The following is a 41,625-nucleotide window of genomic DNA, read 5'->3' as shown; positions in this document are numbered from 1 at the left end:
ACCAGCCTGGACGCCGAGGCGCTGCACGCCACCGGCGTGGCCGGTGGGCCACGCCAGCAGGTGCTGCGGCTGGCCCGCCTCGCCGTGGCGGCCGGCGCCGACGGCCTGGTGTGCAGCGCGCACGAGGCGGCGATGCTGCGCGAGGCGCTGGGGCCCGAGCCGCTGCTGGTGGTGCCTGGCATCCGCCCCGCCGGCGCCGCCGCAAACGATCAGGCGCGCACGATGACCCCGCGCGCGGCGGCCCAGGCGGGTGCGGACTGGCTGGTGGTGGGGCGCCCGATCACGGCCGCCCCCGATCCCGCCGCCGCCGCCGCCGCCATCGCCGCCGAGATCGCCTGACGGCCTCCTGACATGACCCGGATCAAGATCTGTGGCGTCAACGATCCAGTGGCCTTCGACGCCGCGATCGAGGCCGGCGCCGATTATGTAGGCTTCGTGTTCTTCGCCGCGTCCCCCCGTTCTGTCACGCTGGCGCGGGCGGCGGAGCTGTCGGCGCGTCATCCGGGCGGCCCGTTGCGCGTCGGCCTGTTCGTGAAGCCCGGCGACGACGAGATCGCCGCCGCCCTGGCAGCGGTGAAGCTGGATGTGCTGCAGCTTTACGCCCCCGCCGCGCGGGTCGCCGCATTGCGTGAGCGGTTCGGCGTCCCGGTCTGGCGCGCCGTCGGCATCGCCGCCGCCGCCGACCTGCCGCACGCCGCCGCCGGCGCCGATGGGCTGCTGATCGAGGCCAAGCCGCCCGAAGGTGCCACCCGCCCCGGCGGCAACGCGGTCAGCTTCGACTGGTCGCTGCTGTCCGGCTGGCATGCGCCCTCGCCCTGGGTGCTCGGCGGCGGGCTCACGCCGGACAACGTCGCGGCGGCCATCCGGGCGACGCATGCGCCGACCGTCGACGTCTCCTCCGGCGTCGAGCGCGCGCGCGGCGTGAAGGACCCAGCCCTGATCCGCGCCTTCGTGGCGGCTGCGCGGGCCGCATGACGCCGGTGCTCGCCGTCGCGGCCGATGCCGCCGAACTCGGGCGCATGCATGTGCAGTCGTGGCGCGAGACCTACCCGGGGCTGCTGCCGGACTCGCTGCTCGCCGGCCTCGACCCGGTGCAGCGCGGCGCGCGCTGGGCCGAGATCATTGCCACCGGTTGCCGGCTGTTCGTGGTGCGCGACGCGGCGGGCATCGTCGGTTTCGGCTCGTGCGGCGACCAGCGCGCCGCCGAGCTGCCCTATAGCGGCGAGATCACCGCGCTCTATGTGCTGCGCCGCGCCCAGCGGCAGGGTGTCGGGCGCCGGCTGATGGACGTGCTGGCGCGCGACTTGGCCGCGGCCGGCCACCACTCCGCTGCGCTGTGGGTGATGCACGGCAACGATCCGGCCATCCGCTTCTACACGGCGCTCGGCGGCCGCCCGGTCGCCGAGAAGGACAACAGCCACGACGGCGTGACGACGCGCTCCATCGGCTACGCCTGGGACGACGTGACCCAGCTATTCCACCAGCAGACAGGACAGCCCTGCGCAACGCCCGTATAAACCGCGGCGAAACGCACTCACCAAAGGGCCGAATGGCGCTCTCCTTGTCCGCGCGGCAGCGTGTGCTGTTCGTGATCCTTTGCATCGTCTGGGGCACCACGTGGCTGGCGATGAAGGAAGGCGTCGCCGTGGTGCCGCCGGGCGTGTTCGGCGGTCTCCGCTGGACGGTGGGTGGGGTGGTGCTGCTGGCGTGGCTGCGCAGCCGCGGCGAGTCGATCCGCTTTCCGCTGCGCCTGACCGGGCGGCTGCTGGGCGTGGCCGTGCTGATGATCTCGTTCAACAACCTGGTGATGCTGTATGGCATGCGCTACGTGGGCAGCGGGCTCGCCGCCGTGCTCGCCTCGGCGCTGACTCCCATCGGCCTGCTGGGATTCAGCGTGGTGGCCGGCCAGGAGCGCTATACCCACCGTCAGGCCGGTGCGATCGCGCTGGGCATTGGCGGCCTGCTGCTGCTGTTCGGCCCCAAGGCTGTGGCCGGCCGGCAGGACACGGCGGAGTTGCTGGGCGCCCTCGGCGTCATCGTGGGCTGCCTCGCCTACTGCGCCGGCTCGGTGCTGGCGCGGCCGCTGATGCGCACGCTGCCGCCGGCGCTGATGGCGGCGACCACGAACTTCATGGGCGGCGCCATCCTGCTGGTGCTGTCGATCGCCTTCGAACCCGGCGCCGGCGCGGCGCTTTCCGGAAACTGGGGCATCACCGCCTGGGCCGCCTGGCTCTATCTGCTGCTGCCGGGATCGCTGGGCGCCACCGTGATCTACTTCCTGCTGGTGCGGGACTGGGGCGCCAGCCGCACCGGCACCTATGCCTTCGTCTCGCCCATCATCGCCGTGCTGCTGGGGAGCCTGCTGCTGGGCGAGCGGATGGAGCCGCTGGACGTGGCGGGCATGGCCCTGATGCTGGCGGCGGCCGGGTTGGTGCTGCGGCGGAAGCCATAGGCGGAAGACCGGGGGAAAGCCCTCGCCGCGGCTTCAGGCCCGCAACAATTTCACCCGCCGCCCATCGACGCCCAGCGCGATCTGCCCGGCCTTCAGCGCCAGGGCATCGGCGCCGAACACGTCGTGGCGCCAGCCGTGCACGGCCTGGATGTCCGGCTTGTCCTCGGTGGCGAGGCGGTCGATGTCGTCGCTGCTGGCGACCAGCTTGGCGGCGACGTGGTGTTCCTCGCATTTGGCCGCCAGCAGCACTTTCAGCAGCGACACCAGGGCCGGGGAGGGCTTGGGGCCTTCGCGGTGGCTGGGGGCCGGCGGCAGCGCGTCGTCCGGCAGGGCCTTCGCCGCGGCGATCGCCGCGAGCAGGGAGGCGCCCATGCGGCCGTCGGCGAAGCCGCGGGTGACGCCGCGGGCGCGCGCCAGCTCCTCGATCGTGCCGGGGGCGATGGCGGCGATTTCCAGCAGCGCCTCGTCCTTCAGCATGCGCTGGCGGGGGATGTTGCTGCGCTGGGCCTCGCGTTCGCGCCAGGCGGCGATGGCGCGCAGCACGGCCAGCATGCGGCGGTTGTTGGTGCGCGGGCGCAGCCGCTCCCACATGGAATCGGGGTCGGGCTGGTAGGTGGCGGGGTCGGCCAGCAGGGCCATTTCCTCGGCGACCCATTCCAGCCGGTTGTCCTTCTCCAGCCGGGCCCGCAGCTTCTCGTAGACTTGGCGCAGATGGGTCACGTCGGCGGCGGCATAAGTGATCTGCGCCGCCGACAGCGGCCGGGCCGCCCAGTCGCTGAAGCGGTGCGCCTTGTCGATATGCCCGCCGGTCAGCGAGGAGACCAGCGCGTCATAGCCCACCTGGTCGCCGAAGCCCGCGACCATGGCGGCCACCTGGGTGTCGAACAGGGGCCGGGGCACGTCGCCGAAGCGCTGCACGAAGATCTCGATGTCCTGCCGGCAGGCGTGGAAGACCTTCTCGACGTCGGTATCGGCCAGCAGGGCGCCCAACGGCGCCAGGTCGATCCCGGGCGCCTGCGCGTCGACCACCGCAACCTCGTTGTCGCCGGCGAGCTGGACCACGCACAGCTCGGGCCAATAGGTCCGTTCGCGCATGAATTCGGTATCGACGGTCACGAAGCGCTCGCCGCGAAGGCGGGTGCAGAGGGCGTCGAGGTCGTTGCTGGTGGTGATCAGGGTCGGGGGCGGGAAGTCCGCCCGGTTCGGTTTCGGCATCCCTGGCTTCTACACGCCGGGGGCGGCATTGCGAAGGCGACAACTGCCCCGGTCCATGCGTGTACGGCATGCGCGTGACTTGACACTGGTCTGACCGGGGGGTTGTCTGCCGCGCCTTTCCAGACGGGACCAGCCAGATGCACGCCTATCGCACCCATACCTGCGGCGCGCTGCGCGCCAGCGACGCCGGCCAGCCCGCCCGCCTCTCCGGCTGGGTGCACAGCAAGCGCGATCATGGCGGCCTGCTGTTCATCGACCTGCGCGACCATTACGGCCTCACCCAATGCGTGTTCGCCGCCGGCACCCCGGCCTTCGCGACCGTGGACCGGCTGCGGCCGGAAAGCGTGATCACCGTTACCGGCGCCGTGGTGCGCCGCGAGGGCGTGACCGTGAACCCGCGCCTGCCCACCGGCGAGGTGGAGCTGCAGGCCGCGGACGTGGTGGTGCAGTCCGCCGCCGACGTGCTGCCCATGCAGGTGGCCGGCGACGAGAAGTATCCCGACGAAATCCGGCTGAAATACCGCTTCATCGACCTGCGGCGCGAGAAGATGCAGCGCAACATCATCCTGCGCGCGGGCGTGATCGCCAGCATCCGCCGCCGGATGATCGAGGCCGGCTTCACCGAGTTCCAGACGCCGATCCTGACCGCGTCGAGCCCCGAGGGCGCGCGCGACTTCCTGGTGCCGGCGCGCCTGCACCCCGGCAAGTTCTATGCGCTGCCGCAGGCGCCGCAGCAGTTCAAGCAGCTGATCATGGTGGCGGGCTTCGATCGCTACTTCCAGATCGCCCCGTGCTTCCGCGACGAGGCCAGCCGGGCCGACCGCTCGCCGGGCGAGTTCTACCAGCTCGATTTCGAAATGAGCTACGTCACCCAGGAGGACGTGTTCAACACGATCGAGCCGGTGATCGCCGGCGTGTTCGAGGAATTTGCGGACGGCCGCGCGGTGACGAAGCCGCCATTCCCGCGCATCCCCTACGACACCGCGATGCTGGACTACGGCAGCGACAAGCCGGACCTGCGCAACCCGCTGAAGATCACCGACGTCACCGCGCATTTCGCCGGCTCCGGCTTCGGCCTGTTCGCGAAGATCGCGGCCTCCGGCGGCATCGTGCGCGCCATTCCCGCCCCCGGCACCGCCGGCAGTCCGCGCAGCTTCTTCGACAAGCTGAACGAGTGGGCGCGCGAGCAGGGTGCCGGCGGCCTGGGCTACATCCAGTTCGACGCCGAGGGCCCCAAGGGCCCGATCGCCCGCAACCTCGAGCCGGCGCGCGCCGAGGCGATCCGCGCGGCCTGCGGCCTGCAGGCCGGCGACAGCGTGTTCTTCGCCGCCGGCAAGAAGGACGAGGCGCCGAAATTCGCGGGCGCGGTGCGCACGAAGCTCGGCCAGGACCTGGGCCTGATCAAGCCCGGTGAATTCCGCTTCTGCTGGATCACCGATTTCCCGATGTACGAGCTGAACGAGGAAACCGGTCAGATCGACTTCAGCCACAATCCGTTCAGCATGCCGCAGGGCGAGCTGGAGGCGCTGAACACGCAGGACCCGCTGACCATCAAGGCCTACCAGTACGACATCGTCTGCAACGGCGTGGAACTGTCCTCGGGCGCCATCCGCAACCACCGCCCGGACGTCATGATCCGCGCCTTCGAGATCGCCGGCTACACCGCCGCCGACGTGGAGGCGCGCTTCGGTGGCATGCTCAATGCGTTCCGCTACGGCGCGCCGCCGCATGGCGGCTCCGCCCCCGGCATCGACCGCATCGTCATGCTGCTGGCCGACGAGCCGAACATCCGCGAAGTGATCCTGTTCCCGCTGAACCAGCAGGGCGAGGACCTGATGATGGGCGCGCCCGCCGAGGTTCCGCCGGCGCGGTTGAAGGAGTTGTCGCTGAAGCTGGATCTGCCGCCGCTGGCGAAGAAGGCCTGACGCCCGGGGTAACCTCGCAGTCGGGCACGGATTGATCGCGGACGCGGCGCCGGATCTGCGGGACGGCCTCGCGCACGCCCGCAGGACGGTGCCCATGTTCGTGAGTCCGATACTGCGCCGTGCGGCGCTCGTTGCCGGGTTGTCGCTGCTGGCGGGTGCCGCCGCCGCGCAACCGGCGGATGACGCCAATGACGCCCCCGCGCCGGCGGGGGTCTGGGCCCGGGAGCAGCTGCTCGGCGATCCCGGCGGGCTCCGCTCCCGCCTGGAGGCTGCCGGCGTGACGCTGGGCGTCCAGGACACCAACGAGGTGTGGAGCAACCTGCGCGGCGGGCTGCGCACGGGCACCGTCTATCTCGGCCAGACCCAGATGACCCTCAAAGTCGACACGGGCAGGGCGGGTTTGTGGCAGGGCGGCACGTTCTATGCGAGCGCCTACCAGATCCGCGGCACCGGCCCCTCGGCGCAGCTGGTCGGCAACCTGCAGACCGTCAGCGGCATCGAGGCAACGCGCAGCATCCGGCTCTACGACCTGTGGTATGAGCAGGCACTGGCGGACGGCAGATTGTCGGTGCGGATCGGCCAGATGGGGGCCGACGAGGAATTCATCGTAAGCACCTACGGCGCGGTGTTCCTGAATTCCAGCTTCGGCTTCCCCGCGCTGGCCGCTGTCGACCTGCCGTCGGGCGGGCCAGCCTACCCGCTGGCCACGCCGGGAGTGCGGGTGAAGTTCCGGCCCACGGATGCGCTGACCGTCCTCGCCGCGGTGTTCAACGGCAACCCGGCGGGGGCGGGGGCCGGCGATCCGCAGGCGCGCGACGCCTCCGGCACCGCGTTGCGCGTGGGCGATGGGGCGCTCGCGTTCTTCGAGGCGCAGTACGCACTGAACCAGGGCGAGGGGGCCGAGGGGCTGCCCGGCACGTATCGCGTCGGCGCCTGGTACAACTCGCTCAGCTTCCCGAGCCAGCGCTCCGCCAGCAACGGCGTGTCGCTGGCCAGCCCGGGCAGCAACGGCATTCCGCGCGGCCTGCACGGCAACTACAGCCTGTACGCCGTGGCCGATCAGATGGTCTGGCGCAAGCCGGGCACCAAGGACGAGGGCATCGGCCTGTTCGCGCGGGTCATGGGCGCCCCCGGCGACCGCAACCTGTCGGATTTCTACGTCAACGGCGGCGCCACCTGGAAAGGCGCCATTCCCGGCCGCGCGGACGACACGATCGGCCTCGGCGTCGCCTATCTGCGCATCGGCGGAGCGGCGCGCGGGCTGGATCAGGACACCGCGTTGTTCAGCGGGGCGCCATTCCCGGTGCGCAGCAACGAGACGGTGATCGAGGCGACCTACCAGATGCAGCTGGCGGGCTGGTGGCAGCTGCAGCCGGACGTCCAGTACGTCATGCGGCCCGGCGGCAAGGTGCCCAACCCCAACAACCCGGCGCAGGTGCTGAAGAATGCGGTGGTGATCGGGCTGCGGAGCGTGGTCACGTTCTGAACGGCGCTCCGGGTTCAGCGATGTTTGGTGGCGTCGCTGCCGGAAGCGTTGCCGCCGTCATGCCCGGCGGAGTCGCTCCCGCCCATGCCTCCGGAATCATGCCCACCCATGTCGCCGCCGCCGGCCGCATGTACGGCCGGCGCCATGGCCGCGCAGAGGAAGGCGGCGATGGCAAGCCAACGTGCGAAAACGATCACGCGCATATGCGATCCTCCGTTGCCGTGTGCCCGGCTCCGCCGCCCCCGGAGATCCATCCGGATAGACGCCGGCGGGCCGCCCTCTATTCCGAATTGTTGCAAGCTCTTGATCCAAGGGGGTCGAAGGGTATATGCGCGGGGATGAAGTGGCCGCGCAGCCCTCGGGCCTGCCCGGCCGCGTCTCGGCGGACGCCGAATGCGCCCGCCGGTGTGGCAACCGCAGACAGGGATCACATGAAACCGCGATCTAGCAGCCAGCCCACGGAGAGCCATAGTAGGCGCGCCGCGCCTGCCGTGACGATCCTGCCGGGCTGTTCCGTTGCTCGGGACGTGCATGTGACCGCCATGGGGACAGCGACACGCTGAGCCCGTAGCGGCCAGGCCTCCCGAGCTTGAGCAGATGAGCTTGAGCAGAAGGAGGCGCCGATGGCCGCCTTTCTCAACACGACCGCCGCAATGGCGGTCCGGTATCGCTGTCCGTCCGGCCCGTCCGGACGGCTGACTCAGCGCGTGCGGGCATCGGCCCGCGATTGGGACGTCGTTCCCCCGGAACCTGCTGGCCTGGCCCCGAGTTGACGCGGCGCGTTGCCCGCGAAGCCCGATTTCCAGGCCGATTGCAGGAACGACCCGCATGAGCACTTTCATTCCCCCGAAGACCGCCGCGCGCACCGCTGTGCTCGATTCCGCCCATATCGGCGACATCCGCGGCGCGCTGGGTACTATCCGCCACAACGACCACGGCCCCCGCAACAGCTGGAAGCACCGGCTGCGCACGCTGCTGGCCATCGTCGGCCCCGGCCTGATCGTGATGGTTGGCGACAACGACGCCGGCGCCTTCGCCACCTACTCCCAGGCCGGCCAGGACTACGGCACCGCCCTGCTATGGACGCTGCTGCTGCTGATCCCGGTGCTGTACGTGAACCAGGAAATGGTGCTGCGCCTGGGCGCGGTCGCCGGCGTCGGCCATGCGCGCCTGATCCTGGAGCGCTTCGGCAAGTTCTGGGGCGCGTTCAGCGTGATCGACCTGTTCATCCTGAACGGGCTGACCATCGTCACCGAGTTCATCGGCATCAGCCTGGCACTGGACTATCTCGGCGTCTCCAAGCTCGTCGGCGTCGGCGTGGCCGCGGCGCTGACCATCCTCGCCGCCAGCACCGGCGATTTCCGCCGTTTCGAGCGCTTTGCCCTGGCGCTGGTGCTGGGCAGCCTGCTGCTGGTGCCGGTGTTCGTGGTGGCGCACCCGCCGATGGGCCAGGTCGCGCGCGATTTCTTCATCCCGCAACTGCCCGCGGGCAAGCTGTCGGACATCATGCTGCTGGTCATCGCCATCGTCGGGACGACGATCGCGCCGTGGCAGCTGTTCTTCCAGCAGAGCTACGTCATCGACAAGCGCATCACCCCGCGCTTCATGGCCTACGAGAAGGTCGATCTGGGCCTGGGCATCGTCTTCGTGATCGTGGGCGCGGCGGCGATGATCGCGATCGCCGCGGCGACGTTCGCGGGCACGCCCGAGTTCGGCCAGTTCAGCGATGCCGGCGGCGTGGCGTCGGGGCTGGAGCGGTACGTGGGCCAGGTGCCGGCGGTGCTGTTCGCGCTGGCGCTGATGGATGCCAGCATCATCGGCGCCGCAGCGGTGTCGCTGTCCACCGCCTATGCCATCGGCGACGTGCTGTCGCTGCGGCACTCCTTGCACCGCAAGCCCACCGACGCCGTCGGGTTCTACCTGGTCTATATCGGCCTGATCGCCGGGGCCGCCGCGCTGGTGCTGATCCCGGACGCGCCGCTGGGGCTGATCACCGTGGCCGTGCAGACGCTGGCCGGCGTGCTGCTGCCCAGCGCCACGGTGTTCCTGCTGCTGCTGTGCAACGACCACGCGGTGCTGGGCCCATGGGTCAACGGCAAGTGGCTGAACCTGTTCACCGGGGCGGTGATCGCGGTGCTGGTGCTGCTGTCGGTGGTGCTCACGGCGTCGGTGCTGTTTCCCGACATCACCGAGGCGCAGATCCTGTGGATCATGGGCGGGGGAGGGGTGCTGGCCGTGATCGGCGCCGGGGTGACCCTGCTGCTCAACCGGCGCGAGGCGGCGCAGGACGGCGGCGCGGTGCCTCGCGCGCTGCGCGCGGCCTGGCGCATGCCGCCGCTGGACGAACTGGTGCCGGCGCGCATCTCGGCGTCCAGCCGCGTGTGGATGATGGTGTTGCGCCTCTACCTCGTGCTGGCTTGCGCGATGGTGGTCGTGCGTGTCGTGCAACTGGCGCTTGGCCAGGGTTAAGGAAAAAGGGGGACTGATCATGCTGCGTTGCATTGCCGCCTTCTTCGCTGTCGGCCGCGTCCGCCTGGCGCCGGAACTGTGGTGTCGGTCCTCCATCCTGCTGGCGCTGCGCGACGCCCGCGCAGCGCAAGGCCGGGCGGCAGGCTGGCACAGCTGAGCAAAGCCGCGCATGCTCGATCGTTCCGGACCTGCGGGCGGAGGATGCGCGGCCGATGTCGGTGACCCGTCTTCTCGTTGAGTTGATCGGCCATGTCGTGCTGCTGCTGTGGGGCGCGCGCATGGTGCAGACCGGTATCGTCCGCGCCTTCGGCTCCGACCTGCGCCGCCTGCTGGGCAAGGGCCTGTCCAACCGGCTGGTGGCGCTGTTGTCCGGCATGGTGGTGACCGCGCTTTTGCAAAGCAGCACCGCCACTGCGCTGATGGTCACGTCGTTCGCCGCCGGGGGGCTGGTGGCGCTGGTGCCGGCGCTGGCGGTGATGCTGGGGGCCAATGTCGGCACCGCGCTGATCGTGAAGGCGTTGACCTTCGATGTGGCCTGGATCTCGCCGATCCTGCTGATCGCCGGCTACGCCGCCTTCAAGCGCGGCGGCGCCGGCGGCCACCGGGGCGGGACCAAGAACAGTCGGGTGCAGAATATCGGCCGGGTCTGCATGGGGCTGGGCCTGATGCTGCTGGCCCTGCGCCTGCTGGTGGAATCCATGCAGCCCGCCGAGGCCGCGCCGCTGCTGCGCCAGCTGCTGGGGGTGCTGACCGGCGAGCCGCTGCTGGACGTGATCCTGGCGGCGGCCCTGACCTTCGCCGCCCATTCCAGCGTGGCGGTGGTGCTGATGATCGTGCCGCTGGCCGCGACCGGGGTGGTGACCCCCGTGGCCGCCTTCGCGCTGGTGCTCGGCGCCAATCTCGGCTCCACCATCCCGCCGGTGCTGGCCGCCGGCAGCGACCCGGCGGCGCGGCGGCTGCCGCTGGGCAACCTTGCTTTTCGCGCCCTCGGTTGCCTTGTCGCGTTGCCGCTGCTGCATCCGCTGGCCGACCTGTTCGCGCGGCTGACCCCCTATCCCGGCGCGCAGGCGGTGGATTTCCACATCGGCTTCAACCTGGTGCTGGCGGTGGCCCTGGTCGGGCTGCTGGACCCGGCGGCAAAGCTGCTGACCCGCCTGCTGCCCGCGGCGGCGACTCCGGACGACCCGGCGCGGCCGCGATACCTCAATGAGGCGGCGCTCGACACGCCCTACCTCGCCTTGTCGAATGCCGCCCGCGAAACCCTGCGCATGGGCGACCTGATCGAGGCAATGCTGCGCCGCTTCCTTGAAGGCATCACGGCGAACGACCGGGGCGCGATCGACGACGTGGTGCGGCTGGGCAAGGCGCGGGATCGGCTGGAGGACGCGGTCAGGACCTACATGGCCCGCATCTCCGCCGAGGACATGACCGAGCGCGATGCCGTGCGCCGTCAGGAGATCCTGGATTTCGTCGTCAATCTCGGCCATGCCGGCGGCATCGTCGAGCGCAGCCTGACCGAGCTGGCGCGCCGCAAGGCCAAGCGCCAGGTCAGCTTCACCGCCGAGGACCGGGCCGATCTGGCGGCCTTTCACGCCAACGTGCTGGAGGACCTGCGGCTGGCGCTGTCCACCTTCATGGCCGAGGACCCGCGCGGCGCCCGCCAGCTTCTGGACGCCAAGCGGCGGCTCAGCGAGCTGGAGCGCACCGCCACCCGCGCGCACCTGGCGCGGCTGGAACCGTCCCGCCCGGACGCGCTGGAAGGCAGCTCGCTGCATCTGGCCGCGTTGCGCGACCTGAAGCGGATCAATTCACATCTCTCGGCGATCGGCTACGCGGTGCTTGAACAGGGACCCGATCCGGCCCACGCAGGGCCCGAACCCGACATGGCCGACCCGGCCCCGGGTCGGGACGACGGCTGATCGCTGCTGGCGCAGCGGCGCCGGTGTTCTTATGTGTATCCGCCAGATCTTGGGAGACTCCGCAGCATGCGCCTGCGCCATCTTGCCGTTCCCTTCGCCGTTGCGTGGGGCATGCTGTCGACCGCCCTCGCTCCGGCGGCCGCGGCGGCCGACCTTGCGGCGCACCGCGCGCTCTATGCCCTGACCCTGCAATCCGCCCGCGGCGACGTCATCGCCGCCGACGGCACCATGGCCTTCGAGGTGCTGGACGCCTGCGAAGGCTGGGCGGTGCGCCAGCGGCTGTCGATGACGCTGACCAACCGCGACGGCCAGGACATCGAGATGGTGTCGGACTATACCACCTTCGAAAGCAAGGACGGGCTGCGCCTGCGCTTCCGCATGCGCCAGACCACCGACCAGGCGGTGACTTCGGACGTGGCCGGCGACGCCACGCTGGAGCGGGTGGGCGGCCCGGGCGTCGCGCACTACACGGTGCCCGAGGACACCACCCGGCCGCTGCCCGAGGGCACCCTGTTCCCGATGGCCCACACCGCGGCGATCCTGGACGCGGCGAAGGCGGGCAAGAAGTTCCTGGCCTTGCCGCTGTTCGACGGCACCGGGGCCGAGGGCGCGCAGGACAGCTCAATCGCCATCACCAGCTGGGTCGGGCCGGCGGAGAGCAAATGGCCCGAGCTTGCGAAGCTTCCGAGCGGGCGCGTGCACGTGGCGTTCTTCGACCGCTCCTCCGCCAGCCAGCAGCCCGATTACGAAGTCGGCATGCGCTACTGGGAGAACGGCGTGGCCGACGACCTGACGATGGATTTCGGTGACTTCGTGATGACCGGCAAGCTGAAGGAGTTCACCCTCCTCCACGGCGGCTGCTGACGTCAGGTGTTGACCGCCAGCACCTTGCGCCGGTGCGGCAGGGCCCTGACCGGGACCACGCCGTAGAGATCCTTGGTCGCTTCGGTGATCGTGACGCCGGCGAATTGCGGCAGCAGCGCGCGGCCGGCCCGCTCCCACAGCCGGGCGCTGCGCACCACCAGGCGCAGCCGGGTGGGCGGCATGTACAGCGCGGTGTCGCGCCGCTCGACGCGGAACATCGCCGCGGCCAGCAGCCGGCCGATCTGGCCGGGCGAATAGGGCTGGCCCTGGCCGAACGGCGTGCTCTCCACATGCGCCCACATGCCGCGGCGGTTCGGCGCCACCACCAGCAGGCGGCCGTCGTCCTTCATTACGCGCCAGACCTCGCGCAGCATCCGCCGCGCGTTCTCGGCGGCCTCCAGCCCGTGCACCAGCAGGATCCGGTCGAAGCACAGATCGGGGAAGGGCAGCGCGTCCTCCTCCGCCGTGCAGGACAGGTTGGCGGCCCCCGGCGGCCAGCGCGCCGCGCCGATCTGGGCGGGCATCAGGGCGACGCAGCGGCCGGCCTGCTCGCGCCAGAGCCGCAGATACGGTCCCGCATAGCCCAGCCCCAGCACGGACTGGCCCGCAAGCGAGGGCCAGAGCGCCTGCAGACGCTGGCGCACAAGGTGGCCCGCCATCGCTCCCTGCCGGGTGATGTAGAAATCGGCCGCCGCGTGGGTGCCCGTCACCATGGCGCCCATATACCACGGCTGCGGGTCCGCCCTATGGTGGCATCGCGCCGTGCCTCCGCAGCGACATGCGCGCTCCGGTCGTCATCGCCTGGCGACGGTATCGCTTCGCGGTTTGCCAGTTCCCCACCCGATGGTAAAGCGGTCCCATGATCACAGCACAGTCCGTTCCCATTCTGTCCGACAACTACGCCTGGCTGCTGCGTTGCAGCACCACCGGCGCGACGGCGATCGTGGATCCGGCCGAGATCGCGCCGGTCGTCGCCGCGATCGATGCCGCCGGCGGCCGGCTGGACCTGATCCTGCTGACCCACCACCACGACGACCACATCGCCGGCACCGACGCCATCCGTGCCCGCTATGGCGCCAAGGTCGTGGGTGCCACCGCCGACGCGCACCGCCTGCCCCGGCTCGACGTCGCGGTGGCGGAAGGTGACAGCGTGACCCTGGGCGAAGGCACGGCGCGGGTGTTCGACACGCCCGGCCACACGCGCGGCCATATCGCCTACCATTTCGGCGACGGCGGCGTGCTGCTGTGCGGCGACACGCTGTTCAGCCTGGGATGCGGCCGCCTGCTGGAAGGCACGGCAGCCGAGATGTTCTCGAGCCTGCGCAAGCTGTCTTCGCTGGGGCCGGACACGCTGGTCTGCTGCGGCCACGAATATACCGAAAGCAACGCCCGCTTCGCCCTGCACGCCGACCCGCAGAACGCGGCGCTGCAGGCCTATGCCCAGGGGGTGAAGGCGTTGCGCGCCGCCGGCAAGCCGACCGTGCCCAGCCGCATGGCCGACGAGCTGGCCTGCAATCCGTTCGTGCGCGCCCCCGACGTGGCCACGCTCGCCGACCTGCGCGCGCGCAAAGACAAGTTCTGAGGGAAGGACCCCCACACGTGAAGCTGTTCTACTCGCCCACCAGCCCGTACGTCCGCAAGGTGTTGGCCTGCGCCATCAGCCGCGAGATCGACAAGCAGATCGAGCTGGTGCCAACCAACCCGCACCTCTCCCCGGCCGGCCTGCTGGCGGCCAATCCGCTGTCCAAGGTGCCGTGCCTGCTGACCGCGGACGGCGTTGCGCTGTTCGACAGCCCGGTGATCTGCGAATACCTCGACAGCCTCGACGGCGCGCTGCAGCTGTTCCCGCGCGCCGGCGGCCCGCGCTGGCGGGCGCTGAAGCTCCAGGCCATGGCCGACGGGATCCTCGACGCCGCAGTGGGCCGGCGCATGGAGCAGGGCAAGCCGCAGGAGGCCGCCCGCGACGCCACCATGGCCCGGCACAAGGCGGCGGTGGAGCGCACCCTGGCCGAGCTGGAGAAGGAGCCGCCGCACAAGGCGCTGGATATCGGCTCGATCAGCGTCGCCTGCGCGCTCGGCTACCTCGATCTCCGCTTCGGCGCCGAGCCCTGGCGCCCCGCGCATCCGAAACTGGCCGCCTGGTTCGCCGCGTTCTCGGAGAATCCGGGCCTTGCGCGGACCGTGCCCAAAGACCCTGCCTGAATGGATCTGCGCGACCCTTCCGTCCCGGCGGAAGACGTGGTCCGCGCCCTCGGGCTGCAGCCGCATCCCGAGGGCGGTGCCTACCGCGAGACCTGGCGCGACAGCCCCGCCGACGGCAGCCGCGGCGCCGGCACCGCCATCCTGTTCCTGCTCGCCGCCGGCCAGTCCAGCCATTGGCACCGGGTGGACGCCAACGAGCTGTGGATCTGGCAGGCCGGCGCGCCGCTGGTCCTCAGCCTGTCGCCCGACGGCCACGACGAAAGCGCCTGCCGGCTGGGCCCCGACCTCGCCGCCGGCGACTCGCTGCAGCGCCTAGTGCCCAGCCATTGCTGGCAGGCCGCCGCCAGCCTGGGCGGCTGGACGCTGGTGACCTGCACGGTGTCGCCCGCCTTTCACTTCGAGGGTTTCGAGCTGGCGCCACCGGGCTGGCGGCCCTCCCGCCAGGGCTGAGCCGCGCTGCCCCTTCTGCGGTCAGAGGGTTGTAAGGTATAGTTCCTGCCGGGCACGAACATTGCCCGCGATTTGGAGACCTTGCCGATGGCGCTCGCCGCGCAGACTCGACGAAACGCGTCGCCGGGCCTTGCCTCGCCGCAACTGCGGACGCTGATCCGCCGGCGGCTGGCCGAGCTCGGCGCCATCATGCTGGCCCTGGCCGGCCTGACCGTGCTGGTGGCGCTGGCCTCCTACGACGTTCACGACCCGTCGCTGAACACCGCCACCGTGGCGCCCGCCCGCAACCTGGTCGGGCCGATCGGCGCCATCGCCGCGGACCTGTTGCTGCAGGGCTTCGGCGTGGCCGGGATGTTGCCGGGACTGGCGCTGCTGGCATGGGCCTGGCGCATCGGCTCGCATCGTGGCCTCGGCGGCCTGCCGTTGCGCCTCGCGGCGCTGCTGGCCGCCATGCCGGTGCTGGGCGGGGCACTTGCGGGCATTCCCGGCCTGCATGGCGGCGGAGTCGCCTGGCCGACCCAGGCCGGGCTGGGCGGCGCCGGCGGCCTGTTGCTGGCCGACGACACGCTGTCGGCTGGGCGCGACATGCTGGGTCCGTTCGGCGGCCTGGTCGTCTGGGGCCTCGGCACGGTGCTGGCGGTGGTGCTGACCCTGCTGGCGCTGGGCCTGTCCGCCGGCGAATGGCGCGCGGCCGGGCGCGCCGCCCGCGGATCGATGACGCATGGCCGCAGCGCCGCCGGCCTGCTCGGCCGTCTGGCCGGCCGGATCGTTTCCGCCTTCCTGTCGGTGCTGCACCGGCTGAACGGCACCCATCCCGCCAAGGACGCCTGCGAAGCGCCGGAGCCCGAGGCGGAAGACGACCCCCAGCCGCGCCGCGAGCCGCGCCTGGCCCCGGCGCCGCGCGTGGCGGCCCCCGCCGCCGCACCGGCCGTCGCCAAGCCCAAGGTCTCCCCCGCGCCGAAGAAGCCCGCGCCGGTCCGCCAGGACAGCCTGCCGCTGGAAGGCGCCTGGCGCTTCCCGCCGCTGTCGCTGCTGGCGCCGGCGCCGACCCGGTCGAGCATCGGTGCGCCCACCGAGGAAGCGCTGCAGGCCAATGCGCGGCTGCTCGAATCGGTGCTGGCCGATTACGGCGTGCAGGGCCAGATCGTGGAGATCCGGCCCGGCCCCGTGGTGACGCTGTACGAGCTGGAGCCGGCGCCGGGCATCCGCAGCGCCCGCGTGATCGGGCTGGCCGACGACGTGGCGCGCAGCCTGTCCGTCACCGCCGTGCGCATCGCCACCGTGCCCGGCCGCAACGTCATCGGCATCGAGGTGCCGAACGCAAGGCGCGAGACCGTCTATCTGTCCGAACTGCTGTCCTCGGCCGAATGGGAGAAGCACCAGGGCCACGGCCGGCTGGCGCTGGCGCTGGGCAAGGACATCAGCGGCAGCCCGATCATCGCCGACCTCGCGCGCATGCCGCATCTGCTGGTCGCGGGCACCACCGGCTCCGGCAAGTCGGTCGGGATCAACGCGATGATCCTGTCGCTGCTCTACAAGATGTCGCCCGACCAGTGCCGGCTGATCCTGATCGACCCGAAGATGCTGGAACTGTCGGTCTACGAGGGCATTCCGCATCTGATGGCCCCGGTGGTGACCGAGCCGGCCAAGGCGGTGGTGGCGCTGAAATGGACCGTGCGCGAGATGGAGCGGCGCTACCGCGCCATGAGCCAGCTCAGCGTGCGCAACATCGGCGGCTACAACGACCGCGTCGCCGACGCCCGTGCCAAGGGCGAGGTGGTCACCCGCCGCGTGCAGACCGGCTTCGACAGCGAGACCGGCAAGCCGATCTTCGAGGACCAGCCGCTGGCGCTGGAGCCGTTGCCGTTCATCGTCGTGGTGATCGACGAGATGGCCGACCTCATGATGGTCGCCGGCAAGGAGATCGAGGCCGCGGTGCAGCGCCTGGCGCAGATGGCCCGCGCCGCCGGCATCCATGTGGTGATGGCGACCCAGCGCCCGTCGGTGGACGTGATCACCGGCACCATCAAGGCCAACTTCCCCACCCGCATCAGTTTCACCGTCATCAGCAAGTTCGACAGCCGCACCATCCTGGGCGAGCAGGGCGCGGAGCAGCTGCTGGGCCAGGGCGACATGCTGTACATGGCCGGCGGCGGCCGCATCCTGCGCGTGCACGGCCCGTTCGTGTCCGACAAGGAAGTGGAGGAGATCGTCGCGTTCCTGCGCGAACAGGGCGAGCCCGCCTATCTCGAGGAAGTCACCGAAGCGCCGGACGAGGCCGAGGCGTCCGGCATGTCCGGCATCACGGGGGCCAGCGACAGCGAGAAGAGCCTGTTCGACCAGGCGGTGGACGTGGTCTCCCGCGAGGGCAAGGCCAGCACCAGCTTCATCCAGCGCCACCTGCAGATCGGCTACAACCGCGCCGCCCGGCTGATCGAGCAGATGGAAAAGGAAGGCATCGTCGGCCCCGCCAACCACGTGGGCAAGCGCGAGGTGCTGGTGCGGCGAAGCGACGATTGAGCGGGGCGCAACCCTCGCCCGTTCGCTCGAACCGCCACCCCCGATTTTCCCTTCGCACCTGCAGCATTCACTGCGATGCTTGAAGCATGACATTTCCTGCCTGGTTGCCGCTGCTGCTCGGGCTGCTTTCCGCAGTCGGCCCGTTGTCCACCGACATGTACCTGCCGGCGTTTCCGGCCATCGAGGAGGCCCTGGGCGGCCGGCCCGGCACGGCGCAGCTGACGCTGGCCACGTGGTTCGTGGGTCTGGCGATCGGCCAGATCACGCAGGGGACGTTGTCGGACCGCTACGGGCGGCGCTGGCCGCTGATTGTCGGGACCGCGCTGTACACCCTGGCCTCGGTCGGGTGCGCGGTGGCGCCGGACCTGGTGACCTTGTCGGTGCTGCGGCTGTTGTGCGGGTTCGGCGGCTCGGCCGGCATGGTGATCACGCGGGCGATCGTGCGCGACCTCGCCGACGGGCACGCGGCGGCGCGGCTGATGAGCAAGCTGATGCTGGTGATGGGCGCGGCGCCGATCCTGGCGCCCACGTTGGGCGGCGTCGTGCTGATCTTCTCGGGCTGGCAGGCGATCTTCTGGATCTGCGCGGCCTATGGCGGCCTGTGCTGCCTGCTGGTGGCGCTGTTCCTGCCGGAGACGTTGCCGCAGGCGCGGCGGGTGAGGCTGGGCCTGGGCGGGATCATTTCGCGCTATGCCGCCATCTTGCGCGAGCGCGGCTTCATCACCCATGCGCTGATGGGCGGTTTCGCGATGAGCGGCATGTTCGCCTATCTCGGCGGGTCGCCCGGCGTGTTCATCGACCTGTTCCACTTGTCGCCGTCGCTGTACGGCGCCTTGTTCGGCGTCTCGGCGGCCGGGTTCATCGCGGCGTCGCAGATCAATCCGCGCCTGCTGACGCGATTCGGCGCCGAGCGGGTGATGCGCGTCGCCGTGCGGGTGTTCCTGGCGGCGACGGTCGTGCTGACGGCTGTGGCGTTCGTGGGGCCCTGGGGCTGGGTGGCGGTGTGGGCGCCGATCTTCTTCGCCATGAGCAGTCAGGGCTTCCTCATGCCCAACGCCGTGGTGGGCGCGCTGAGCCGCCATGCCGCGAACGCGGGGGCGGCGTCGGCGCTGATGGGCACGATGCAGTTCTGCCTCGGCGCGGTCAGCGGCCTTGCCGTCGGCGTGCTGAGCGACGGCACCGCGCGGCCGATGGCGCTGCTCATGCTCGCAGGTGCCATCGGGGCTGCGATCTGCGATCTGGGCCGTCCCAGGCGGGCGTGATATCGATGCGATCCGAACGAAACAGGATGCGCATTGCATGAGCCTCATCGTCGGCGTTCCCGCCTGTTCCAAGGACATCAACGGCCTGCTGCAGCACGCCACCCCCGCCCGCTACGGCGCCGCGCTGATGGGCGGCGCGGAGGCGATGCCGATCCTGCTGCCGCCGGTGGGCGAGGGCCTGCTGGCGCTGCTCGACCGGCTGGACGGCCTGCTGCTGTCGGGCAGCCCGAGCAATGTCGAGCCGCAGCGTTATGGCGTGGACCAGGACCTGACCCCCGGCAAGCACGACCCGCACCGCGACGGCACCACGCTGCCGCTGGTGCGCGCGGCGCTGGGGCGTGGCATGCCGGTGCTGGCGATCTGCCGCGGCATCCAGGAGCTGAACGTGGCCCTGGGCGGCACCCTGCACCAGAAGGTCCAGGACCTGCCGGGCCGCATGGACCACCGCGCCGGCGAGGGCACGCTGGACCACTGCTTCCGGCTGAAGCACACGGTAACGGTCTCCGGTCATCTGGCCGGCATCGTCGGCGGCACCGAGATCATGGTGAACTCGCTGCACGAGCAGGCGATCGACCGCCCGGCCGACGGCCTGGTGGTGGAAGCCGCCGCCGCCGACGGCACCATCGAGGCAGTGCGCGTGGCCAGTGCGCCAGGCTGGGCCTTCGGCCTGCAGTGGCACCCCGAATGGCACTACCTGACGGATGCGCCGAGCATGAACATCTTCCGCGCGTTCGGCGACGCCTGCCGCGCCTATGCGGCGGGCCTGAAGCAGGCGGCCTGACATGGACCTGCACCTCGCCGGCCGGCGCGCGCTGATCACCGGCGGCTCGAAGGGCATCGGCCGGGCGGTCGCGGAAGCGCTGGCCGGCGAGGGCGTGGACGTGATCCTGGTGGCCCGCGACGCCGCCGTGCTGGCGGAGGCGGCCCAGGTGGTGCGGGCGCGCCGCCAGGTGAATGTCGCCACCATCCCGGCCGATCTGTCGCGCGAGGACGAGGTCGTGCGCGTCGCGCGGGAGGCGGGCGAGATCGACATCCTGGTGAACAACGCCGGCGCGATCCCGCCGGGCACCCTCGCCGCCGTGGACAACGACACCTGGCGGCGGGCCTGGGACCTCAAGGTGTTCGGCTTCATCTCGCTGTGCCGCGCCGTCTATCCGGCGATGGCCGCGCGCGGGTCCGGCGTGATCGTCAATGTCATCGGCGCGGCCGGCGAGAAGCTGCCGGCGAACTACATCGCCGGCTCTGCCGGCAACGCGGCGCTGATGGCGTTCACCAAGGCGCTGGGCCGGGCCAGCCCCGCCGACGGCATCCGCGTCGTTGGCGTCAACCCCGGCTCCACCGCCACGCAGCGGATGGAGATGCTGCTGCGCCACCGCGCGCAGGAGACGCTGGGTGATGCGGCGCGCTGGATGGAGCTGTGCAGGGACATGCCGTTCGGCCGCCCCGGCAAGCCCGAGGAGATCGCCGACGCCGTGGCGTTCCTGGCCAGCCCCCGCTCCGGCTACACCACCGGCACGATCCTGACGGTCGCCGGCGGCTGACCCAGGCCGCCGGGCCGGCGCCGTCAGATGTTGGCCAGCACCGCGTCGCAGATGCGGGAGACGTCTTCCTCGGTCAGGTCCGGATGGATCGGCAGCGCCATGATGCGCGTCGCCAGGTCGTCCGACACCGGCAGGGCGGCGCCGTCATGGGCATCGCGATACGCCGGCTGGCGGTGCAGCGGGCGGGGGTAGTAGATCGCCGACGGCACGCCCGCCGCCTTCATCCCGGCCTGCATGCGGTCGCGCGCGGCGGCGTCGGGCAGCAGAATGGCGTAGATCGCCCAGGCGCTGACGCTGTCCGGCACGCGCGCGGGGATGGTGACGGCGTTGCCGAGGCGCGAGTCGTAGATCTGCGCGATCCGCGCGCGGGCGGCGAGCTCGTCCGCGAACACGGTCATCTTGCTCAGCAGCACGGCGGCCTGGAGCGTGTCCATGCGCCCGTTCATGCCGGTGCGCAGCACTTCGTAGCGTGTGGTGCCTTCGCCGTGCGTGCGCAGGCTGCGATACAGCGTGGCGCGGTCGCTGTTGTCGGTGAACAGCGCACCGCCATCGCCATAGGCGCCCAGCGGCTTGGAGGGGAAGAAGCTGGTGGCCGTCGCGTCCGCGGCGGTGCCGAGCATGCGGCCGTGCAGGCTGGCACCGAAGCTCTGGGCGCAATCGTCGATGGTGAACAGCCCTTCCTGGGCGGCGATCGCAGCCAGCGCCGGCCAGTCGGCGGGCTGGCCGAACAGGTCCACCCCCACCAGCGCACGCGGCCGCAGCCGGCGGCCGGCGCGCACCACGGAGATGCGCGCGCGCAACTGCTCGGGGTCGATCTGGAAGGTGCGGGGATCGACGTCCACGAACACCGGCGTCGCGCCGAGCACCAGCGGCACCTCGGCGGTGGCGGTGTAGGTGAACGCCGGCAGGAACACCGCGTCGCCCGGCCCGATGCCTTCGGCCATCATGGCGATCTGCAGCGCGTCGGTGCCGGAGCTGACGGTGACGCAGTGCTTCGCCCCGCAGAATTTCGCCAGCGTGTCTTCCAGCTCCGCCACTTCGGGGCCGAGGATGAACTGGCAATGGCCGAGCACCGCATCCAGCCGGCGGCGCAGGTCGGCGGCGATGCGCGCCTGCTGGGCCTTGAGGTCGAGGAACGGAACCGGGCGGGCGGTCGGCGAATCGTTCATGTAAGGGTCCTCTCAGGCATGCGCCGAGCCGGCGTTGCCGTCCACGTTATGCTCGAATTCCGGCACCATGCGCCCGAGCTGGTTCAGTGCCAGCCGCACCTGGCCGCCGCGGCAGGACGAGGCGATCTCGTCGATCGCGCGGCCGACGATGGCGGGGTCGGCGGTGCGCGGGGTGGCCATCAGCAGGCCGGGATGGCCGGTGGGCGTGGGCGGTTCCTTGCCGTGGAACAGCTCCTCGAACAGTTTTTCCCCGGGGCGCAGGCCGGTGAAGCGGATCTGCACGTCCACATCCGGCCGCAGCCCGGCGAGGCGGATCATCTGACGGGCGAGGTCGACGATCTTCACCGGCGCGCCCATGTCGAGCACGAAGATGCCGCCGTCGCGCCGCGTGTCGGACGGGTCGGTGCCGACGACGCTGGCCTGCAGCACCAGGCCCACCGCCTCGCGCACCGTCATGAAATAGCGCTGCATGTCCGGGTGCGTCACGGTCAACGGCCCGCCGCGGGCGAGCTGGCGCTGGAACAGCGGCACCACCGAGCCGGTGCTGCCGAGCACGTTGCCGAAGCGCACGGTGATGCAGCGCATGCCGCCGGCGGGGCCGCGGGTGGCGATGTCGAGCGCCTGGCAGTACATCTCGGCCAGCCGCTTGGACGCGCCCATCACGCTGGTCGGATTCACCGCCTTGTCGGTGGAGATCACCACCATCGCCTGCGCGCCCGCGTCCCGCGCCGCGTCGGCCACGGCGCGGGTGCCGGCGGCGTTGGTCAGCAGGCCCTCCAGCGGATTCGACTCGACCACCGGCACGTGCTTGAGGGCGGCGGCGTGGAACACCAGCTCGGGGCGGACCTCGGCCATGACGGCGCGGATGCGCGGCTCGTCGCGGATGTCGGCGATCAGGGCGCGGCGGGGCACCTCCGGGGCGCTCTCGGCCAGTTCCAGGTCGATCTGCCACAGCGCGAATTCGCCGTTGTCCAGCAGCACCAGCAGTTCCGGCCCCAGGGTGGCCACCTGGCGCGCCAGCTCGCTGCCGATGGAGCCGCCGGCCCCGGTCACCAGCACGCGGCGGCCCTGGATCAGCCGGGCCATGCCGGCGCGGTCCAGCGCCACCTGCGGGCGGTTCAACAGGTCCTCGATCGCCACCGGCTTCAGCTCGACGCGGCTGGAGGTGGCGGCGGGATCGAGCGCGGTCGGGCGGGGGGCGCGGAACACGCGCAGGCCCTCGCGGTCGGCCGCTTCCATCAGTGCGGCCAGCGCCGGGCCGGCCAGATCGGATTCGGTGACGACCAGCAGGGACGGCAGGCGGTCCTCGGCGCGCATGCGCGCCAGCACCGCGGGCGCCTCGTCGACCGGGCCGAGGATCGGGTAGCCGTGGATGCGCCGGCCGGTCTGCGCCTGGCCCAGCGACAGCAGGCCGGCCACGTGCCATGGCGCCTCGCGGTCGGCGCTCAGGGCGCGGATGAACAGGTCGGCGCCTTCGCCGGCGCCGACCAGCAGCACGTCCTGCCCGCCTTCGCCGTTGCGGGTGGGGTTCTCCTGCATCAGGCGATAGGCGATGCGCGGCACCGCCAGCAGCACCATCAGCACCAGCGCGTGCACGGCCGGGAAGGCGGGGGTCGCCGGCAGCACGCCGGCTTCGTGCAGCACCACCGGGAACAGCGCCGCGGTGGCGATGCTGGCGGCGGCCACGCCCAGCAGGTCGCCGACGCCGGCGAAGCGCCAGTACTGCTCGGACAGGCGGAACGGGATGCCGGCCAGCAGCAGCGCCACGGCGCCCCAGGGAATGGCCCAGAGCGGCGTGAGCGGATCGCCCGCGGGATTGGCCAGCCACTGCGCCAGCGGCACCGCGGCCGCGGCCAGCAGGCCGTCCAGTCCCGCATTCACGGCGATTCGGGTGAGCGCGCGTCGCGTTGCCATCGCGCTCCTATACCGCAGCCATGCGTCAGCGTCAGTGCCGGTTTCGGCGCATCTGATCAGACCTTGCGTGCGGGGCGGGGCTGGGCGCGACGCGGCAGGACGGCTAAGCAGGCGTCATGACGCTCGCTGCCTTCCTGCGCCACCTGGCATTCTGCGCCGCCCTGGCCGCGATTTCGGCGGTGATGGTGCGGGCGATGATCTCGGCCCGCGTGATGGACGTGCCCAATGCGCGCAAGGCGCACCGCAACCCCACGCCCAAAGGCGGTGGGGTCGGCGTGGTGGTGGCGTTCATGCTGGGCATCGCCGTGCTGTACGGCACCGCCACCTTCTCGCGCATCGCCGATCCGTATTTCCGCGGCGTCATCCTGGCCTCGGCCGCCATTGCCGTGGTCGCTTTCATCGACGACATCCGCGACTGGCCGTTCACGGTGAAGCTGGGCGCGCAATTGCTGGCGGCGCTCGCAGCCGTGGGCAGCGGGCTGTACATCACCGTGTTCCGGCTGCCTTATATCGGGCCGGTGGATATCGGCTGGTGGGGGATTCCCGCGACCGTCGCGTGGATCCTGTTCGCCACCAATGCCATGAACTTCATCGACGGGCTGAACGGGCTGGCCGCCGGCACCGCGCTGGTGGCGTGCATCTTCCTGGCGCTGATCGCCCAGTCGCAGGAAGGGTGGTTCGTCTATTTCGCCGCCCTGCTGCTGGCCTCGGGGCTGGCCGGGTTCCTGCCGTTCAACTTCCCCCGCGCCCGCATCTTCCTGGGCGATGTCGGCAGCCAGTTCTGCGGCTTCGTGCTGGCGGTGCTGGGTGTGGCTGCGGCCCGCTTCGGCGCGGTGGAGATGAGCTTCCTGCTGGTGCCGATGCTGCTGTCGGGCGTGCTGTTCGACGTGGCCTTCACCCTGATCCGCCGGGCGGTGGCCGGCGAGCGCGTCACCCAGGCGCATCGCAGCCACCTCTACCAGGTGGCGCAGCGGGCCGGGATGGACGCCAACGTGGTGGCGATGGTGCATTGGGGTTTCGCCGCCCTGGGCGGGGTGGTGGCGCTGCTGTTCGTGCACGCGCCGCCGGAGCGCAAGCCGATGCTGGCGCTGCTGCTACTGGTGCCGCAGCTGGTCTGGCTGGCCTATGTCGCCTCCCGGGCGCGGCGGGCGAATCTCGGCGCCTGGTGAGGCGACGCCGGCCAGCAGCGCGGCGCCGGCGACCAGGAACAGCGGAATCACGGCCATGCCGGCGCGCTGGCTGTGGAAGGCGGCGGTGACGGCCCCCAGCGCCATTGGTCCCAGGAAGGCCGTGACCCGCCCGGACAGCGCGAACATGCCGAACCAGGCCGCACTCGCGTCCGCCGGCGCCAGGCGGGCCATCAGGCTGCGGCTGGCCGCCTGCGCCGGGCCCACGAAGACGCCCAACCCCAGTCCCAGGGCCCAGAACAGGGTGCGGTCATGCACCAGCAGCACCGCCGTCCCCAGCGCGGCCAGCGCCAGCACCGCCGTCATGATCGTCGTCTTGGCGCCGATCCGGTCTTCCAGAAAGGCGAAGCCGAGCGCGCCCAGCCCCGCCGTCACGTTCAGGCCGATGCCGAAGATCAGCACCTCCTGCGCGTCCATGCCGAACGTGCCTGCGGCATAGATGCCGCCGAAGGCGAACAGGGTGGTCAGCCCGTCCATGTAGAACAGCCGCGCGATCAGGAAGCGGCGCAGATTGGCCTCGCCGGCCAGCGCGCGCAGCACCTCGCGCAGCTCGGCCATGCCCTCGCGGACCGCCTGGCCCCATGGCGCCCTCTGCGCCGTCTCGGGCACGAACACGCTGACCGGCCAGCCGAACACGATCAACCACGCGCCGGCCAGCAGGGCGGTGGCGCGGACATGCTCGGCCTGGGCGCGGTCCAGCCCGAATGGCGGCACCTCGGGCGAGATCAGCAGCACCAGCGACAGGCCCAGGCAGGACAGCCCGCCGGCATAGCCGGCACCCCAGCCCAGCATCGACAACCGGCCGAGATGGCCCGGCGAGGCGAGCCCCGGCAGCATGGCGTTGTAGAACACGGTGGCGACCTCGAACGCCACGGTGGCCGTCACCACCAGGGCCAGCGCCAGCGGCACGTCCTGCGGCACCGGTCGGACGAACCACAGGCACAGCGTGGCCGTGGCCATGATCGCGGTGGCCGCCGCCAGCATCGGCCGCCGCCGCCCGCCGCGGTCGGCCACCGCCCCCAGCGGCACCGACAGCACTGTGATCAGCAGCGCCGCGGCCGTCTGCGCCCCGGCCCAGCCCGCCGCCCCGGACGCCGGATCGGCGGCGACGGCGCGGGTGAAATAGGTGGCGAAGACGAAGGTCGAGACCACCGTCGTGAAGGCGCCATACGCCCAGTCGTACATCACCCAGGCGGCTATGGCCCGCCGCTGTCCCGCAGCCGACATCGGCGCTCCCGCTTCACCGTTGCATCGCCGTGAGGCTATCGTCGCCCCGTGAAGGAGACCAGTGCGATGCCCCGGCTTTGCGTTCCGACCGTCCTGATGGCGCTGCTGCTCGCATGCGGCACGGCCGCCGCCGCCCCGCCGGCGCCGGCCACCCCGCCGGTGGGGCAGAATTCCTCGTTCAACCTCGTGAACCGGTCCAATGCGGCGATCCGTGAGCTGTTCGTGACCGCGGCCGGGAACGCCAACTGGGGCCAGAACCGGCTGGACGGCAAGACCGCGGGCGCCACCAGCATCGCCCCGGGCGCCAGCTTCGCGGTGCGCCGGCGGATCGACACCAACTGCGTCTTCGATCTTCGCGTGGTGTTCGCCGATGGCCGCAGCGAGGAGAAGCGCGGCGTCAACACCTGCGCCGTCGAGGACGTCGTGATCGGCGGCGGCGCGGCCGCGGCCAATCCGGCCACGGGCAAGGCCGCCGACGATCCGTCGTTCAAGCTGTTCAACCGCGCGGCACGGCCGATCACCGAGATTTACGCCGCCCCCGCGGGCCTGGCCAACTGGGGGCAGAACCGGCTCGATAAGACGCCGCTGCCGCCGGACACCGCCCGGCTGATCGCGCTGCCGCGCGACGGCAACTGCATCTACGACCTGCGGGTGGTATTCGCCGACAACAGGGCGATGGAGAAGAAGCGCACGAATCTCTGCCGCGTTCCCGAACTCGCGATCCCGTGAGCGCGGCCCCCGCGAGGCCGGTCGGGCTTTCCCCTTTCCAGACGTGCCGCCAGGGCTATGATCGGCCGGCAAGAACGGTCTGGAGGAAGATCCGGGTGCATGCCACGATCGGGTCCGGCACCGCATTGGCGGGAGCGGGTGCATGAGCGTATCGGCGCGGATGGGCGAATCGGCCCCGGCCGGCGGCCTTGGCCTGCGCGGCCGCAACTACGCGCGCCAATACTGGCCCTTCGTGGTGCCCGCGGGCTTCATCGTCGCCGCCGTGATCGTGTTCCCGTGGGTGTTCACGCTGTACATGTCGGTGCACGAGTGGCATATCGGCGGCGGCGTCACCTGGGCGGGCCTGGCCAACTACCAGCGCCTGCTGACCGACGACCGGTTCCAGTACGCCGTGCTGCGCACGCTGTATTTCACGTCGCTGGCGGTGCTGCTCCCGATGGTCCTGGGCATCGCCGCGGCGGTGTGCTTCCACCGCAACTTTCCCCTGCGCGGCATCGCACGAACCATCTTCATCCTGCCGATGATGGCGACCCCGGTCGCCATCGCCCTGGTGTGGACGATGATGTTCCACCCGCAGCTCGGCGTGCTGAACTACCTGCTGACCTCGGTCGGCCTGCCGCCTTCGTCCTGGAGCTACGACGCCTCCACCGTGATCCCCACGCTGGTGCTGGTCGAGACGTGGCAATGGACGCCGCTGGTGATGCTGATCGTGCTGGGCGGGCTGGCCAGCCTGCCCACCGATCCCTATGAGGCCGCGCGGCTGGACGGCGCCAGCGGCTGGCAGATGTTCCGCCACATCTCGCTGCCGCTGGTCTGGCCGCACATCATCGTGGCCCTGGTGATCCGCACCATCGACGCGCTGAAGGCGTTCGACCTGATCTTCGTCATCAGCAACGGCGGCCCCGGAACCGCCAGCGAGACGCTGAACATCTACCTGTACCTCGAGGCTTTCAGCTTCTACGACATGGGCTATGCCTCGGCCCTGGTCGTGGTGTTCTTCGTCATCATCCTGCTGATCAGCCTGGTGTTGTTCGGCATGCGGCAGAGGGCGTACTGACGATGAAGCCGTATGTGATCCGCCGTATCGTCGGGCGGGTGTTCTTCTACCTGTCGGTGTTCGCGCTGATCTCGCCGGCGCTGCTGGTGTTCCTGTGGATGCTGTCGCTCTCGCTGAAGAACGAGGTCGACAATATGGCCTTCCCGCCGGTGTTCATCCCGAACCCGCCGACGCTCGACAATTTCATCGACGTGTTTGCGAAGAACGACTTCCTGACCTACACCTACAACTCGGTGGTGGTGTCGTTCACCGCCACGGGCCTGGCACTGCTGTTCGGGGTGCCCGCCGGGTTCGGCATCGCCAAGGCGAAGGCCGCGCGCGCGGCGGCCCTGATCATGATCGCGCGCGTCACCCCGGGCCTGTCCTATCTGATCCCGCTGTTCCTGCTGTTTCAGTGGCTGGGCCTGACCGGCACCCTGACGCCGATCATAATTACGCATCTTGTCATAACCGTCCCGATCGTCGTGTGGGTTATGATCGGCTTCTTCGAAGGGCTTCCGAACGAGCTGGAGGAGGCGGCGCTGGTCGATGGCGCGACGATCTGGCAGGCGTTCCGGCACATCGCCTTGCCGCTGGCGCGGCCCGGCATCGTGGTGGCGACCATCCTGTCGTTCATCTTCAGCTGGAACAACTTCATCTTCGGCGTCGTGCTGGCGGGACGCGAAACCCGCACCCTGCCGGTGGCGGTCTACAACGTGCTGACATTCGAGCAGGTAAGCTGGGGCCCCCTGGCAGCTGCCGCGTTGCTGGTGACGGCGCCAGTATTGATTTTGACACTCCTGATGCAAAAAGAGATCGTCGCCGGCCTGACCGCAGGCGGGGTAAAGGGCGGCTGAATAACGGCATGCCGCCATTTCCGCCGGGCGCATGAACTTGATGTATGCTCGCAGAAATGTGTCAAATTTGATGGCGAATGTTAAGATCTTAACATATTCTTGATATCTGTTCGTAATCATGGGCGTGTCGTATATTTCTGCACGACCTATCCGGAGCCCCGTTGCCTGGCCGGTTGGGCAATGGCGTCATGGACGTAACGGCGGAGAATGCAGTGGCCCTCTTTCTGGTGACCGGCGCGGCGGGTTTCATCGGCTCGCACCTCGTTGATGGCTTGCTGGCCGCCGGCCACAGCGTGCGCGGCCTGGACGACTTCTCCTCGGGGCTGATCGAGAATCTCGACCCGCGCTGCCAGGTGCTGCGCGCGGACGTGGCCGACCCGATCGCCGTGCACCGCGCCATGCAGGGTGTGGACGGCTGCTTCCATCTGGCCGCGATCGCCTCGGTCGCGCGTACCAACGAGGATTGGCTGGGCACCCACCGCACCAACCAGACCGGCACGATCACGGTGCTGGATGCCGCCCGCCGTTGCGGCGGCGTCCCCGTGGTCTACGCCTCTTCCGCCGCCGTCTACGGCGACGTGGTGGGGGCAGCCGCGCATGAGGCGATGCTGCCGCGGCCGCGCACCGCCTATGGCGCGGACAAGCTCGGTTCGGAACTGCATGCCGCCGCAGCCTGGCATGTGCACCAGGTGCCCAGCTTCGGCCTGCGCTTTTTCAACGTCTACGGGCCGCGCCAGAACCCGTGCTCGCCCTATACCGGGGTGATCTCGATCTTTGCCCAGCAGATGGCCACGGGCAGCCCGGTGACGGTGCACGGCGATGGCAGGCAGATCCGGGATTTCGTCCATGTCTCGGACGTCGTGGCACACCTGACCGCGGCGATGCGGCACCTGCAGGCGGCGCGGGATGCGTCGGTCGTCAATGTGTGCACCGGGCGGCCGGTCTCGGTGCTGGACGTGATCCGCATCCTCGGCGAGATCCATGGCCGGACACCGCGCATCGTGCATGGCCCGGAGCGGGCCGGCGACATCCGCCAGTCGGTCGGCGACCCGTCCGCTGCCCGCAATATGCTTGGGGTTCAGTACACCGTCACGCTCGAGGACGGCTTGTCCACCCTGACCCGCCTCGCCAGCGCCGCCGCCTGAACGCGGGAGAACCCGGTATCAGTCCGCGGCCGAGGCCACGGAGTCCGCACCGCGCAGCCGGGCGCTGACGGCCTCGCCGAACGCCTCGAAGATGCGGCGGGAGACGGCATCGGACTCCCAGTCGTATTCGGGATGCCACTGCACGCCGATGACGAAACCGGGCGACAGGGCGCGCACGGCCTCGATCGTGCCGTCCGGCGCCACCGCTTCGGCCACCAGGCCCGGCGCCAGCTGGTCGATGCCCTGGTTGTGCAGGGAATTCACGGGAAGCTCGGTGCTGCCGGCCAGCCGGTGCAGCCAGCTGCCCGGGGTGATGCGCACGCTGTGCGCCTTGCCGGTGCGCACGCGCGGATTGGGCTGCATCGGCGTGGAATGGTCCATCCGGCCGGGCAGATCCTGCAGGCGCTGGTGCAGGCTGCCGCCCAGGGCCACATTCAGTTCCTGCAGGCCTCGGCAGATCGCCAGCACCGGCACCCCCGCGGCCACCGCGGTGCGGATCAGCGGCAGCGTCACCGCGTCGCGGTTCGCATCCTCGGGCGTGCCCTCGGCATGTGGCGGGCCGCCATACAGCGATGGCTGCACGTTGGAGCGGCTGCCGGTCAGGATGATGCCGTCGAGCCGCGACAGCAGCGTCTCGACGTCCGCCGCCCCGCCATTGGCGGGGACCAGCACGGGCACACCGCCCACCAGCCGGTCGGTCGCACGCACATAAGTGTCGGAGGCGGCGTGGTTCGGCGTGCCGTACAGGCCGAACAACTTGGTGCAGCAGGAAATGCCGATCAGGGGCTTCATGGCGCCACGTGCATTATGACAAGCGGCATCATCGGCGAAGATCGCGTCAAAATGAAGACAAACCGTTGCAGCCCGGCACTGCGCGCATTGCAATCAACGCGCATGTGGCAGCACAGCCACGCGCCGCCGCATCATGTCAGCGCCCGGGGGTGTAGTAGCCGGGCTGCATCCGCGGGTCCTCGAACTCGAACAGCTTCTGGTCGAACCTGTCGCCGAGCTGCACGTTGAACAGCGACACCCGCGTCTCCTGCCGCTGCCCGTCGATCACCGCCCATTGCCGCAGTGACAACGGGTTGTCGGCGAAGATGAGCGTCAGGCTGCCGTCGCCCGGCGAGGAGGTGCGCACCATCGTCACCTGGAGCTGCCCGGGCAGCCGGAAGATGCCGGTCACGGTCACGTTTCCGGTCAGCCGCACGTTGTCGGCCAGCAGGATGCCCAGCGGCGTGGAGCTCAGCGGGAAGTTGCTGGTCTGCTGCAGCTTCTTGTCGTGGAACACCACCAGCCCGTGGCCCGCGATCAGCAGCAGCGGACTGGGCGGGTCGTATTCGAAGCGCAGCCGCCCCGGCCGTTCCACCCAGGCCGTGCCCTCGGAGGTGGCGCCGTTGGGCGAGACCTGCAGGAAGCGGCCCTTGAGGCTGTGCAGCCCGTCCAGATAGGTCTCGATGCGGGCAATGTCGGCGCGGTCCTGCGGCGTCAGCGCCACGGCCTGGGCGCGCGCCGAACCAGACCCCGGCAGCGCGGAGGCGGCGAGGGACAGCAGCGGAAGGGCAAAAAGGGTGCGACGGTTCATGGCCCCTGATGTGGCACCGCCGTCTGCGGATTCAAAGCGCTGTGCGTGATGCGAGCTATTCCGCCGGCGCAGGCACCGCCCGCGGCGGGTGGGCCTGCTCCCACAACTCGGGGTTCAGCTCCTCCTTGCGGTCCGGGAAGCACACGGCGCAGGCCAGGATCACGATGGCGAACACCGCCAGCACCAGCACTGCGGCCGAGAGGTTGCCGGTCCGCTCGTGCAGGAAGCCGACGACCGGCGGGGCCGCGGCGCTGCCCAGGAAGCCGATGAAGAAGCGCACCGAATACATCTTCGTGCGCAGCTCGGGCGAGATGTAGCGGGCGGTCATCGTCTCGTTCACCGTCACCTGGCCGAAGATGGTGGCCGCCACGGCGCCGGCCACCGGCAGCACCATCCAGCCCCGCACGAACGCGAGCGAGGCCAGTGCCGGCACCAGCACCAGGGCCATCGGCAGGAAGATGCGCTTCAGCGTGGTGCGGTCGATCAGCCGGCCGACCGTCAACTGCGTGGCGGCGCCGCACAGCGTGGCCACGGTGGCGGCCACCCCGGCCAGCGGCAGCAGGCCGGGATCGTCGGCCAGCCGCTCCTGCATCAGCTTCGGGATCAGCAGGGTGAAGGCATTGAACACCAGGCCCGAGACGGCGGCGATCAGCAGCAGCACGATCACCGCGCGCCGCACCAGATGCACCGGGATTCGCGGGAACGGCCGGGCCGTGCGGTGGCCGTGCCCGTCATGGGCGGGCAGGCGCAGCCACAGCAGGCCCACGGCGGCACAGGCCAGCCCGGGCAGGATGAAGGCATATTGCCAGCCGGCCTCGGCCGCCACGAAGGCGGTGATCATCGGCGCCATCGCCACGCCGATATTGCCGAACACCCCGTTGAGCCCGATCGCCTTGCCCGGCTTGTCCCCGGCCGCCTCCACCAGCAAGGCGGTGCCGATCGGGTGGTAGATCGCGGCGAACAGGCCGGTGGCCGCCAGCGCCAACGCCAGCATCATCGGCGTTCCGGCGAACCCCGTGCTCACCATGGAGAGGCCGGTGCCGAGGAAGAACACGGTCATCAGGTGGCGCCGCCCCACGAACCCGGCGAGCCAGCCCTGCGGCAAGGCGAACAGGCCGTACAGCACGAATCCGCCGGTCGCCAGCCACAGGATCGAGCCGTACTCGGACCCGAATGCACCGCCCGGGCGCGCCATCGCCAGCACCGCCGTGGGCAGGATCAGCAGGCAGTAATGGGTGAAGCTGTGGGCCGCGTTGATGAAGACGATCTGCTGGCGAGCGGTGTTCATGGACGTTCCGCGCATCTGATGATGTCCCGCAGCCTAGCCGCGATTCCGGCCACCGGCAGCCCTTATCACAACATTCGGCGCATGCGCGGGTCCAGCGCGTCGCGCAGGCCGTCGCCCAACAGGTTCAGGCCCAGCACCAGCATGGCGATGGCAACCCCGGGGGCGAGCGTGATCCAGGGCGCTTCCACCATGGCGTCGCGGCCGTCGGCGATGATGGAGCCGAGGGTGGGTTGCGGCGGCGGCGGGCCGACGCCCACGAAGCTGAGCACGGCTTCGGCGAGGATGGCGATCGCGAACACGTAGGTCTGCTGCACCACCAGCGGCGCGGCGCAGGCCGGCAGCACGTGGTGGCGCAGGAGGCGGCCGGTGCGGGCGCCGACGGCACGGGCGGCCTCCACATAGTCCTGGGCGCGCGCGACCAGCACGGCGCCGCGCATCACCCGGGCGGTGCGCGGGGTGTAGGCGACGGTGAGGGCGACGACGACGGTGATCTCGCTGGGGCCGAGCGTGGCCGCGAGCGCGATCGCCAGCAGCAGGCCGGGAAACGCCATCAGCCCGTCCATCACCCGCATCAGCCAGGGATCCGCGCGGCTCCACCACCCGGCGGCCAGCCCGGCCAGCGCGCCGGCCACGCCGGACAGTACGGCGACGGCCAGCCCGATGCGCAGGGACACGCGCGCGCCGTAGAGCATGCGGCTCAGCACGTCGCGCCCGAACCGGTCGGTGCCGACGAGGAAGATGTCGTTGGGCGCGCCGAGGCGGTAGCGGTAGTTGTTCTTCACCGGGTCGAACGGCGCGATCCATCCCGCCAGCATCGCGGCGACGACGATCAGCCCGAACAGCAACAGCCCCGTCAGGAAAGAGCGGCGGGTCAGCACGGCGATCATGCGTTGCTCCGCAGCCGCGGATCGACCCAGAGGTACAGCAGGTCGACGATCAGGTTCACCATCACGAACACGAGGGCGGTGAGCAGCAGCCCGCCCTGGATCACCGGCCAGTCCCGCCGCAGCACGGCGCCGATCACCAGCCGGCCGACGCCGGGCAGGCTGAACACCTGCTCGATCACCAGCGCGCCGCCGAGGGACAGGCCGAAGCCGATGCCGACCACGGTGAGAATCGGCACCAGCGCGCCGGACAGCACGTGGCGGGCATAGACGCGCGGCTCCGTGAGGCCCTTGGCGCGGGCGGTGCGGATGAAATCGCTGTCGGCGACCTCCAGGGCGGCGGAGCGGGTCATGCGCGCGATCGGGCCGAGCTGGGTCAGCGCCAGCGCGCCGGCGGGCAGCGTGATCGAGCGCAGCCAGCCGACGGCATCGGCCGACAAGGCCACATAGCCGCCAGTGGGCATCAGGTTCAGCTTCACGCCCAGCACCCAGATCAGCACCAGCCCGAGCCAGAAATCGGGCAGCGACAGGCCCACCAGCGCGGCCCCCATCGCCGCCTGGTCGGGCCATCTTCGCGCCTTGGCCGCCGCCACCAGGCCGGCGGGAATGCCGGCCAGGCAGGCGAGGCCGAGGGCGAGGCAGGTCAGGGACAGCGTCACCGGCAGCCGCTCCAGGATCGCCTCGGTCACCCCCTGGTTGAGCAGGACGGAGCGGCCGAGGTCGCCGTGGAGCAGCCCGCTGTACCAGCTGGCCATGCGCACCAGCGGCGGCCGGTCCAGGCCGAGTTCCCCGCGGATGCGCGCGAGATCGGCGGCGGTGGCCGAGGGACCGGCCATCTCCGCGGCCATGTCCCCCGGCACCAGCAGCGTGAGGCCGAACGAAACCAGGGAGACCACCATCAGCACCGGCACCGCGGCGAGCAGACGGATAGCAGCGAGCCGGAACAAGGCGTCTTCTCCCGTTCTGCGTCAGGCGAACCAGCAATCCCACATGCGCGGGATGCGGTACGGCGCATAGTTCACGACATTGGCGCGCGTGGCCTGCACGATGCCGATATCGCCCACTTTCACCGAGATCGCCTGGTCGTAGACCCGGGCCTGGAACTGCTTCACCGCGTCGATGCGGCCTTGCAGGCTGAGATCGGTGGTCAGGCGCTTCTGCGCTTCCTCGATCACCGGATCGGCCTTGATCTGCACCGGCTGCGCGCCGGAGAAGAAGCCGACGACGTTGTAGGGGCCTTCATACGGCTCGATGCCCATGCCCAGCGGCCACAGGTTCCAGCCGTCCGGCCGGGTGCGGCGGTTCAGCACGGTCGGCCAGTCCATCACGCTGAGCTTCACGTTCATGCCGACCGCGCGCAATTGCTGGGCGGCAACGGTGCCGGTGTCGAGATGGTTGCGGAAGGCGTTGTCGGTGACGACCTCCAGCTCCTCGCCCTTGTAGCCGGCCTTCTGCAGCAGGGCACGCGCCTTCGCCTGGTCCTGCTTGATGTAGGCGTCGAGCCCGTCAATGCCGGGGAAGTAGTTGGTGCCGGGATATTGCCAGGCCGGATCCATGCGATAGAGGCCATCGGAGCAGATCGCCATGATCTCCTCCAGGTCGAGCGCCGCCTGGATGGCGCGGCGGATATCGACATTGGCGGTCGGGCCCCAGTTGGTGTTCATCATCAGGGTCTGGAACGCCCAGGGCATCATCTCGTAGGTGCGGACGTTCTTGTCGTCCTTCAGCCGTTTCGCCGCGGCGACGTCGAGCGCTTCCAGCACCTGCAGCTCGCCGGTCTGCAGCCCCGCCGTGCGCGCGCCGCCCTCCGGCATGAAACGGAACGTTACGGTATCGAAGAACGCCGTCTTGCGGCCGGCGAAGCCGTCGCGCTTCTGGTAGTTGGTGTTGGGCACATAGTCGTCGAAGCGCGCGAGCTTGGCGTGGCTGTCTGGCCGGAACTCGACGAAGCGGAACGGTCCGGTGCCGATCATCGCAGGCTGGCCCAGCGGCTTTGCGCATTCCTCCTCGGGCATGATGGCGAAGGGCGCGCGCGGCGAGCTGATCGCCTCGATGAAGCCGGGCGACACGCTGCTGAGCTTCATCACCACGGTCTTGGCATCCGGCGTCTCGATCGCGGCCACCGGCTTCATGGCATAGGCCGAGCCGCCGATGCGCCCGTAGCGCTCCATGCTGGCCTTCACGTCGGCCGAGGTCATGGTCTTGCCATTGTGGAACTTCACGCCGGTGCGCAGGGTGAAGCGATAGGTCAGGCCGTCGGCGGCGATGTCCACGCCTTCGGCCAGGTCCGGCTTCGGGTTGCTCGCCTCGTCGCGGGTGAACAGCGTTTCATAGACGTGCAGCGTGATGTTGCGGCTGGCCTGGGCCGTGGTGGTCTGGGCATCGAGCGTGGGCGGCTGCGCCTGTTGGGCGATGATGACGTCGCCGCCGCGCTTGCCTTGCAGGCCCTGGGCGATCGCGGGCATCGGAAGTGCGGCGGAAGCGAGCAGTCCTGCATTAAAGGTGCGGCGGCGGAGCATTTTTATTTCCCTTCTTGTCGAACACCAGATCGCGATGCTGCGGCCCAAAGCGTCTCTTGGCAAGAAGGTTGTGCCAGGGCACGATGCACGAAAATAACGCCCGACGCGCAAGGAGGCCCCATGTCCGCGATCGTCCACTCCCTGTCATCCAGCGAAGCCGAAGCCGAGGAATGGCGGCTGCGCTGCGACATGGCCGCGGTGTTCCGCATTTCCGCGCGCCACAACTGGAACGAGCAGATCGGCAACCACAACTCGCTGATGCTGCCGCAGCAGCGCCCCGATGATCCGCCGACCTTCATCATCAACCCGCGCGGCTACCGGTTCGAGGAACTGACGGCGTCCAACCTCATCGTCTGCGATCTCGACGGCCGCGTGCTGCGCGGCAAGGGCGAGCTGCGCAAGGTGGCGTTCCACATCCATGCCCGCATCCACCTGCGCAATCCCGCCGCGGCCTGCGTGCTGCACGTGCATCCGCAATACCTCACCGCGCTGTCGTTGCTGCAGAACCCCGAGATCGCGCTGGCGCACCACAACAACCTGATGCTGAACGACCGCGTGGTGATCGACGCGCAGGGCGACGCGCCGGTGGGCGACAACTCGGAAGGTGACCGCATCGCCGACCTGATGGGCGACAAGACCATCATGATCATGGCCAGCCACGGCGTGACCGTGGTCGGCCCCACCGTGCACGACGCGTTCGACGAGCTGTTCAGCGCCGAGCGCACGGTGATGTACCAGATGACCGCGATGTCCACCGGCCAGCCGCTGCGCCGCCTGCCGGAGCGCCTGCGCCGCCGCTACAACGGCCCGTGGGGCGGCAAGTCCGATGCGCGCATGCATCTCGATGCCTGGCGCCGCATCCTCGACAAGGAAGAGCCCGACTACGCCACCTGACGCATGGCCTGAGCCATCGGGGGGCCTCATGACCTATGAGGCGTTCTGGCTGCGTTATCTGCGCGCGCACGCGCGGCCGCAAACGCGGGCGCTGCACTACATCGGCAGCCTGCTCGCGCTTGCGGCGCTGTTCCTGGCCGTGTGGGACTGGCGCTGGCTGATCGCGGCGCCGGTCATCGGCTACGGCTTCGCCTGGACGGCGCATGTGTTCCTCGAAGGGAACCGTCCGGAGACCTTCGGCCATCCGCTGTGGTCGCTGGCGAGCGACTACCGCATGCTGCTGCTGTTCCTGTGCGGGCGGCTCGGCCCGCATCTGGCGCGTGCCGGCTCCGGGCCCACGGAGGGGGAGTAGCGCGAGTGGTCACTCAGGGGCAGGCGGTGTTGTCGGGATCGCGAACCGGACAGGCGTCTGCACTAGGCTCCTGTCCGGTCCCGCGGACGAATGGAGGATGCCATGCACGAGCCGACGGAGCAGGCGGCCGGTCTCGCATTGCGTCAGTTCCTGACCTGGGTCGCCGCGTGCCCGCGAACCTACGCCGACACCATGGAGGCCTGGCGCAGCACCTGCCCACGGCTTTCCGTCTGGGAGGATGCGTTGGGCGACGGTCTCGTGCGGATCGACACCGATGGCCGCTCAGCCATGAGCGGGTCCCGCGTCGTCCTGACATCGCGGGGTCAGGCCCTGCTCGATCACGGGTGCTCCTGACGTTCACCATCCAGTAAATAAGCTCTGACGCTTGCTACCCCCCGAGCCATGGCCGCCCGCGGACCCGAAGCGGACATCCGCACCAGACTTGTGCATCGGGTAAGCCACTGGGCGGGCTGGCCCCGACGAGTGGTGCAGGATTCCTGATTTGTGCACCGCTCACTGGCCTGCCCACGCGCGTTCCGGCTATCGCCAAAGACGGCATTCTCTTGGAGGGCGATTTGGACTCGGCGTATGTCTCGGCACTCGCGGCCTTGGCGGGCGCAACCATCGGCGGGCTGACGTCGTTCGCAACGTCATGGGTGACGCAGCGAGCGCAGCTTCGCCACGCACATCGCGAAGCGGAAAGGACCAGGCTGGAGGCTCTTTACAGCGACTTCATCACTGAAGCCTCGCGCCTTTTTGGAGACGCCCTCACCCACCAGACAGACGATGTCACCGCTCTGGTGCGGCTCTACGCCATGGTCGGTCGCATGCGTCTGATTTCCGACCGCGCCGTCGTTGATGCGGCTGTGCGCGTCGAGGATACCATTATCGCGACCTACCTCGGGCCAAACCGCACGCTCCATGAAATGATGGACTACGCTCGCAAGGGCGGGATGGACTTCCTGAACGAGTTCGGCGAGGCCTGTCGAAAAGACTTGGCGGCTCGCGCAACGGCGGTTCGCTGAGGAACGATCACGTCGCCAACCCGTCGTGTGCGATGGCGCTCATGATCGCGAAGGCAGACACCTCGGGCGGGGCGCGAAATTCTTGATTTCTGCCGCTTCGATGAGCGTCGCGGCAGGGTATGGCGTGCCTCACGCGCATTCGACGCCAGATCTGCCATCCTGAGGCCGTAACGTGCGGACGCGATCTACATGACGGGAACCAGGCGTCAGATTTTATCCACTACGCGGCCGGAACGCCCTTCGTGGTCGAGTACTCGAAATGAAGCGCCACGTCGGGGTACACGATCGGATGGATGGCATGCGCTGCCATCGCCGCCTCGGAGAAGCCCTGCAGGATCAGCTTGAGCTTGCCGGGATAGTTCGCCACGTCGCCGATGGCGAAGATGCCGGGCACGCTGGTCTGACAGGTGGAGGGCGTCACCGCCACGTGGTTGCGCTCCAGCGCCAGCCCCCAGCCGGCGATCGGGCCCAGGTCCATCGACAGGCCGAAGAACGGCAGCAGCACGTCGGCCGGCAGGCGCTTCGTGGCCCCTTCGAGATCCACCACCTCCACCGATTCCAGCATCCCGTTCGCGCCATGCAGGGCATGGAGCTGGTAGGGGATCACCATCTCCACCTCGCCGCGCCTGGCCGCCGCGTCCAGTTGCGCGGCACTCTCGGGGGCGGCGCGGAACTTCGCCCGGCGATGCACCACCTGGATGCTGGACGCGATGCCGCGCAGGACGAGTGCCCAGTCAACGGCCGAGTCGCCGCCGCCGGCGATCACGATGCGCTTGCCGCGCAGATCCTCGCGCCGGCGCACATAGTATTGCACCGCGCCGCTGGCCTCGTAGCCCGGCAGCCCTTCCAGCGGCGGCCGGTTGGGGCCGAACGCGCCGGCGCCGACGGCCACGATCACCGCCTTGGCCCGCACCGTGTCGCCGCGGTCGGTGCCCAGGGTGAAGCCGCCGGCGGCCCCTTCGAGCCGGTCCACCCGGCGGCCCAGCAGGCGCGCGGGACTGAACGGGGCGATCTGGCGTTCAAGCTGGGCGATGAGGTCGCCGGCCTCGATCGCCGGATGCGCCGGGATGTCGTAGATCGGCTTTTCCGGATACAGCGCGGTGCATTGCCCGCCTATCTCGGCCAGCGCGTCGATCAGCACGCTGCGCATCTTCAGCATGCCCAGCTCGAACGCGGCGAACAGGCCCACCGGGCCCGCGCCGATGATGGCGACGTCGGTATCGATCTGTTGTGTCATGCCGGCAAACTAGCCGGGAACGGCGGCGAGGCAAGCCGCAGTTGTGGCGGCGCGCCCGCCTGCGGCAGAGTGGCTTCATGCCGACATCCACCGTCACCCGCACCCTGCCGGACCTCGCGGCCACCGGCGCGCTGGCCGCCGCCATCGCCGACCGCGCCCGTCCCGGCGACGCCATCCTGCTGGAGGGCCCGCTGGGCGCCGGCAAGACCACGCTCGCCCGCGCCTTCCTGCGCGCCGCCGCCGCCGATCCGGCGCTGGACGTGCCCAGCCCGACCTACACGCTGGTGCAGAGCTACGACACCCGGCACGGGCCGGTGCACCATTTCGACCTGTGGCGGCTCGACGGGCCCGCGGCGCTGGCCGAGCTCGGCTGGGACGATGCGCGCGCCGACATCGTGCTGGTGGAATGGCCGGAACGGCTGGGCGCACTGCGGCCCGAGGATGCGCTGACCGTCGCGTTGCGCCCCCTGGACGGCGATGCGCGCGCCGCCGTGCTGTCCGGCTGGCCCGACCGGATCGGAGCGCTGGCATGAAGGCGATGCTGCTGGCCGCCGGCCTGGGCACGCGCATGCGCCCGCTGACCGATGCCACCGCCAAGCCGCTGCTGCCGCTGGGCGGAAGGGCGCTGCTGGATCACGCGCTCGACCGGCTGCGCGAGGCCGGGGTCGACACCGTGGTGGTGAACGCGCATTGGCAGGCCGACCGCGTCGCCGCCCATCTGGCGGAGCGCGGCCATGGCCCGCGCACCATCCTGCAGCGCGAGGATGCGCTGCTCGACACCGGCGGCAGCGTGCGCGCCGCACTCGACCTGTTGGGCCCCGACCCGTTCTTCGTGGTCAACGGCGACTCGTTCTGGCTGGATGGCCCGACGCCGGCGCTGTCCCTGCTGCGCCAGCTCTGGAACGCCGGGAGCATGGACGGGCTGCTGCTGGTGCATCGCAGCTTCCAGGTGCGGGCCGAGATCGGCACCGGGGATTTCGCGCTCGATCCCATGGGCCTGCTGCGCCGCCCGGCGGAGCACGAGATCGTCCCCTATGTCTATGCCGGCATCCAGATCGTCGGCCCGGCCCTGTTCGCCGATGCGCCGGCGGGGAAGTTCAGCATGAACCGGTTATGGGACCGCGCCATCGCACGCGGCCGGCTGCGCGGCGTGGTGCATGACGGGCTGTGGTTCCACCTGTCCACGCCGCCCGACCTGGTGGACGCCGAAGCCCGGCTGATCGCCCGGGCGGTCGCGGAAGGGCGGCGGGCGGCGGCATGAACCTCGTCTCCCTGCCGGCCGACGCGCCGTTCCTCGATGCGCTGGCGGCGAAATGGCTGGAGCGGGCAGGCGACGAACTGGCGCGCGGCCTGATCCTGCTGCCCACACGCCGCGCCGCCCGCGCGCTGTCCGAGGCGTTCCTGCGCGCCGGCGATGGCCGCCCGCTGCTGCTGCCGCGTATCACCGCCCTGGGCGCGCTGGACGAGGCGCCGCTGACCCTGGCCGGAGCACTCGACCTGCCGCCGGCGGTCGAGACGGCGCAGCGTCTTGCCGCCCTGTCGCGCCTGATCCTCGCACTGCCGGAAGCGCGCGGCGGCGTGCGCACCGCCGACCGCGCCTGGATGCTGGCCCAGGAGCTGGCAGCGCTGATGGACGAGGCCGAGCGCGCCGAGCTCGACCTGCCGGAGGCGCTGGCGCGGGCTGCCGATGCCGAGCATGCCGAGCATTGGCGGGTGACACTGGAATTCCTCGATATCGTCACCCGCGCCTGGCCGGCCTGGCTGGCGGGGCAGGGGCTGATGAACCCGGCCGAGCGCCAGGTGCGGCTGCTGAAGGCCCAGGCCGCCGCCTGGGAGGATCAGGCGCCGGACGAGCCGGTATGGGTCGCCGGCACCACCGGCGGCATTCCCGCGGTCGCCCGGCTGCTGCGCAGCGTGGCGCGGCTGCCGCACGGGCTGGTGGTGCTGCCGGGCCTGGACCATACCCTGCCCGACGACGCCTGGGACGCGCTGGACGAGAGCCATCCGCAGGCCGGGCTGCGGCGCCTGCTGCAAGGGCTGGGCGCCACGCGGGCTGACGTTTCGGAATGGCGCACGGCGGGTGGCCGCGTGCGCACGCTGTCGCAGGCGCTGCTGCCGGCCGCGTCGCTGCAGGCTTGGCGGGCGCCGTCTGCCATCGACACATCGAATCTGCTGCGCCTGGAGCCCGCCGACCAGCAGGAGGAGGCGGTGGCGATCGCGCTGGTGCTGCGCGACGCGCTGGAGCAGCCGGGCGCGCGCGCGGCCCTGGTCACGC

41 protein-coding genes and 1 pseudogene are annotated in these 41,625 nt (G+C 70.5%); 29 read left to right on the top strand and 13 right to left on the bottom strand.

The genetic code is table 11. The features are described 5' to 3' along the window. From OL599_RS22190 to OL599_RS22175, 4 genes are all read left to right on the top strand, one after another. A partial coding sequence (locus OL599_RS22190; protein WP_264716214.1) for an orotidine 5'-phosphate decarboxylase / HUMPS family protein occupies positions 1-339 on the top strand: 339 nt, incomplete at its 5' end. 12 nt (positions 340-351) lie between these two features. Then, a complete protein-coding gene (locus OL599_RS22185; protein ID WP_264716213.1) occupies positions 352-975 on the top strand; it encodes a phosphoribosylanthranilate isomerase in 624 nt (207 codons plus the stop codon). Further along, a complete protein-coding gene (locus tag OL599_RS22180) occupies positions 972-1,517 on the top strand; it encodes a GNAT family N-acetyltransferase (RefSeq protein ID WP_264716212.1) in 546 nt (181 codons plus the stop codon). The genes OL599_RS22185 and OL599_RS22180 overlap by 4 nt, the downstream gene beginning before the upstream one ends. A 32-nt stretch (positions 1,518-1,549) precedes the next feature. Continuing rightward, entirely contained in the window at positions 1,550-2,452 is a 903-nt protein-coding gene (locus OL599_RS22175; protein ID WP_264716211.1) for a DMT family transporter, read from the top strand. 33 nt (positions 2,453-2,485) lie between these two features. Here OL599_RS22175 and rnd read toward each other — a convergent pair whose 3' ends face one another. Next, positions 2,486-3,667, bottom strand: a complete 1,182-nt coding sequence (gene rnd, locus OL599_RS22170; RefSeq protein ID WP_264716210.1) for a ribonuclease D — start codon at positions 3,665-3,667, stop codon at positions 2,486-2,488. 137 nt (positions 3,668-3,804) lie between these two features. On the opposite strand from rnd, the gene aspS reads away from it, so the two are divergent. Beyond that, positions 3,805-5,592, top strand: a complete 1,788-nt coding sequence (gene aspS / locus OL599_RS22165; RefSeq protein WP_264716209.1) for an aspartate--tRNA ligase — start codon at positions 3,805-3,807, stop codon at positions 5,590-5,592. A 94-nt stretch (positions 5,593-5,686) separates the two neighbouring features. Next, positions 5,687-7,078 (top strand): carbohydrate porin, encoded by a 1,392-nt coding sequence (locus OL599_RS22160; protein ID WP_264716208.1) that lies wholly within the window; start codon positions 5,687-5,689, stop codon positions 7,076-7,078. Positions 7,079-7,092: 14 nt separating this feature from the next. On the opposite strand, the gene OL599_RS22155 is transcribed toward OL599_RS22160, so the two are convergent. Beyond that, positions 7,093-7,281 (bottom strand): hypothetical protein, encoded by a 189-nt coding sequence (locus tag OL599_RS22155; protein WP_264716207.1) that lies wholly within the window; start codon positions 7,279-7,281, stop codon positions 7,093-7,095. A gap of 625 nt (positions 7,282-7,906) precedes the next feature. Here OL599_RS22155 and OL599_RS22150 point away from each other — a divergent pair. From OL599_RS22150 to OL599_RS22135, 4 genes are all read left to right on the top strand, one after another. Then, positions 7,907-9,547 (top strand): NRAMP family divalent metal transporter, encoded by a 1,641-nt coding sequence (locus OL599_RS22150; protein ID WP_264716206.1) that lies wholly within the window; start codon positions 7,907-7,909, stop codon positions 9,545-9,547. A gap of 19 nt (positions 9,548-9,566) precedes the next feature. Then, positions 9,567-9,704: a hypothetical protein gene (locus OL599_RS22145; protein WP_264716205.1), complete on the top strand. Its 138-nt coding sequence runs from the start codon at positions 9,567-9,569 to the stop codon at positions 9,702-9,704. 55 nt (positions 9,705-9,759) lie between these two features. Continuing rightward, complete coding sequence (locus tag OL599_RS22140) at positions 9,760-11,466, top strand: Na/Pi cotransporter family protein (protein WP_264716204.1); 1,707 nt, start codon at positions 9,760-9,762, stop codon at positions 11,464-11,466. 66 nt (positions 11,467-11,532) lie between these two features. After that, entirely contained in the window at positions 11,533-12,330 is a 798-nt protein-coding gene (locus OL599_RS22135; protein ID WP_264716203.1) for a cell envelope integrity EipB family protein, read from the top strand. 2 nt (positions 12,331-12,332) lie between these two features. Here OL599_RS22135 and OL599_RS22130 read toward each other — a convergent pair whose 3' ends face one another. Continuing rightward, on the bottom strand, positions 12,333-13,052 hold the full coding sequence (locus tag OL599_RS22130) for a class I SAM-dependent methyltransferase (protein ID WP_264716202.1): 720 nt from the start codon (positions 13,050-13,052) through the stop codon (positions 12,333-12,335). Positions 13,053-13,189: 137 nt separating this feature from the next. Between OL599_RS22130 and gloB the strand changes: the two genes are divergently transcribed. The 7 genes from gloB (at position 13,190) to OL599_RS22095 (ending at position 20,305) form a co-directional block, all read left to right on the top strand. Then, positions 13,190-13,912 (top strand): hydroxyacylglutathione hydrolase, encoded by a 723-nt coding sequence (gloB, locus tag OL599_RS22125; protein ID WP_264716201.1) that lies wholly within the window; start codon positions 13,190-13,192, stop codon positions 13,910-13,912. 17 nt (positions 13,913-13,929) lie between these two features. Next, positions 13,930-14,532 (top strand): glutathione S-transferase N-terminal domain-containing protein, encoded by a 603-nt coding sequence (locus OL599_RS22120; protein WP_264716200.1) that lies wholly within the window; start codon positions 13,930-13,932, stop codon positions 14,530-14,532. Next, positions 14,533-14,982 (top strand): cupin domain-containing protein, encoded by a 450-nt coding sequence (locus OL599_RS22115; RefSeq protein ID WP_264716199.1) that lies wholly within the window; start codon positions 14,533-14,535, stop codon positions 14,980-14,982. A gap of 87 nt (positions 14,983-15,069) precedes the next feature. After that, positions 15,070-17,502, top strand: coding sequence for an FtsK/SpoIIIE family DNA translocase (locus OL599_RS22110; protein ID WP_264716215.1), 2,433 nt, complete (start codon positions 15,070-15,072; stop codon positions 17,500-17,502). Positions 17,503-17,588: 86 nt separating this feature from the next. Continuing rightward, entirely contained in the window at positions 17,589-18,764 is a 1,176-nt protein-coding gene (locus tag OL599_RS22105; RefSeq protein ID WP_264716198.1) for a multidrug effflux MFS transporter, read from the top strand. Between the two features lie 37 nt (positions 18,765-18,801). Next, positions 18,802-19,545 carry a gamma-glutamyl-gamma-aminobutyrate hydrolase family protein gene (locus tag OL599_RS22100; protein ID WP_264716197.1) on the top strand — a complete coding sequence of 248 codons (744 nt, stop codon included), beginning with the start codon at positions 18,802-18,804 and terminating at the stop codon, positions 19,543-19,545. Position 19,546: 1 nt separating this feature from the next. Beyond that, on the top strand, positions 19,547-20,305 hold the full coding sequence (locus tag OL599_RS22095) for a short-chain dehydrogenase/reductase (protein ID WP_264716196.1): 759 nt from the start codon (positions 19,547-19,549) through the stop codon (positions 20,303-20,305). A gap of 23 nt (positions 20,306-20,328) precedes the next feature. Here the strand turns inward: OL599_RS22095 and OL599_RS22090 are convergent, their stop codons facing one another. Both OL599_RS22090 and OL599_RS22085 read right to left on the bottom strand, forming a co-directional pair. After that, positions 20,329-21,474: a DegT/DnrJ/EryC1/StrS family aminotransferase gene (locus tag OL599_RS22090; RefSeq protein WP_264716195.1), complete on the bottom strand. Its 1,146-nt coding sequence runs from the start codon at positions 21,472-21,474 to the stop codon at positions 20,329-20,331. 12 nt (positions 21,475-21,486) lie between these two features. Continuing rightward, positions 21,487-23,388, bottom strand: coding sequence for a polysaccharide biosynthesis protein (locus OL599_RS22085; protein WP_264716193.1), 1,902 nt, complete (start codon positions 23,386-23,388; stop codon positions 21,487-21,489). Positions 23,389-23,504: 116 nt separating this feature from the next. Between OL599_RS22085 and OL599_RS22080 the strand changes: the two genes are divergently transcribed. Further along, complete coding sequence (locus OL599_RS22080; RefSeq protein ID WP_264716192.1) at positions 23,505-24,557, top strand: glycosyltransferase family 4 protein; 1,053 nt, start codon at positions 23,505-23,507, stop codon at positions 24,555-24,557. On the opposite strand, the gene OL599_RS22075 is transcribed toward OL599_RS22080, so the two are convergent. Then, the gene (locus OL599_RS22075; protein ID WP_264716191.1) at positions 24,483-25,802 is read right to left on the bottom strand and encodes an MFS transporter; all 1,320 of its coding nucleotides are present in this window, start codon (positions 25,800-25,802) and stop codon (positions 24,483-24,485) included. The genes OL599_RS22080 and OL599_RS22075 overlap by 75 nt on opposite strands. A gap of 66 nt (positions 25,803-25,868) precedes the next feature. Here OL599_RS22075 and OL599_RS22070 point away from each other — a divergent pair, with 66 nt between their 5' ends. From OL599_RS22070 to OL599_RS22055, 4 genes are all read left to right on the top strand, one after another. After that, positions 25,869-26,531 (top strand): hypothetical protein, encoded by a 663-nt coding sequence (locus tag OL599_RS22070; protein ID WP_264716190.1) that lies wholly within the window; start codon positions 25,869-25,871, stop codon positions 26,529-26,531. Positions 26,532-26,673: 142 nt separating this feature from the next. Further along, entirely contained in the window at positions 26,674-27,588 is a 915-nt protein-coding gene (locus OL599_RS22065; RefSeq protein ID WP_264716189.1) for a carbohydrate ABC transporter permease, read from the top strand. Between the two features lie 2 nt (positions 27,589-27,590). Then, entirely contained in the window at positions 27,591-28,424 is an 834-nt protein-coding gene (locus OL599_RS22060) for a carbohydrate ABC transporter permease (protein WP_264716187.1), read from the top strand. Between the two features lie 212 nt (positions 28,425-28,636). Continuing rightward, on the top strand, positions 28,637-29,569 hold the full coding sequence (locus tag OL599_RS22055) for an NAD-dependent epimerase/dehydratase family protein (protein ID WP_264716186.1): 933 nt from the start codon (positions 28,637-28,639) through the stop codon (positions 29,567-29,569). 18 nt (positions 29,570-29,587) lie between these two features. Here OL599_RS22055 and OL599_RS22050 read toward each other — a convergent pair whose 3' ends face one another. From OL599_RS22050 to OL599_RS22025, 6 genes are all read right to left on the bottom strand, one after another. Next, positions 29,588-30,361, bottom strand: coding sequence for a gamma-glutamyl-gamma-aminobutyrate hydrolase family protein (locus OL599_RS22050; protein WP_264716185.1), 774 nt, complete (start codon positions 30,359-30,361; stop codon positions 29,588-29,590). A 136-nt stretch (positions 30,362-30,497) separates the two neighbouring features. After that, complete coding sequence (locus OL599_RS22045; protein ID WP_264716184.1) at positions 30,498-31,151, bottom strand: LolA family protein; 654 nt, start codon at positions 31,149-31,151, stop codon at positions 30,498-30,500. 55 nt (positions 31,152-31,206) lie between these two features. Then, complete coding sequence (locus OL599_RS22040) at positions 31,207-32,439, bottom strand: MFS transporter (protein ID WP_264716183.1); 1,233 nt, start codon at positions 32,437-32,439, stop codon at positions 31,207-31,209. A gap of 65 nt (positions 32,440-32,504) precedes the next feature. Next, on the bottom strand, positions 32,505-33,326 hold the full coding sequence (locus tag OL599_RS22035; protein WP_264716182.1) for an ABC transporter permease: 822 nt from the start codon (positions 33,324-33,326) through the stop codon (positions 32,505-32,507). Then, the gene (locus OL599_RS22030) at positions 33,323-34,270 is read right to left on the bottom strand and encodes an ABC transporter permease (protein WP_264716181.1); all 948 of its coding nucleotides are present in this window, start codon (positions 34,268-34,270) and stop codon (positions 33,323-33,325) included. The genes OL599_RS22035 and OL599_RS22030 overlap by 4 nt, the downstream gene beginning before the upstream one ends. 21 nt (positions 34,271-34,291) lie before the next feature. Continuing rightward, complete coding sequence (locus OL599_RS22025; protein WP_264716180.1) at positions 34,292-35,788, bottom strand: ABC transporter substrate-binding protein; 1,497 nt, start codon at positions 35,786-35,788, stop codon at positions 34,292-34,294. Between the two features lie 174 nt (positions 35,789-35,962). On the opposite strand from OL599_RS22025, the gene OL599_RS22020 reads away from it, so the two are divergent. From OL599_RS22020 to OL599_RS22005, 4 genes are all read left to right on the top strand, one after another. Beyond that, positions 35,963-36,736 (top strand): class II aldolase/adducin family protein, encoded by a 774-nt coding sequence (locus OL599_RS22020; protein WP_264716179.1) that lies wholly within the window; start codon positions 35,963-35,965, stop codon positions 36,734-36,736. A gap of 28 nt (positions 36,737-36,764) precedes the next feature. Further along, positions 36,765-37,088 carry a DUF962 domain-containing protein gene (locus OL599_RS22015; RefSeq protein WP_264716178.1) on the top strand — a complete coding sequence of 108 codons (324 nt, stop codon included), beginning with the start codon at positions 36,765-36,767 and terminating at the stop codon, positions 37,086-37,088. A 102-nt stretch (positions 37,089-37,190) separates the two neighbouring features. Next, a complete protein-coding gene (locus OL599_RS22010; protein ID WP_264716177.1) occupies positions 37,191-37,442 on the top strand; it encodes a hypothetical protein in 252 nt (83 codons plus the stop codon). A 221-nt stretch (positions 37,443-37,663) separates the two neighbouring features. Next, entirely contained in the window at positions 37,664-38,113 is a 450-nt protein-coding gene (locus tag OL599_RS22005) for a hypothetical protein (protein WP_264716176.1), read from the top strand. 220 nt (positions 38,114-38,333) lie between these two features. Here OL599_RS22005 and OL599_RS22000 read toward each other — a convergent pair whose 3' ends face one another. Further along, positions 38,334-39,350, bottom strand: a complete 1,017-nt coding sequence (locus tag OL599_RS22000) for an NAD(P)/FAD-dependent oxidoreductase (RefSeq protein ID WP_264716175.1) — start codon at positions 39,348-39,350, stop codon at positions 38,334-38,336. A 77-nt stretch (positions 39,351-39,427) separates the two neighbouring features. Here OL599_RS22000 and tsaE point away from each other — a divergent pair, with 77 nt between their 5' ends. The 3 genes and pseudogenes from tsaE to OL599_RS21985 all read left to right on the top strand — a co-directional run. After that, entirely contained in the window at positions 39,428-39,883 is a 456-nt protein-coding gene (gene tsaE / locus OL599_RS21995; protein ID WP_264716174.1) for a tRNA (adenosine(37)-N6)-threonylcarbamoyltransferase complex ATPase subunit type 1 TsaE, read from the top strand. After that, a complete protein-coding gene (locus OL599_RS21990; RefSeq protein ID WP_264716173.1) occupies positions 39,880-40,611 on the top strand; it encodes a nucleotidyltransferase family protein in 732 nt (243 codons plus the stop codon). The genes tsaE and OL599_RS21990 overlap by 4 nt, the downstream gene beginning before the upstream one ends. Beyond that, positions 40,608-41,625 (top strand): annotated as a pseudogene (locus OL599_RS21985) (double-strand break repair protein AddB); the annotation flags it as partial. The gene OL599_RS21990 and the pseudogene OL599_RS21985, both read left to right, overlap by 4 nt.

Origin of the sequence: Limobrevibacterium gyesilva (assembly GCF_025989185.1) — a bacterium.
Taxonomy (GTDB): Bacteria; Pseudomonadota; Alphaproteobacteria; order Acetobacterales; family Acetobacteraceae; genus Limobrevibacterium; species Limobrevibacterium gyesilva.
The sequence above is the reverse complement of the archived record's forward strand: the minus strand, read 5'-3'. Positions and strand labels throughout refer to the sequence as shown.

Coding starts and splice junctions, on each gene's coding strand:
- OL599_RS22020 (WP_264716179.1), top strand. CDS start 35,963: ATGTCCGCGATCGTCCACTCCCTGTCATCCAGCGAAGCCGAAGCCGAG.
- OL599_RS22130 (WP_264716202.1), bottom strand. CDS start 13,052: ATGGGCGCCATGGTGACGGGCACCCACGCGGCGGCCGATTTCTACATC.
- OL599_RS22185 (WP_264716213.1), top strand. CDS start 352: ATGACCCGGATCAAGATCTGTGGCGTCAACGATCCAGTGGCCTTCGAC.
- gloB (WP_264716201.1), top strand. CDS start 13,190: ATGATCACAGCACAGTCCGTTCCCATTCTGTCCGACAACTACGCCTGG.
- OL599_RS22050 (WP_264716185.1), bottom strand. CDS start 30,361: ATGAAGCCCCTGATCGGCATTTCCTGCTGCACCAAGTTGTTCGGCCTG.
- OL599_RS22080 (WP_264716192.1), top strand. CDS start 23,505: ATGACGCTCGCTGCCTTCCTGCGCCACCTGGCATTCTGCGCCGCCCTG.
- OL599_RS22025 (WP_264716180.1), bottom strand. CDS start 35,788: ATGCCCGCGATCGCCCAGGGCCTGCAAGGCAAGCGCGGCGGCGACGTC.
- OL599_RS22140 (WP_264716204.1), top strand. CDS start 9,760: ATGTCGGTGACCCGTCTTCTCGTTGAGTTGATCGGCCATGTCGTGCTG.
- OL599_RS22040 (WP_264716183.1), bottom strand. CDS start 32,439: ATGAACACCGCTCGCCAGCAGATCGTCTTCATCAACGCGGCCCACAGC.
- OL599_RS22100 (WP_264716197.1), top strand. CDS start 18,802: ATGAGCCTCATCGTCGGCGTTCCCGCCTGTTCCAAGGACATCAACGGC.
- OL599_RS22060 (WP_264716187.1), top strand. CDS start 27,591: ATGAAGCCGTATGTGATCCGCCGTATCGTCGGGCGGGTGTTCTTCTAC.
- tsaE (WP_264716174.1), top strand. CDS start 39,428: ATGCCGACATCCACCGTCACCCGCACCCTGCCGGACCTCGCGGCCACC.
- OL599_RS22160 (WP_264716208.1), top strand. CDS start 5,687: ATGTTCGTGAGTCCGATACTGCGCCGTGCGGCGCTCGTTGCCGGGTTG.
- OL599_RS22145 (WP_264716205.1), top strand. CDS start 9,567: ATGCTGCGTTGCATTGCCGCCTTCTTCGCTGTCGGCCGCGTCCGCCTG.
- OL599_RS22110 (WP_264716215.1), top strand. CDS start 15,070: ATGGCGCTCGCCGCGCAGACTCGACGAAACGCGTCGCCGGGCCTTGCC.
- OL599_RS22180 (WP_264716212.1), top strand. CDS start 972: ATGACGCCGGTGCTCGCCGTCGCGGCCGATGCCGCCGAACTCGGGCGC.
- OL599_RS22095 (WP_264716196.1), top strand. CDS start 19,547: ATGGACCTGCACCTCGCCGGCCGGCGCGCGCTGATCACCGGCGGCTCG.
- OL599_RS22015 (WP_264716178.1), top strand. CDS start 36,765: ATGACCTATGAGGCGTTCTGGCTGCGTTATCTGCGCGCGCACGCGCGG.
- OL599_RS22155 (WP_264716207.1), bottom strand. CDS start 7,281: ATGCGCGTGATCGTTTTCGCACGTTGGCTTGCCATCGCCGCCTTCCTC.
- OL599_RS22035 (WP_264716182.1), bottom strand. CDS start 33,326: ATGATCGCCGTGCTGACCCGCCGCTCTTTCCTGACGGGGCTGTTGCTG.
- OL599_RS22105 (WP_264716198.1), top strand. CDS start 17,589: ATGACATTTCCTGCCTGGTTGCCGCTGCTGCTCGGGCTGCTTTCCGCA.
- OL599_RS22045 (WP_264716184.1), bottom strand. CDS start 31,151: ATGAACCGTCGCACCCTTTTTGCCCTTCCGCTGCTGTCCCTCGCCGCC.
- OL599_RS22065 (WP_264716189.1), top strand. CDS start 26,674: ATGAGCGTATCGGCGCGGATGGGCGAATCGGCCCCGGCCGGCGGCCTT.
- OL599_RS22075 (WP_264716191.1), bottom strand. CDS start 25,802: ATGTCGGCTGCGGGACAGCGGCGGGCCATAGCCGCCTGGGTGATGTAC.
- rnd (WP_264716210.1), bottom strand. CDS start 3,667: ATGCCGAAACCGAACCGGGCGGACTTCCCGCCCCCGACCCTGATCACC.
- OL599_RS22000 (WP_264716175.1), bottom strand. CDS start 39,350: ATGACACAACAGATCGATACCGACGTCGCCATCATCGGCGCGGGCCCG.
- OL599_RS21990 (WP_264716173.1), top strand. CDS start 39,880: ATGAAGGCGATGCTGCTGGCCGCCGGCCTGGGCACGCGCATGCGCCCG.
- OL599_RS22150 (WP_264716206.1), top strand. CDS start 7,907: ATGAGCACTTTCATTCCCCCGAAGACCGCCGCGCGCACCGCTGTGCTC.
- OL599_RS22010 (WP_264716177.1), top strand. CDS start 37,191: ATGCACGAGCCGACGGAGCAGGCGGCCGGTCTCGCATTGCGTCAGTTC.
- OL599_RS22175 (WP_264716211.1), top strand. CDS start 1,550: ATGGCGCTCTCCTTGTCCGCGCGGCAGCGTGTGCTGTTCGTGATCCTT.
- OL599_RS22070 (WP_264716190.1), top strand. CDS start 25,869: ATGCCCCGGCTTTGCGTTCCGACCGTCCTGATGGCGCTGCTGCTCGCA.
- OL599_RS22090 (WP_264716195.1), bottom strand. CDS start 21,474: ATGAACGATTCGCCGACCGCCCGCCCGGTTCCGTTCCTCGACCTCAAG.
- OL599_RS22115 (WP_264716199.1), top strand. CDS start 14,533: ATGGATCTGCGCGACCCTTCCGTCCCGGCGGAAGACGTGGTCCGCGCC.
- OL599_RS22085 (WP_264716193.1), bottom strand. CDS start 23,388: ATGGCAACGCGACGCGCGCTCACCCGAATCGCCGTGAATGCGGGACTG.
- OL599_RS22135 (WP_264716203.1), top strand. CDS start 11,533: ATGCGCCTGCGCCATCTTGCCGTTCCCTTCGCCGTTGCGTGGGGCATG.
- aspS (WP_264716209.1), top strand. CDS start 3,805: ATGCACGCCTATCGCACCCATACCTGCGGCGCGCTGCGCGCCAGCGAC.